General features: G+C 64.3%; 41 protein-coding genes (1 of these 41 cut by a window edge). 18 read left to right on the forward strand and 23 right to left on the reverse strand.

The features are described 5' to 3' along the window. The 8 genes from rseP to rpsB form a co-directional block, all read right to left on the reverse strand. Nucleotides 1-975, reverse strand: the 5' portion of a protein-coding gene (gene rseP, locus N7422_RS02755) for a sigma E protease regulator RseP (RefSeq protein ID WP_279805040.1). 378 nt of this gene lie to the left of the window's left edge; only the first 975 of its 1,353 coding nucleotides appear in the window; its start codon is at nucleotides 973-975; its stop codon lies off the left edge, out of view. A gap of 42 nt (nucleotides 976-1,017) precedes the next feature. Continuing rightward, nucleotides 1,018-2,208: a 1-deoxy-D-xylulose-5-phosphate reductoisomerase gene (gene ispC, locus N7422_RS02760; RefSeq protein ID WP_279805041.1), complete on the reverse strand. Its 1,191-nt coding sequence runs from the start codon at nucleotides 2,206-2,208 to the stop codon at nucleotides 1,018-1,020. After that, nucleotides 2,205-3,020 (reverse strand): phosphatidate cytidylyltransferase, encoded by an 816-nt coding sequence (locus N7422_RS02765; protein WP_279805042.1) that lies wholly within the window; start codon nucleotides 3,018-3,020, stop codon nucleotides 2,205-2,207. The genes ispC and N7422_RS02765 overlap by 4 nt, the downstream gene beginning before the upstream one ends. Then, the gene (uppS, locus tag N7422_RS02770) at nucleotides 3,020-3,775 is read right to left on the reverse strand and encodes a polyprenyl diphosphate synthase (protein WP_279805043.1); all 756 of its coding nucleotides are present in this window, start codon (nucleotides 3,773-3,775) and stop codon (nucleotides 3,020-3,022) included. Before uppS ends, N7422_RS02765 begins: the two co-directional genes overlap by 1 nt. 18 nt (nucleotides 3,776-3,793) lie before the next feature. Continuing rightward, a complete protein-coding gene (gene frr / locus N7422_RS02775; RefSeq protein ID WP_279805044.1) occupies nucleotides 3,794-4,351 on the reverse strand; it encodes a ribosome recycling factor in 558 nt (185 codons plus the stop codon). Beyond that, nucleotides 4,348-5,091 carry a UMP kinase gene (pyrH, locus tag N7422_RS02780; RefSeq protein WP_166883533.1) on the reverse strand — a complete coding sequence of 248 codons (744 nt, stop codon included), beginning with the start codon at nucleotides 5,089-5,091 and terminating at the stop codon, nucleotides 4,348-4,350. Before pyrH ends, frr begins: the two co-directional genes overlap by 4 nt. 181 nt (nucleotides 5,092-5,272) lie before the next feature. Further along, on the reverse strand, nucleotides 5,273-6,136 hold the full coding sequence (tsf, locus tag N7422_RS02785; RefSeq protein WP_279805046.1) for a translation elongation factor Ts: 864 nt from the start codon (nucleotides 6,134-6,136) through the stop codon (nucleotides 5,273-5,275). 188 nt (nucleotides 6,137-6,324) lie between these two features. After that, nucleotides 6,325-7,062 (reverse strand): 30S ribosomal protein S2, encoded by a 738-nt coding sequence (gene rpsB / locus N7422_RS02790; RefSeq protein ID WP_028690678.1) that lies wholly within the window; start codon nucleotides 7,060-7,062, stop codon nucleotides 6,325-6,327. A 346-nt stretch (nucleotides 7,063-7,408) separates the two neighbouring features. On the opposite strand from rpsB, the gene map reads away from it, so the two are divergent. Genes map through dapC form a run of 3 tightly spaced genes read left to right on the forward strand, consistent with a single transcriptional unit; the run spans nucleotide 7,409 to nucleotide 12,136 of the window. Then, complete coding sequence (gene map, locus N7422_RS02795; RefSeq protein ID WP_279805047.1) at nucleotides 7,409-8,191, forward strand: type I methionyl aminopeptidase; 783 nt, start codon at nucleotides 7,409-7,411, stop codon at nucleotides 8,189-8,191. A 24-nt stretch (nucleotides 8,192-8,215) separates the two neighbouring features. Then, the gene (locus N7422_RS02800; RefSeq protein ID WP_279805049.1) at nucleotides 8,216-10,918 is read left to right on the forward strand and encodes a [protein-PII] uridylyltransferase; all 2,703 of its coding nucleotides are present in this window, start codon (nucleotides 8,216-8,218) and stop codon (nucleotides 10,916-10,918) included. Nucleotides 10,919-10,939: 21 nt separating this feature from the next. Continuing rightward, entirely contained in the window at nucleotides 10,940-12,136 is a 1,197-nt protein-coding gene (gene dapC / locus N7422_RS02805; RefSeq protein WP_279805050.1) for a succinyldiaminopimelate transaminase, read from the forward strand. A gap of 61 nt (nucleotides 12,137-12,197) precedes the next feature. Here the strand turns inward: dapC and N7422_RS02810 are convergent, their stop codons facing one another. Further along, complete coding sequence (locus N7422_RS02810; protein ID WP_279805051.1) at nucleotides 12,198-13,844, reverse strand: Na+/H+ antiporter; 1,647 nt, start codon at nucleotides 13,842-13,844, stop codon at nucleotides 12,198-12,200. Nucleotides 13,845-14,126: 282 nt separating this feature from the next. On the opposite strand from N7422_RS02810, the gene N7422_RS02815 reads away from it, so the two are divergent. The 4 genes from N7422_RS02815 (at nucleotide 14,127) to N7422_RS02830 (ending at nucleotide 17,245) form a co-directional block, all read left to right on the forward strand. Continuing rightward, nucleotides 14,127-14,474: an ArsC family reductase gene (locus tag N7422_RS02815; protein WP_279805052.1), complete on the forward strand. Its 348-nt coding sequence runs from the start codon at nucleotides 14,127-14,129 to the stop codon at nucleotides 14,472-14,474. A 42-nt stretch (nucleotides 14,475-14,516) separates the two neighbouring features. Continuing rightward, entirely contained in the window at nucleotides 14,517-15,551 is a 1,035-nt protein-coding gene (gene dapD / locus N7422_RS02820) for a 2,3,4,5-tetrahydropyridine-2,6-dicarboxylate N-succinyltransferase (RefSeq protein ID WP_279805053.1), read from the forward strand. Nucleotides 15,552-15,632: 81 nt separating this feature from the next. Then, nucleotides 15,633-16,838, forward strand: a complete 1,206-nt coding sequence (locus N7422_RS02825; protein WP_279805054.1) for a cysteine desulfurase — start codon at nucleotides 15,633-15,635, stop codon at nucleotides 16,836-16,838. After that, nucleotides 16,835-17,245: a SufE family protein gene (locus N7422_RS02830; protein ID WP_279805055.1), complete on the forward strand. Its 411-nt coding sequence runs from the start codon at nucleotides 16,835-16,837 to the stop codon at nucleotides 17,243-17,245. The genes N7422_RS02825 and N7422_RS02830 overlap by 4 nt, the downstream gene beginning before the upstream one ends. Nucleotides 17,246-17,268: 23 nt before the next feature. Here N7422_RS02830 and tcdA read toward each other — a convergent pair whose 3' ends face one another. After that, on the reverse strand, nucleotides 17,269-18,078 hold the full coding sequence (gene tcdA / locus N7422_RS02835; RefSeq protein WP_279805056.1) for a tRNA cyclic N6-threonylcarbamoyladenosine(37) synthase TcdA: 810 nt from the start codon (nucleotides 18,076-18,078) through the stop codon (nucleotides 17,269-17,271). A gap of 242 nt (nucleotides 18,079-18,320) precedes the next feature. On the opposite strand from tcdA, the gene N7422_RS02840 reads away from it, so the two are divergent. The 4 genes from N7422_RS02840 to N7422_RS02855 all read left to right on the forward strand — a co-directional run bounded on the left by N7422_RS02840 (nucleotide 18,321) and on the right by N7422_RS02855 (nucleotide 23,472). Continuing rightward, a complete protein-coding gene (locus N7422_RS02840) occupies nucleotides 18,321-20,912 on the forward strand; it encodes a glycosyltransferase (protein ID WP_279805057.1) in 2,592 nt (863 codons plus the stop codon). Nucleotides 20,913-21,113: 201 nt separating this feature from the next. After that, the gene (dapE, locus tag N7422_RS02845) at nucleotides 21,114-22,265 is read left to right on the forward strand and encodes a succinyl-diaminopimelate desuccinylase (RefSeq protein ID WP_279805059.1); all 1,152 of its coding nucleotides are present in this window, start codon (nucleotides 21,114-21,116) and stop codon (nucleotides 22,263-22,265) included. Continuing rightward, nucleotides 22,265-23,077, forward strand: coding sequence for a putative RNA methyltransferase (locus N7422_RS02850; protein WP_279805060.1), 813 nt, complete (start codon nucleotides 22,265-22,267; stop codon nucleotides 23,075-23,077). The genes dapE and N7422_RS02850 overlap by 1 nt, the downstream gene beginning before the upstream one ends. A gap of 17 nt (nucleotides 23,078-23,094) precedes the next feature. Then, nucleotides 23,095-23,472: a hypothetical protein gene (locus N7422_RS02855; RefSeq protein ID WP_279805061.1), complete on the forward strand. Its 378-nt coding sequence runs from the start codon at nucleotides 23,095-23,097 to the stop codon at nucleotides 23,470-23,472. Nucleotides 23,473-23,556: 84 nt separating this feature from the next. On the opposite strand, the gene N7422_RS02860 is transcribed toward N7422_RS02855, so the two are convergent. After that, a complete protein-coding gene (locus N7422_RS02860; RefSeq protein WP_011535295.1) occupies nucleotides 23,557-23,766 on the reverse strand; it encodes a cold-shock protein in 210 nt (69 codons plus the stop codon). Nucleotides 23,767-23,993: 227 nt separating this feature from the next. On the opposite strand from N7422_RS02860, the gene plsB reads away from it, so the two are divergent. The 3 genes from plsB (at nucleotide 23,994) to N7422_RS02875 (ending at nucleotide 27,730) form a co-directional block, all read left to right on the forward strand. Continuing rightward, a complete protein-coding gene (gene plsB, locus N7422_RS02865) occupies nucleotides 23,994-26,483 on the forward strand; it encodes a glycerol-3-phosphate 1-O-acyltransferase PlsB (protein WP_279805063.1) in 2,490 nt (829 codons plus the stop codon). Between the two features lie 125 nt (nucleotides 26,484-26,608). Next, entirely contained in the window at nucleotides 26,609-27,007 is a 399-nt protein-coding gene (locus N7422_RS02870; protein ID WP_279805065.1) for a YbaY family lipoprotein, read from the forward strand. A 33-nt stretch (nucleotides 27,008-27,040) separates the two neighbouring features. Then, nucleotides 27,041-27,730, forward strand: coding sequence for a DUF4197 domain-containing protein (locus N7422_RS02875; RefSeq protein ID WP_279805067.1), 690 nt, complete (start codon nucleotides 27,041-27,043; stop codon nucleotides 27,728-27,730). A 65-nt stretch (nucleotides 27,731-27,795) separates the two neighbouring features. Here the strand turns inward: N7422_RS02875 and N7422_RS02880 are convergent, their stop codons facing one another. Together N7422_RS02880 and N7422_RS02885 are read right to left on the reverse strand one after the other, a co-directional pair. Continuing rightward, nucleotides 27,796-30,849 (reverse strand): efflux RND transporter permease subunit, encoded by a 3,054-nt coding sequence (locus N7422_RS02880; protein ID WP_279805068.1) that lies wholly within the window; start codon nucleotides 30,847-30,849, stop codon nucleotides 27,796-27,798. A 6-nt stretch (nucleotides 30,850-30,855) separates the two neighbouring features. Further along, a complete protein-coding gene (locus tag N7422_RS02885) occupies nucleotides 30,856-31,953 on the reverse strand; it encodes an efflux RND transporter periplasmic adaptor subunit (RefSeq protein ID WP_279805069.1) in 1,098 nt (365 codons plus the stop codon). 171 nt (nucleotides 31,954-32,124) lie between these two features. Here N7422_RS02885 and N7422_RS02890 point away from each other — a divergent pair, with 171 nt between their 5' ends. Next, nucleotides 32,125-32,766 carry a TetR/AcrR family transcriptional regulator gene (locus N7422_RS02890; RefSeq protein ID WP_279805070.1) on the forward strand — a complete coding sequence of 214 codons (642 nt, stop codon included), beginning with the start codon at nucleotides 32,125-32,127 and terminating at the stop codon, nucleotides 32,764-32,766. A 946-nt stretch (nucleotides 32,767-33,712) separates the two neighbouring features. Here the strand turns inward: N7422_RS02890 and N7422_RS02895 are convergent. From N7422_RS02895 to colR, 5 genes are all read right to left on the reverse strand, one after another. Further along, entirely contained in the window at nucleotides 33,713-33,943 is a 231-nt protein-coding gene (locus N7422_RS02895; protein WP_279805071.1) for a hypothetical protein, read from the reverse strand. Continuing rightward, nucleotides 33,940-34,641 carry a lipopolysaccharide kinase InaA family protein gene (locus tag N7422_RS02900; RefSeq protein ID WP_279805073.1) on the reverse strand — a complete coding sequence of 234 codons (702 nt, stop codon included), beginning with the start codon at nucleotides 34,639-34,641 and terminating at the stop codon, nucleotides 33,940-33,942. Before N7422_RS02900 ends, N7422_RS02895 begins: the two co-directional genes overlap by 4 nt. A gap of 6 nt (nucleotides 34,642-34,647) precedes the next feature. Continuing rightward, on the reverse strand, nucleotides 34,648-35,328 hold the full coding sequence (locus tag N7422_RS02905; RefSeq protein ID WP_279805074.1) for a class I SAM-dependent methyltransferase: 681 nt from the start codon (nucleotides 35,326-35,328) through the stop codon (nucleotides 34,648-34,650). 106 nt (nucleotides 35,329-35,434) lie between these two features. Continuing rightward, nucleotides 35,435-36,754, reverse strand: a complete 1,320-nt coding sequence (locus N7422_RS02910) for a HAMP domain-containing sensor histidine kinase (protein WP_279805075.1) — start codon at nucleotides 36,752-36,754, stop codon at nucleotides 35,435-35,437. Then, nucleotides 36,744-37,427, reverse strand: coding sequence for a two-component system response regulator ColR (gene colR / locus N7422_RS02915; protein ID WP_279805076.1), 684 nt, complete (start codon nucleotides 37,425-37,427; stop codon nucleotides 36,744-36,746). The genes N7422_RS02910 and colR overlap by 11 nt, the downstream gene beginning before the upstream one ends. Before the next feature lie 178 nt (nucleotides 37,428-37,605). Between colR and N7422_RS02920 the strand changes: the two genes are divergently transcribed. Continuing rightward, complete coding sequence (locus N7422_RS02920; protein WP_279805077.1) at nucleotides 37,606-38,334, forward strand: phosphatase PAP2 family protein; 729 nt, start codon at nucleotides 37,606-37,608, stop codon at nucleotides 38,332-38,334. Nucleotides 38,335-38,430: 96 nt separating this feature from the next. Here the strand turns inward: N7422_RS02920 and groL are convergent, their stop codons facing one another. The 5 genes from groL to N7422_RS02945 all read right to left on the reverse strand — a co-directional run bounded on the left by groL (nucleotide 38,431) and on the right by N7422_RS02945 (nucleotide 43,148). After that, entirely contained in the window at nucleotides 38,431-40,071 is a 1,641-nt protein-coding gene (groL, locus tag N7422_RS02925; protein ID WP_279805078.1) for a chaperonin GroEL, read from the reverse strand. A 48-nt stretch (nucleotides 40,072-40,119) separates the two neighbouring features. Continuing rightward, nucleotides 40,120-40,413, reverse strand: a complete 294-nt coding sequence (locus tag N7422_RS02930) for a co-chaperone GroES (protein ID WP_279805079.1) — start codon at nucleotides 40,411-40,413, stop codon at nucleotides 40,120-40,122. 297 nt (nucleotides 40,414-40,710) lie between these two features. After that, a complete protein-coding gene (locus N7422_RS02935; protein ID WP_279805080.1) occupies nucleotides 40,711-41,172 on the reverse strand; it encodes an FxsA family protein in 462 nt (153 codons plus the stop codon). A 65-nt stretch (nucleotides 41,173-41,237) separates the two neighbouring features. Next, a complete protein-coding gene (locus N7422_RS02940) occupies nucleotides 41,238-41,969 on the reverse strand; it encodes a HugZ family protein (RefSeq protein WP_279805081.1) in 732 nt (243 codons plus the stop codon). A 171-nt stretch (nucleotides 41,970-42,140) separates the two neighbouring features. Next, on the reverse strand, nucleotides 42,141-43,148 hold the full coding sequence (locus N7422_RS02945) for a DUF481 domain-containing protein (protein WP_279805082.1): 1,008 nt from the start codon (nucleotides 43,146-43,148) through the stop codon (nucleotides 42,141-42,143). Nucleotides 43,149-43,301: 153 nt separating this feature from the next. Here N7422_RS02945 and N7422_RS02950 point away from each other — a divergent pair, with 153 nt between their 5' ends. Beyond that, complete coding sequence (locus N7422_RS02950; protein WP_279805083.1) at nucleotides 43,302-43,655, forward strand: MGMT family protein; 354 nt, start codon at nucleotides 43,302-43,304, stop codon at nucleotides 43,653-43,655. A 44-nt stretch (nucleotides 43,656-43,699) separates the two neighbouring features. Continuing rightward, complete coding sequence (locus tag N7422_RS02955) at nucleotides 43,700-45,247, forward strand: AmpG family muropeptide MFS transporter (protein WP_279805084.1); 1,548 nt, start codon at nucleotides 43,700-43,702, stop codon at nucleotides 45,245-45,247. Nucleotides 45,248-45,251 lie beyond the last annotated feature (4 nt).

The following is a 45,251-nucleotide window of genomic DNA, read 5'->3' on the forward strand; positions in this document are numbered from 1 at the left end:
TTCCAGCGGTCCGTAGCTGACTTCGCGAAGCATCTGCGCCGGCCACTCGCCAGCCTTGACGCCTGCGCCCAGATAGCCTCCCGAGGCCTGCCCCTCACCCTTGCGAGCAAGGGTGACCGGCACGTCGAGCTGCGCGCCATCGCGCTCGATGCGCAAGGCCACCGTGCTTTGCGGACGGGCGCGCACCGCGTCCACCACCTGCTGCCAATCGGCCAGCGCCACGCCATCGAGCGCCAGCAGCTTGTCACCGCTCTTGAGCCCGGCGGCGGCCGCCGGGCCCTTCGGATCAATCTCGGCCAACACCGGAACCACTGCCGGGCGCCAAGGGCGCAGGCCGAGGGACTGGATCGGATCAGGTTCGTCGGCACCCTTGAGCCAGTGGTTGAGCTGAATCTCGAGCTGACGCTCGGCCGTAGCCCCCTCGTCGACCACGCCCACCCGCAACACGCCGCTCTCGCCGAGGCGACGCACCAGCTGCAGGTTGACCGCCGACCAGCCATTGGTCGGTTTGCCGTCTATGGAAACGATCTCCTGGCCGACGCTCAGACCAGCGGTCGCCGCCAAGCTACCGGATTCGACCGCGCCGATGACCGGTCGCACCTGCTGCGAACCGAGCATGGCGACCACCCAGAAGAACAGGATGGCCAACAGGAAGTTGGCGATAGGACCTGCCGCGACGATGGCGATGCGCTGGCGCACGCTCTTGCGGTTGAACGACTGTTCGACCAGCGCCGGCGGCACTTCACTCTCGCGCTCGTCGAGCATCTTGACGTAGCCGCCCAAGGGAATCGCGGCAATCACGAACTCGGTACCCTGGCGATCATGCCAGCGCACCAGCGGCGTGCCGAAACCGACCGAGAAACGCAGCACCTTGACGCCGCAACGCCGGGCCACCCAGAAGTGACCGAACTCGTGGAACGTGACCAGCACACCAAGCGCTATCAGTGTGCCGACAATCATGTAAAGCGCAGTCATGTCCAATCTCCGGGTGACATTCGGCGGAGTCGGTCGCCAGGGTCAGCGACCGTGGCGCCGCAGCCATTCCCGGGACAGCTCCCGGGCACGCTGATCGGCGGCGAATACCGCATCGAGCGTCGGCAGTGGGACCACGGGTTCCTGGTCGAGCACCTGCTCGATCATACCCGCGATCTCCGGGAAACGAATACGCCGCTGCAGGAAGGCATCGACGGCCACTTCATTGGCGGCGTTGAGCACCGCCGGGGCACTGTTGCCCGCCTCGGCAGCCTGACGCGCCAGGCGCAGGCAGGGGAAGCGCTGTTCGTCGGGGGACTGGAAATCCAGACGAGCGATGGCGAACAAGTCCAGAGGCGCGACGCCCGAATCGATACGCTCGGGCCAGGCCAGGGCATTGGCTATCGGCGTACGCATGTCCGGGTTGCCCAACTGGGCGAGCACCGAACCGTCCACATAGTCCACCAGCGAGTGAATGACACTCTGCGGATGCACCACCACTTCCACCTGCGCAGGCCGTGCATCGAACAACCAGCAGGCCTCGATCAGTTCCAGCCCCTTGTTCAGCATGCTGGCCGAGTCGACCGAGATCTTGCGCCCCATGGACCAGTTGGGGTGCGCGCAGGCCTGCTCAGGCGTGACATCCATCAGCGCGGCGGCCGGCGTCTCGCGGAACGGGCCACCCGAGGCAGTCAGCAGGATACGGCGCACGCCCACCGGCGCCAGCCCCCGCGCATAGTCACCGGGAAGGCACTGGAAGATCGCATTGTGCTCGCTGTCGATCGGCAGCAGCACCGCGCCGCTGCGCCGCACCGCATCCATGAACAGCGCGCCGGACATCACCAGGGCTTCCTTGTTGGCCAGCAGGACCTTCTTGCCCGCCTCGACCGCGGCCAGGGTCGGGCGCAGGCCGGCGGCGCCGACGATGGCGGCCATCACCGTGTCCACCTCGCTGGCGGACGCGACCTGGCACAAGCCACCCTCGCCCTCAAGCACCTCGGTGGCGCAACCGGCCGCGGCCAGCCCCTGACGCAGCTGTGCGGCGGCGTCGGCGCCTGGCACCACGGCGTAGGCCGGACGGTGGCGCTCGCACAGGGCCAGCAACTCGTCCAGGCGCGAGTATCCGCTCAGGGCGAACACCTGGTAGCGGTCAGGATGGCGCGCGATGACATCCAGCGTGCTCAGGCCGATGGAACCGGTAGCCCCCAGCACGGCGATACGTTGTACACGATTCACATCACACCCCATTCGGCCGCCCACAGCAGCACGGCGAACATCGGAATCGCCGCGGTCAGGCTGTCGATGCGATCGAGCACGCCACCATGGCCCGGCAGCAGGTTGCTGCTGTCCTTGATGCCTTCGCGGCGCTTGAACATGCTTTCGGTCAGGTCACCGACCACCGACGACATGACCACCACGACCGCACCGAGCAAGCCCAGCAATATCTGGCCGAAGCTCCAGTCGCGGGTCAGGCCCACACCCAAGGTGATCAGCAGGCTGACCACCAGGCCGCCATAGACCCCCTCCCAGCTCTTGCCCGGACTGACCTGCGGCGCCAGCTTGCGCTTGCCGAAAGCACGCCCGGAGAAGTAGGCGCCGATGTCGGCCGCCCAGACCAGCACCATGACCGCCAGGATCAGCCAGTTACCCAGCGGCCAGTGCTTGAGCAGCACCAACCCCTGCCAGGCAGGCAACAGCACCAGCAGGCCGATCAGCAAACGACAGGCGGCACTGCTCCACAGTTCGTTGCTGCGCGGGTAGGTCAGCACCAGCCAGGTGGCCAGCGCCCACCAGATCACCGAGGCCCCCAGCACCCAGGGGGCGAGGTCCGGCATCAAGTAGAGCAGCATCAGCGCCCCGGCGACCACGGCGGCATAGGCGATGCGCAGCGGCTGCGCCACCAGGCCGGCCAGACGCGCCCACTCCCAGGCCCCGAGCGTGACCACGAAACCGATGAACAGGGCGAAATCCCCACCGTTGAGCAGGAAGAAGCCGCCCAGCGCGATCGGCAACAGGATCAGCGCGGTAATGATGCGTTGTTTAAGCATTAAGCGCGGGCTCCAGCTTCGACCTGCTCGCTGGTCTTACCGAAGCGGCGCTGGCGCGAAGCGAAATCGGCCAGCGCGTTACGCATGGCCTCGTGTTTGAAGTCCGGCCAGTACAGGTCGGAGAAGTACAGCTCGGCGTAGGCCAGCTGCCACAACAGGAAATTGCTGATGCGGTGCTCGCCGCCGGTGCGGATGCACAGGTCGGGCAGCGGCAGGTCTCCTGTGGCCAGACAGGTCTGCAGGAGCTCCGGGGTAATGTCCTCCGGACGCAGGTGGCCGGCCTGGACTTCCCTGGCCAGACGCTGCGCGGCCTGGGCGATATCCCACTGGCCGCCATAATTGGCGGCGATCTGCAGGATGAAGCGGTTGTTGCCGGCCGTGATGGCCTCGGCCTCGCGCATCGCCGCCTGCAGCTCAGGGTGGAAACGCGAACGGTCACCGATGATCCGCAGGCTGATGTCATTGTCGTTCAGGCGCTTGGCCTCACGACGCAGCGCCGAGAAGAACAGCTCCATCAACGCCCCGACCTCTTCGGCCGGACGCTGCCAGTTCTCGCTGGAGAAGGCGAAGAGCGTGAGCACCTCGACCTTCGCCTCGGCGCAGACTTCGATCACCGCCCGAACGGCATCCACACCAGCCTTGTGTCCGGCGACGCCGGGCAGAAGACGCTTCTTCGCCCAGCGATTGTTGCCATCCATGATGATCGCGACGTGACGCGGCACCGAGGACGGTGCCGCTGACTTGGTCTTTTCCATTAAAGAGAAACCCTGGCCTCAAACGGCCATCAGGTCCTTTTCCTTGGCTTTGAAGGCTGCGTCGACTTCGGCGACGAACTTGTCGGTCAGCTTCTGGATCTCGTCGGCGGCGCGACGCTCTTCGTCCTCGCTGATTTCCTTGTCCTTGGTCAGCTTCTTGAGGTCGGCCAGGGCATCGCGGCGCACGTTGCGCACGGCGACCTTGGCGTCCTCAGCCACAGCACTGGCTTGCTTGGTGTAACCCTTGCGGGTTTCCTCGGTCAGGGCCGGCATCGGCACACGAATGGTAGTACCGGCGCTGGACGGATTCAGGCCCAGGTCGGAGGTCAGGATGGCCTTCTCGATGGCAGCACTGAGGTTCTTGTCGTGGGCGACGATCTTCAGGGTACGGGCGTCCTCGACGGTGATCGCGGCCACCTGGTTCAGCGGCATGTCGCTACCCCAGGCCGGGACCTTGACGCCGTCCAGGATGCTCGGGTGAGCGCGACCGGTGCGGATCGCCGCCAGGTTGCGACCCAGGGCCTCGAGGGACTTGGTCATGCGCTCCTGGGCGCCTTTCTTGATGTCGTTGATCATGCTTCGCCTTCCTCGATCAAAGTACCTTCAGCACCACCCACCACGATGTTCAGCAGGGCGCCAGGCTTGTTCATGTTGAATACCCGCAATGGCATCTTGTGGTCGCGGCACAGGCAGATTGCGGTCAGGTCCATGACGCCGAGCTTGCGATCCAGCACCTCGTCGTAGGTGAGGTGATCGAACTTCTCGGCGTGCGGATCCTTGAATGGATCGGCAGTGTACACACCATCGACCTTGGTCGCCTTCAGCACGACGTCGGCATCGATTTCGATGGCACGCAGGCAGGCTGCGGAGTCGGTGGTGAAGAACGGGTTGCCGGTACCGGCGGAGAAAATTACCACATCACCGGAGTTGAGGTGACGAATTGCTTTGCGACGATCGTAATGATCGGTGACACCGACCATGGAAATGGCCGACATGACCAGCGCCGGGATGTTCGAGCGCTCCAGCGCGTCGCGCATGGCCAGGCCGTTCATCACGGTGGCCAGCATGCCCATGTGGTCACCGGTGACGCGATCCATGCCGGCTGCGCTGAGCGCGGCGCCGCGGAACAGGTTGCCACCACCGATCACCAGGCCGACCTGGACACCGATACCTACCAGCTGGCCGACTTCCAGGGCCATGCGATCCAGCACCTTCGGGTCGATCCCGAAGTCTTCCGAGCCCATCAGGGCCTCGCCGCTAAGTTTGAGCAAAATGCGTTTATAGCGAGGTTGGCGACCACTCACCTGCTGAGCCATTGCGAGTCTCTCCTGCGGCGTACTTTTAGAAAATTCCGTGCGGGCTGTTTGCAGCCTGCTAACTGTAGCGTGGCACTGCTTCAGTGCCAGCGAAGAAAGGCCTTATAAACCCTGCTCCGTTTTGACAAAGAGGCTGCGCGCGTAAGCGGGCAGCCTCTTTGGGGCGACAGACGAGTCCGTCTTACTGCTTGGCGGCAGCTACCTGGGCGGCAACTTCGGCAGCGAAGTCGTCAACCGGCTTCTCGATGCCTTCGCCGACCTTGAAGTAGGTGAAGGAAACGATTTCGGCGCCAGCTTTCTTGGCCAGCTCGCCAACCTTGACTTCCGGGTTCATGACGAAGGCTTGCTCTTTCAGCGAGGCTTCGGCTTTGAACTTGGTGATACGACCGTTGATCATGTTCTCAACGATGTTCTCCGGCTTGCCGGCGATCTTGTCGGCGTTCAGCTGCAGGAAGACGTTCTTCTCGCGCTCGATGGCCTCGGCGGAGATTTCCGATGCATCCAGGAACTCCGGGTTCGAAGCTGCAACGTGCATGGCGATGTTCTTGGCCAGCTCGACGTCGCCGCCTTTCAGGACAACGACAGCACCGATCTTGTTGCCGTGCAGGTAGGCGCCGACCACGTCACCTTCAACGCGCACCAGGCGACGGATGTTGACGTTTTCGCCGCACTTGGCGACCAGGGCTTCACGAGCGGCTTCACGCGAAGCGATCAGCGGAGCGGCGTCGGTCAGCTTCTGGGCGAAGGCTTCTTCGATGCTTTCGGCAACGAAGTTCTTGAAGTCGTCTTGCAGGGCCAGGAAGTCGGTCTGCGAGTTCACTTCCAGCAGGACGGCGGATTTACCGTCGGTCTTGACAGCGATGGCGCCTTCGGCGGCAACGTTGCCAGCCTTCTTGGCGGCCTTGATGGCGCCCGAGGCACGCATGTCGTCAATGGCTTTCTCGATGTCGCCGCCGGCCTTTTCCAAGGCCTTCTTGCAATCCATCATGCCTTCGCCGGTACGCTCGCGCAGTTCTTTGACCAGCGCTGCAGTAATTGCTGCCATTTCAAAATCCTCTTGGAAAGTTTTTCAACCATTCCACCCGCTCTTCACGGGCGTTAAATTCTGCAAATCCGCTGTTTTTTACCTCAGCCAGCCCATGATGCGGGGCCATCGCTGACAGCAGGATTTCAAGGTGGCAAAAAGGGGGCCAAGCCCCCTTTTTGCGTGCCGAGTCAGACGCTAAGCGTCAATTACTCAGCAGCAGGTGCAGCCGCTTCTTCAGCGTAGACTTCGGTGCCGCCGGCAACATTGTTGCGGCCGCGGATGACGGCGTCAGCCATCGAAGTCATGTACAGCTCGATAGCGCGGATGGCGTCATCGTTACCTGGGATGATGTAGTCAACACCTTCCGGGCTGCTGTTGGTATCGACAACGCCGATGACCGGGATGCCCAGCTTGTTGGCTTCGGTGATGGCAATGCGCTCGTGGTCGACGTCGATCACGAACAGGGCATCAGGCAGGCCGCCCATGTCCTTGATACCACCCAGGCTGCGATCCAGCTTTTCCAGGTCGCGCGAACGCATCAGGGCTTCTTTCTTGGTCAGCTTGGCGAAAGTGCCGTCTTCGGCCTGGGTTTCCAGGTCGCGCAGACGCTTGATCGAAGCGCGGATGGTCTTGTAGTTGGTCAGCATGCCGCCCAACCAGCGGTGGTCAACGTATGGCGAACCGCAACGAGCAGCTTGCTCGGCGACGATCTTGCCGGCGGAACGCTTGGTGCCGACGAACATGATCTTGTTCTTGCCCTGGGCCAGGCGCTCTACGAAGGACAGAGCTTCGTTGAACATTGGCAGGGTTTTTTCCAGGTTGATGATGTGGATCTTGTTACGCGCGCCGAAAATGTACTTGCCCATTTTCGGGTTCCAGTAACGGGTCTGGTGGCCGAAGTGCACACCGGCCTTCAGCATATCGCGCATGTTGACTTGGGACATGATAGTTCCTTGATAAGTCGGGTTGGGCCTCCACGCATCCCAATGACCAACCCACGTTTCCGAAGAATCGGGGCACCCAGGCCATCGTGTCGACACGTGTGTGGGTTTGAGCTTGCGAAGGACCTCCTCCGAAAGCGGCGCACTTTATACCACAGACCACGAACGAGCGAAACCCGAATGATGCATCGTCCGTCAGTGGCTTTTGCAGCACCCGGGCTTTGCGGCCAGAATGCCCTCAATAGCCAACCGGATGCCCCGGTTTATCCGGACAGATCGCCGCCGCGCTCTGGTAGAATCCGGCCTTTCCCGTTCGTTCGCGCCGCACGCGGCGCCGTAGAGAGCCTGTATGACCGTCACCATCAAGACCGCAGAAGACATCGAGAAGATGCGCATCGCCGGCCGCCTGGCCGCCGAAGTGCTGGAAATGATCGAAGAGCACGTCAAGCCCGGCGTCACCACCGAAGAGCTCGACCGCATCTGCCACGACTATATCGTCAACGTCCAGCAGGCCATCCCGGCCCCGCTCAACTACAAGGGCTACCCGAAGTCGATCTGCACCTCGATCAACCACGTGGTCTGCCACGGCATCCCCAACGACAAGCCGCTGAAGAAGGGTGACACCCTCAACATCGACATCACCGTGATCAAGGACGGCTACCACGGCGACACCAGCCGCATGTTCCACGTCGGCGAAGTGCCCGAGTGGGCCTCGCGCCTGTCCAAGGTCACCCAGGAATGCATGTACAAGGCCATCGAACTGGTCAAGCCGGGCTGCCGCCTGGGCGATATCGGCGAGGTGATCCAGAAGCACGCCGAAAAGAACGGTTTCTCGGTGGTCCGCGAGTTCTGCGGACACGGCATCGGCAAGGTATTCCATGAAGAGCCGCAGATCCTCCACTACGGCAAGGCCGGCACCGGCATGGAGCTCAAGGAAGGCATGACCTTCACCATCGAACCGATGATCAACCAGGGCAAGGCCGACACCAAGGTGCTCGGCGACGGCTGGACCGCCATCACCAAGGACCGCAAGCTCTCGGCCCAGTGGGAACACACCCTGGTGGTGACCGCCACTGGCTACGAGATCTTCACCCTGCGCAAAGACGACACCATCGCGCGCACCTCGGCCTGATACTGACTACAGGAACGCGACTCGATGCCCCAGGTGGATCCCGAACTGTTCGACCGCGGCCAGTTCCAGGCGGAACTGGCCCTCAAGGCAAGCCCCATCGCCGCTTTCAAGAAGGCCATTCGCATGGCTGGCGAGGTACTCGACAAGCGTTTCCGCGAAGGCCGTGAAATTCGCCGGCTGATCGAAGACCGTGCCTGGTTCGTCGACAACATCCTGCAGCAGGCCTGGAACCAGTTCGACTGGGTCGCGCCGGACGGCATCGCCCTGGTCGCGGTCGGCGGCTATGGCCGCGGCGAGTTGCATCCCTGGTCCGACATCGACCTGCTGATCCTGCTCGATGCCGCCGAGCACGAGCAGTACCGCGACGCCATCGAGCGCTTCCTGACGCTGCTGTGGGACATCGGCCTGGAGGTCGGCCAGAGCGTGCGCACCGTCGACGAATGCGCCGAACAGGCCCGGGCCGACCTCACGGTCATCACCAACCTGATGGAAAGCCGCACCATTGCCGGCCCCGAGCACCTGCGCCAGCGCATGCTCGAAGCCACCAGCACCGCGCACATGTGGCCTGCCGCCGAGTTCTTCCTGGCCAAGCGCGCCGAACTCAAGGCTCGTCATCACAAGTACAACGACACCGAGTACAACCTCGAGCCCAACGTCAAGGGCGGGCCAGGCGGCCTGCGCGACATCCAGACGGTGCTCTGGGTGGCGCGGCGTCAGTACGGCACCCTGAACCTGCACGCCCTGGCCGGCGAAGACTTCCTGCTGGAAAGCGAGAACGAGCTGCTGGCCTCGTCCCAGGCCTTCCTCTGGCGCGTGCGCTACGCCCTGCACATGCTTGCCGGGCGCGCCGAGGACCGCCTGCTGTTCGACCACCAACGCAGCATCGCCGCGCTGCTTGGCTACACCGACGAAAACCCCAAGCGCGCCATCGAACAGTTCATGCAGCAGTACTACCGGATGGTGATGAGCATCAGCCAACTGTGCGACCTGATCATCCAGCATTTCGAGGAAGTCATCCTCGCCGATGACGACAGCGGCACCACGCAACCGCTCAATGCCCGCTTCCGCCTGCACGATGGCTATATAGAGGCGGTCAACCCGAACGTCTTCAAGCGCACCCCGTTCGCCATGCTGGAGATCTTCGTGCTGATGGCCCAGCACCCCGAGATCAAGGGCGTGCGCGCCGATACCGTGCGCCTGCTGCGCGAACATCGGCACCTGATCGACGACAAGTTCCGCAACGACATCCGCAACACCAGCCTGTTCATCGAACTGTTCAAGTGCGAGATCGGCATTCACCGCAATCTGCGGCGGATGAACCGCTATGGCATCCTCGGCCGCTACCTGCCGGAGTTCGGCCTGATCGTCGGGCAGATGCAGCATGACCTGTTCCACATCTACACGGTCGACGCGCACACCCTCAACCTGATCAAGCACCTGCGCAAGCTGCAGTACACGCCGGTCTCGGAAAAATTCCCGCTGGCCAGCAAGCTCATGGGCCGCCTGCCCAAGCCCGAACTGATCTACCTGGCCGGCCTGTACCACGATATCGGCAAGGGGCGCCAGGGCGACCACTCCGAGCTGGGCGCGGTGGATGCCCAGGCCTTCTGCGAGCGCCACCAGTTGCCCGCCTGGGACAGCCGCCTGATCGTCTGGCTGGTGCAAAACCATCTGGTGATGTCCACCACCGCCCAGCGCAAGGACCTCTCCGATCCACAGGTGATCAACGACTTCGCCCTGCACGTGGGCGACGAAACGCGCCTGGACTACCTCTACGTGTTGACCGTGGCCGACATCAACGCCACCAACCCCAGCCTGTGGAACTCCTGGCGGGCAAGCCTGCTGCGCCAGCTCTACACCGAGACCAAGCGCGCCCTGCGCCGGGGCCTCGAGAACCCGCTGGACCGCGAGGAACAGATCCGCCAGACACAGACCGCGGCGCTGGACATCCTGGTGCGCGAAGGCACCGACCCGGATGACGTGGAGCAGCTGTGGTCGCAACTGGGCGACGACTACTTCCTCAAGCACACCGCCGCCGACGTGGCCTGGCACAGCGATGCCATCCTCCAGCAGCCGGCCGACGGCGGCCCCCTGGTGCTGATCAAGGAGACGACCCAACGTGAGTTCGAGGGCGGCACGCAGATCTTCATCTACGCCCCCGACCAGCACGACTTCTTCGCCGTGACCGTGGCGGCCATGGCCCAGCTGAACCTGAACATCCACGACGCCCGGATCATCACCTCCAGCAGCCAGTTCACCCTCGACACCTACATCGTGCTCGACAATGACGGCGGCTCAATCGGTGACAACCCGCAGCGGGTCAGGCAGATCCGCGATGGCCTCACCGAGGCGCTGCGCAACCCCGAGGACTACCCGACCATCATCCAGCGTCGGGTGCCGCGCCAGCTCAAGCACTTCAACTTCCCGCCCCAGGTGACCATCCTCAACGATGCCCAGCGCCCGGTGACCATCCTCGAAATCACCGCCCCGGACCGCCCCGGCCTGCTGGCACGCATCGGGCGGATCTTCCTGGAGTTCGACATCTCGCTGCAGAACGCCAAGATCGCCACCCTCGGCGAGCGCGTGGAAGACGTGTTCTTCATTACCGACGCCGACAACCAGCCGCTGTCCGACCCACAGCTGTGCAGCCGCCTGCAGGAAGCCATCGTCCAGCAGCTGCAGGCCGGCCAGGCCAGCGATGCCAGCCCTACCCGCATGACCTTTTGACGATAACGAGACCTTGCGCCGATGAACCACGCCTTGACCCAGCTTCAGCCCTACCCGTTCGAGAAACTGCGCGCCCTGCTGGGCAGCGTGAAACCTGCGGCGGACAAACGCGCCATCGCCCTGTCGATCGGTGAGCCGAAGCATGAATCACCCGCGTTCGTCGCCAAGGCCATGGCCGACAATCTCGACAAGCTGGCGGTCTACCCCAGCACCCTCGGCCTGCCAGCCCTGCGCCAGGCCATCGGCCAGTGGTGCGAGCGCCGTTTCAACGTACCAGCCGGCTGGCTCGACGCCGACCGCCACATCCTGCCGGTCAATGGCACCCGTGAAGCGCTGTTCGCCTTCACCCAGGCGGTGGTCAACCGTGCCGACGACGGCCTGGTGGTCAGCCCCAATCCGTTCTACCAGATCTACGAAGGCGCGGCCCTGCTGGCCGGAGCGACCCCGCACTACCTGCCGTGCCTGGAAGACAATGGTTTCAATCCGGACTTCGATGCCGTCCCCGCCGAGGTCTGGAAGCGCTGCCAGATCCTGTTCCTGTGCTCCCCGGGCAACCCCACCGGCGCCCTGGTGCCGCTGGACACCCTGAAGAAACTGATCGCCCTGGCCGACGAGCACGACTTCGTGATCGCCGCCGACGAATGCTACAGCGAGCTGTATTTCGACGAGGACGCCCCGCCACCGGGCCTGCTGAGCGCCTGCGCCGCGCTGGGCCGCAGCGACTTCAAGCGCTGCGTGGTGTTCCACAGCCTGTCCAAGCGCTCCAACCTGCCGGGGCTGCGCTCGGGCTTCGTGGCCGGCGATGCCGATATCATCAAGCCGTTCCTGCTGTACCGCACCTACCATGGCTGCGCCATGCCGGTACAGACCCAGCTGGCCAGCATCGCCGCCTGGCAGGACGAGGCCCACGTGCGTGAAAACCGCGACCAGTACCGCGCCAAGTACGATGCCGTGCTCGACATCCTGCAACCAGTGCTGGACGTGCAACGCCCGGACGGCAGCTTCTACCTGTGGGCCAAGGTGCCCGGCAGCGACGCCGACTTCACCCGTGACCTGTTCGAAGCCGAGCATGTGACCGTGGTCCCGGGGTCGTACCTGTCGCGGGAAGTGGATGGGGTGAACCCGGGGGCCGGGCGCGTGCGCATGGCGCTGGTCGCGCCGCTTGCCGAATGTATCGAGGCCGCCGAACGGATTCGCGCGTTCGTACAGAACCGCTGATCGAAACAGGGTCGCAAGACAGACCCTTCGCGGGCTTGCCCGCGAAGGGACATCAACCGCTCTACCTGACCGAGCCCAGGTTCGCCTCGCTCAGGTCCAGGTCTCCCAGCACCTGCCGCACCACCTCATCGCCCACCAGATGCTGGCGATGCAGCTCGTACAGTTCCAGCCGCTGCGCCCGCAGCGCGCGCAGGCGCAGACGGCGCTCCAGCAGATCCATCTGCTCGGCCAGCGCACGGGCCTCGGCGGTGTCGTTGTAGCTGTCCAGCTCATCCCGGTACTCGGCCATCAGGCGCGCCTTGAGCTCGGTGGCCAGGGTGGCCTGGGCGGCATCCTGCGGCGCGTTGGCATCGATCACCTCTTCCGCCTCGAGGGCGTGGATCGCCGCCTCGGCGGTACGCCGCCAGGCCTCCTGCACCTCTTGATGCAAACGTTCGTCCGGGCTCTTGGTGATCCCGCGCAGCAGGATCGGCAAGGCGATCACCGCACAGATCAGCGACAACAGGATCACCCCGGCGGCAATGAAGATCAGCAGGTCCCGTTCGGGAAACGCCTTGCCGGCCCCGATTAGCAAGGGCACCGACATGACGCCGGCCAGGGTCACCGCCCCGCGCACCCCGCCCAGGGTCAGCAGCCAGCAGGAGCGCGCGGTCGGCATGAGTACCAGTTCGGGCTTGCCGCGCCAGCGGCGCACCATACCGATCGCCCGCCAGATGCTCTGTACCCAGACGAAGCGCAGCAAGACCAGGGCAGCGAAGATCGCCACCACGTCCAGGCAGCGCCAGGCCAGTGTCGGCCAGACGGTCATCTCATCGCTGACCACCGCCTTGATGATGTCCGGCAACTGCAGCCCCAGCAGGAGGAAGATCAGGCCATTGAATGCGAACTCCAGCAACGACCAGACACTGCGATTGAGCAGGCGCGTGCTGGTCTGGCGCGGCAGCAGGTCGAGCCAGCTCTGCATCATGCCGGCGGCCACCGCCGAGAGGATGCCCGACACACCCAGTCGCTCGGCCAGCACGTAGGCCGCGAATGGCAGCAACAGCATGAACACGACGTGAGTCGCCGGATCATCCCAGCCCCGGGTGATCATCCACATGCGCAGGCGCCCGACCAGCCAGCTCAAGGCCACGCCCACCGCCAGGCCGCCCAGGGCGACCAGGACGAAAGTGAGGCTCGCCTCGGTCAGCGAGAAGACGCCGGTGATGGCCGCCACCAGGGCGAACTTGAACGTCACCAGGCCCGAGGCGTCGTTCATCAGCGCCTCACCCTGCAGCATATGCATCAGGGGAGTCGGCAGACGATCCTGGGTGATGGCCGACACGGCCACGGCGTCGGTGGGCGACAGCACGGCCGCCAGGGCGAAGGCGACCGGCAGCGCAATGCTCGGCAGCAGCCAGTGGATGAAATAGCCGGCGCCGACCACGGTGAACAGCACCAGCCCCACCGCCAGCGCCACCACCGGCCCGCGCAGGCGCCACAGCTCGCGCTTGGGCATGCGCCAGCCGTCGGCGAACAGCAGCGGGGGCAGGAACAAGAACAGGAACAGTTCGGGGTCCAGCGCCACATGCAGGCCCAGGGTCGGCCAGGCAAGCAAGGCCCCGGCAGCGATCTGCACCAATGGCAACGGCAGCGGCAGCACACGCCCCACCAGTTTCGACACGCTCACCAGCATCAGCAGGATAAGAACGGTATAGGCTGACTGCATCGGCAAGCTTCCTGTGTGATTCGACAAACGACGACAAGGCGCAACATCGCTATTGAAACAATATGTTAGCGGTCACCGGCTAGCGTGGACCGCTGCACCATAGTCGCAGCCGGCCCGCGAATATGTAACACAATGCGACGCGAGACGCCGTGACACATATCGTCCCGCGCCTTCCGCCCCGCGGCCGTGGCGCCAGCCCCATCGATGCCGCATAATCGGCCCCACCCAATCTTCAAGGAGTATCGGGGACGTCAGGTTCATCCCGGCGGCCCCAGGCATTCAATGGCTTACACTCTCTACGGCATCAAAGCCTGCGACACCATGAAAAAGGCCCGTACCTGGCTTGAAGAAAAGGCCATCGGCTTCGAGTTCCACGACTACAAGACTCAGGGCATCGACCGCGACAGCCTCAACCGCTGGTGCGACGAGCACGGCTGGGAAGTCGTGCTGAACCGCGCCGGGACCACCTTCCGCAAGCTCGACGACGCCAGCAAGGCCGACCTCGACCAGGCCAAGGCCGTCGAGCTGATGCTCGCCCAACCGTCGATGATCAAGCGCCCGGTGCTCGACCTCGGTGACCGCACCCTGGTCGGCTTCAAGCCCGACCTGTACGCCGCCGCGCTGGCCTGATCCCGCATTACGCTCCATCCCCTTTTCGCATGAGGTAATCGCATGTCTCAATCGCTGTTCAGCCTGGCCTTCGGTGTCGGCACCCAAAACCGCCAGGGCGCCTGGCTGGAAGTCTTCTACGCGCAACCGGTGCTCAAGCCGTCCGCCGAGCTGGTCGCGGCCGTCGCACCGGTGCTCGGCTATGAAGGGGGCAACCAGGCCATCGCCTTCACTACCGCCCAAGCCGCCCAGCTGGCCGACGCGCTCAAGGGCGTCGACGCTGCCCAGGCCGCCCTGCTGACCCGCCTGGCCGAAAGCCACAAACCGCTGGTCGCCACCCTGCTGGCCGAAGACGGCGCCCTGACCTCGACCCCGGAGGCCTACCTCAAGCTGCACCTGCTGTCGCACCGCCTGGTCAAGCCGCATGGCGTGTCGCTGGCCGGCATCTTCCCGCTGCTGCCCAACGTCGCCTGGACCAACCAGGGCGCCGTCGACCTGGCCGAGCTGGCCCAGCTGCAACTGGAAGCGCGCCTCAAGGGTGAGCTGCTGGAAGTGTTCTCGGTGGACAAGTTCCCGAAGATGACCGACTACGTGGTCCCGGCCGGCGTGCGTATCGCCGACACCGCCCGTGTGCGCCTGGGCGCCTACATCGGCGAAGGCACCACGATCATGCACGAAGGCTTCGTCAACTTTAACGCCGGCACCGAAGGCCCAGGCATGATCGAAGGCCGCGTCTCGGCCGGCGTGTTCGTCGGCAAGGGCTCGGACCTGGGCGGCGGCTGCTCGACCATGGGCACCCTGTCCGGTGGCGGCAACATCGTCATCAAGGTCGGCGAAGGCTGCCTGATCGGCGCCAACGCCGGTATCGGCATCCCGCTGGGTGACCGCAACACCGTCGAGGCCGGCCTGTACATCACCGCCGGCACCAAGGTGAACCTGCTGGACGAGAACAACCAGCTGGTCAAGGTGGTCAAGGCCCGCGACCTGGCCGGCCAGACCGACCTGCTGTTCCGCCGCAATTCGCTCAATGGCGCCGTGGAGTGCAAGACCCACAAGTCGGCCATCGAGCTGAACGAGGCCCTGCACGCCCACAACTGAGAACCTGCCCGGGTTTGAAGTGATAAGATCGGATCTGGCTTTGCAGCCAGATCCGATTTTTCATTCCAGGCCTTCGCGAACATGTTCCAGCCCTCTCCCTGGCGTGCCGACTTCCCCGCCATCGCCGCCCTGCAACGGCAGCACCAGACCTACCTGGACAGCGCCGCCACCACTCAGAAGCCCCAGGCCCTGCTCGATGCCTTGAACCACTATTACGGCCATGGCGCGGCGAACGTGCACCGGGCCCAACACCTGCCGGGCGCCCTGGCGACCCAGGCCTTCGAGAGCAGCCGTGACAAGGTGGCCGCCTGGCTCAACGCCGAGCAGGCACGGCAGATCGTCTTCACCCACGGCGCCACCTCGGCACTGAATCTGCTGGCCTATGGCCTGGAACATCGCTTCGCGCCCGGCGACGAGATCGCCGTCAGTGCCCTCGAGCACCACGCCAACCTGCTGCCCTGGCAACAGCTGGCGCACCGCCGCGATCTGCGCCTGGTGGTGTTGCCGGTGAACGACCAGGGCCAGATCGACCTGGAACGCGCCCTGCAGATGATCGGCCCGCGTACCCGGCTGCTCGCGGTCAGCCAGTTGTCCAACGTGCTGGGCACCTGGCAGCCGCTGGCGCCACTGTTGGCCCATGCCCGGGCCCAGGGCTCGCTGAGCGTGATCGATGGTGCGCAGGGCGTGGTGCATGGCCGACACGACGTTCAGCAGCTGGACTGCGACTTCTATGTGTTCTCCAGTCACAAGCTCTACGGCCCGGACGGCGTCGGCGTGCTGTACGGCCGTTCCCAGGCGCTGGCGCTGCTGCGCCACTGGCAGTTCGGCGGCGAAATGGTCCAGCTGGCGGACTACCAGGAGGCCAGCTTCCGCCCGGCTCCCTTGGGCTTCGAGGCCGGCACCCCACCGATAGCCAGCGTCATCGGCCTGGGCGCCACCCTGGACTACCTGGCAGGCCTGGACGCCAGTGCCGTGGCCGCTCATGAGGCCAGCCTGCACCGGCATCTGCTGCGAGGATTGGCTGATCGCGAAGGAATTCGTGTGCTCGGCGCGCCCCAGGCAGCGCTGGCCAGCTTCGTCATAGAAGGTGTGCACAACGCCGATATCGCCCATTTACTGACCGAACAGGGTATTGCCGTTCGCGCCGGACATCACTGCGCCATGCCCCTGCTCAAAGGCCTGGGGCTCGATGGCGCGATCCGCGTCTCGCTGGGGCTCTACTCCGACAGCGACGACCTGCAACGATTCTTCGAGGCGCTCGACCAGGGCCTGGAGCTTTTGCGATGAGCCTTTCGCCAGAGGCCAGCCAGGCGCTGGAAAGCTTCCAGCAGGCGCGTGGCTGGGAGCAACGGGCCCGCCTGCTGATGCAATGGGGGGACCGCCTCGAACCTTTGACGGACGCGGAAAAGTGCGAGGAAAACCGTGTGCACGGCTGCGAAAGCCTGGTCTGGCTGGTGGCCGCTGAGGAAAACGGCCAGTGGCATTTCAAAGCGGCCAGTGATGCGCGCTTGTTGCGCGGACTGCTGGCGCTGTTGCTGGTCAGGGTTCAGGGAGCGTCCAGCGTAGCGTTGCAAGGACTGGATCTGACAAGCTGGTTCACATCGCTGGGACTGGAGCGCCAGCTATCGCCATCGCGAAGCAATGGGTTGAATGCGGTACTGCAGCGGATGGCCGAGCGAGCGTCCAACCGCTGAATCGTGCCGCCCTCGTCGCGGGCTTATTCAGGCTTGACCCGCTCCGAAGGACGCCTGGCACCGCCCACCAGCTTCTCCACGGCCTTGCTCGCCGCCACCATGCCGAACGTCGCGGTCACCATCATTACCGCGCCGAAGCCACCGGCACAGTCCAGGCGTACACCCTCACCGACAAAGCTCTTCTGCAGGCACACGCTGCCATCTCCCTTGGGGTAACGCAGCTGTTCGCTGGAAAACACGCACGGCACGCCATAGTTGCGGCTGGTGTTGCGCGAGAAGTTGTAGTCGCGACGCAAGGTCGAGCGCACCCGCGACGCCAGCGGATCGTTGAAGGTCTTGTTCAGGTCGCCGATCTGGATCTGGGTCGGGTCGATCTGCCCACCCGCCCCTCCCGTGGTGACGATGGCGATCTTGCGCCGCCGGCACCAGGCGATCAGCGCGGCCTTGGCCATCACGCTGTCGATGCAGTCGATCACGCAGTCCATCTGCTCGGTGATGTACTCGGCCATGGTGTCGCGGGTGACGAAGTCGGCCACCGCGTGCACCGTGCAAGCCGGGTTGATCGCTTGCAGGCGCTCGGCCATCACTTCGACCTTGGGTCGACCGACCTGGCCTTCGAGGGCATGGGCCTGGCGGTTGGTGTTGCTCACGCAGACATCATCGAGGTCGAACAGGGTGATCTCGCCCACGCCGCTACGGGCCAAGGCCTCGGCCGCCCACGAACCGACCCCGCCGATACCGACGATGGCCACATGGGCCTGGCGCAGGCGTTGCAGGCCGTCGTCGCCGTACAGCCGGGCGACGCCGGCAAAGCGTGGATCTTCTGTGCTCATGGCTCTACCTCGAAAAAACCGGCGCGCATTATAGGCCAAGCGGCGCGATTAAGGACTGCCGTTGGAAACAGTCGTACCAACCCTGCTTTAATGTCCTATTGATCACTCTGATCTGGACGACAACCGAGCGGGTTCAGAACTTCATCCTCATCCGAAAATCCAACGGATGTCCCGTATCGGCAGTGTAGGACTCACGCCTTGGCGGCCCCGCCCCGCTCCCTTCTTCGGAATCTCGAACACCTATGTCATCACGCAAGTTCGGTCTCAACCTGGTGGTGGTCCTGGCCATCGCCGCGCTGTTCACCGGGTTCTGGGCCTTGATCAACCGCCCGGTCTCCGCCCCCGCCTGGCCGGAGCAGATCTCCGGTTTCTCCTATTCGCCCTTCCGTCTGGGCCAGAGTCCGCAAAAAGGCCAGTATCCGAGCGAAGACGAAATACGCCAGGACCTGGAGCAGTTGAACAAGCTGACTGACAACATCCGCACCTACACCGTCGAAGGCACCCAGGCCGAAGTGCCGCGCCTGGCCGAGGAACTGGGCCTGCGCGTGACGCTGGGCATCTGGATCAGCAACGACCTGGAGCGTAACGAGCGCGAGATCGAAAAGGCTATCGGCCTGGCCAACACAGCGCGCAGCGTGGTGCGCGTGGTGGTGGGCAACGAAGCCCTGTTCCGCGAGGAAGTCACCCCCGAGCAACTGATCGGTTACCTCGATCGGGTGCGCGCGGCGGTGAAGGTACCGGTGACCACCAGCGAACAGTGGCATATCTGGAAGGACCATCCCGAACTGGCGAAGCACGTCGACCTGGTCGCCGCGCACATTCTGCCGTACTGGGAATTCGTACCCATGAAGGACTCGGTGCAGTTCGTCCTGGATCGTGCCCGCGAGCTGCGCAAGCAGTTCCCACGCAAACCACTGCTGCTCTCGGAGGTTGGCTGGCCGAGCAACGGCCGTATGCGCGGCGGTGCCGACGCCACCCAGGCCGACCAGGCCATCTACCTGCGCACCCTGGTCAACACCCTCAATCGGCGCGGCTACAACTACTTCGTCATCGAAGCCTACGACCAGCCATGGAAGGCCAGCGACGAAGGTTCGGTGGGCGCCTACTGGGGCGTTTACAACGCCGAGCGGCAGCAGAAGTTCAACTTCGAAGGCCCGATCGTGGCGATCCCGCAATGGCGCGCCCTGGCCGTGGCCTCGGTGGTGCTGGCGATGATCGCCCTGGCCATCCTGCTGATCGACGGCTCGGCCCTGCGCCAGCGCGGGCGCACCTTCCTCACCTTCATCACCTTCCTGTGCGGTTCGGTTCTGGTGTGGATCGCCTATGACTACAGCCAGCAATACAGCACCTGGTTCAGCCTGACCGTGGGCGTGCTGCTGGCACTGGGCGCTCTGGGCGTGTTCATCGTGCTGTTGACCGAAGCCCACGAACTGGCCGAGGCGGTATGGATCCACAAGCGACGAAGGGAATTCCTGCCGGTGCAGGGCGACAGCGCCTATCGACCCAAGGTCTCGGTCCACGTGCCCTGCTACAACGAGCCGCCGGAGATGGTGAAGCAGACCCTCGACGCCCTCGCCGCGCTGGACTACCCGGACTTCGAGGTGCTGGTGATCGACAACAACACCAAGGACCCTGCCGTGTGGGAGCCACTCAAGGCCCATTGCGAAAAGCTCGGCGAGCGCTTCAGGTTCTTCCACGTCGCGCCCCTCGCAGGCTTCAAGGGCGGTGCACTGAACTACCTGATCCCGCATACGGCCAAGGACGCCGAGGTGATCGCCGTGATCGACTCGGACTACTGCGTCGACCGCAACTGGCTCAAGCACATGGTGCCGCACTTCGCCGACCCGAAGATCGCCGTGGTGCAATCGCCCCAGGATTACCGCGACCAGCACGAAAGCGCCTTCAAGAAGCTGTGCTACAGCGAGTACAAAGGCTTCTTCCATATCGGCATGGTCACCCGCAACGACCGTGACGCGATCATCCAGCACGGCACCATGACCATGACCCGGCGCACCGTGCTCGAGGAGCTGGGCTGGGCCGAATGGTGCATCTGCGAAGACGCCGAGCTGGGCCTGCGGGTGTTCGAAAAGGGCCTGTCGGCCGCCTATGCCCACAACAGCTACGGCAAGGGCCTGATGCCCGACACCTTCATCGACTTCAAGAAGCAGCGCTTCCGCTGGGCCTACGGCGCGATCCAGATCATCAAGCACCACGCCGCCGCCCTGCTGCGCGGCAAGGGCAGCGAGCTGACCCGCGGCCAGCGCTATCACTTCCTGGCGGGCTGGCTGCCGTGGATCGCCGATGGCATGAACATCTTCTTCACCGTCGGCGCGCTGTTGTGGTCGGCGGCGATGATCATCGTGCCGCACCGGGTCGACCCGCCGCTGATGATGTTCGCCATCCCACCACTGGCGCTGTTCTTCTTCAAGGTCGGCAAGATCGTCTTCCTCTACCGCCGGGCGGTGGGGGTCAACCTGAAGGATGCCTTCGCCGCCGCCCTGGCAGGGCTGGCGCTCTCGCACACCATCGCCAAGGCGGTGCTGTACGGCTTCTTCACCAGCAGCATGCCGTTCTTCCGCACACCGAAGAACGCCGACAGCCATGGCGTGCTGGTGGCGATTTCCGAAGCCCGCGAAGAGCTGTTCATCATGTTGCTGCTGTGGGGCGCGGCGCTGGGGATCTACCTGGTACAGGGACTGCCGAGTTCGGACATGCGCTTCTGGGTGGCGATGCTGCTGGTGCAGTCTTTGCCGTACCTGGCGGCGCTGGTGATGGCGTTGCTGTCGTCGCTGCCCAAGCCCGCTGAGAAGGTTGCAGAGCCACAACAGGCTTGAGATCGCCGGGGGCGCGTTGCGCCCCTTTCGCGACACAAGGCCGCTCCCACAGGATCACCGCAGCCCAGAAGGCCTGTGCAACTCCTGTGGGAGCGGCCTTGTGTCGCGAAAGGGCCGCACAGCGGCCCCATTGGCCTGTCAGTTTGATATAAGATAACGCCCCTCTGTTTTCCCCGCCTTGCCTTGCCCCGGAGTCCTTCAATGACGGCCCCAGCCGAGCTCTCGCCCACCCTTCAACTGGCCTGCGACCTGATCCGTCGCCCCTCGGTCACCCCGGTCGACGCCGACTGTCAGACCCAGATGATGAACCGCCTGGGCGCCGTAGGCTTCCAGCTCGAGCCCATGCGCTTCGAAGACGTGGACAACTTCTGGGCCATTCATGGCACCCAGGACGGTCCGGTGCTGTGTTTCGCCGGTCACACCGACGTGGTCCCCACCGGCCCGGTGCAGCAATGGCAGCATGAGCCGTTCGACGCGCTGATCGATGCCGATGGCATGCTCTGCGGCCGTGGCGCCGCCGACATGAAAGGCAGCCTGGCCTCGATGGTGGTGGCCAGCGAGCGCTTCGTGCAGGACTACCCGAATCACCGTGGCAAGGTGGCCTTCCTGATCACCAGCGACGAGGAGGGCCCGGCCCATCACGGCACCAAGGCCGTGGTCGATTTGCTCAAGGCGCGCAACGAGCGCCTCGACTGGTGCATCGTCGGCGAACCGTCGAGCACCACCCTGCTCGGCGATGTGGTCAAGAACGGCCGCCGTGGCTCGCTCGGCGCCAAGCTGACGGTGCGTGGCAAGCAGGGCCACGTGGCCTACCCGCACCTGGCCCGCAACCCGATCCACCTTGCCGCGCCCGCCTTGGCGGAACTGGCGGCCGAGCACTGGGACGAAGGCAACGCGTTCTTCCCGCCGACCAGCTTCCAGATCTCCAACCTCAACTCCGGCACCGGCGCCACCAACGTGGTCCCGGGTGATCTGACCGCGCTGTTCAACTTCCGCTTCTCCACCGAATCGACGGTCGAAGGCCTGCAGCAACGAGTCGCGGCGATCCTCGACAAGCATCAGCTGGAGTGGTCGATCGACTGGGCACTGTCGGGCCTGCCGTTCCTCACCGAGCCGGGCGAACTGCTCGATGCGGTGTCGTCGAGCATCAAGGCGGTCACCGGCCGCGAGACGCGACCGTCCACCAGCGGCGGCACCTCCGATGGCCGCTTCATCGCCACCATGGGTACCCAGGTGGTCGAACTCGGCCCGGTCAACGCCACCATCCACCAGGTGGACGAGCGCATCCTGGCCAGCGACCTCGACCTGCTGACCGAGATCTACTACCAGACCCTGGTGCGGTTGCTCGCCTGATGCTCGCCTGCCCACTCTGCCAGGCGCCCCTGGCGCGGCTCGACAACGGCGTGGCCTGCCCCGCCGGCCATCGTTTCGACCGCGCCCGCCAGGGCTACCTGAACCTGCTGCCGGTTCAGCACAAGAACAGCCGCGACCCGGGCGACAACCAGGCCATGGTCGAAGCCCGCCGCGACTTCCTCGACGCCGGCCACTACGCCCCCGTGGCCCGCCGCCTGGCCGAGCTGGCCGCCGAGCGCCAGCCACAGGCCTGGCTGGACATCGGCTGTGGCGAAGGCTACTACACCGCGCAGATCGCCCAAGCCCTGCCGGCTGCCGATGGCTATGCCCTGGACATCTCCCGCGAGGCCGTCAAGCGCGCCTGCCGTCGCGCCCTCGAGATGACCTGGATGGTCGCCAGCATGGCCCGCGTGCCCATGGCCGATGCCAGCTGCGGCTTCATCGCCAGCGTGTTCAGCCCGCTCGACTGGCAGGAGGCCATGCGCCTGCTCGCCCCCGGCGGCGGCCTGATGCGCGTGGGGCCGACCAGCGGCCACCTGATGGAACTGCGCGAGGTGCTCTACGATGAAGTGCGCCCCTACGCCGACGACAAGCACCTGGCCCTGGTCCCGCCAGGCATGGCCCACGCCCACGGCGAGATCCTCGAGTTCCGCCTGAGCCTGGCTCAAGCCAAGGCCCGCGCCGACCTGCTGGCCATGACGCCGCACGGCTGGCGCGCCAGCGCCGAGAAGCGCGCACGGGTGATCGACCAACCCGAACCGTTCGAGGTCACCGTTTCCATGCGTTATGACTATTTCGTGCGCCAAGACTGAGCACACTGGAGCCCCTTATGCGTCAACCCGATATCGAGATCTACCTCAAGGACGACGACGTCGATCACAAGCAGATCGCCGACTGGCTCACCCAGGCCCTCGGCCCGTGCAGCGAATGGAAGCAGAAAGGCCAGACGTTCAAATGCACCGCCGGTAACATCCCGGTCACCTGGTTACCGAAAGCTGTAGGGAAATGGAACAGTCTGTACCTGGAAAGCGACCAGACGCCCTGGACCGACGACATCGCCTGCGCCCGCGCGGCCTTTGCCGCACTCAACGTGGAAGTGCGTTGCGCGCCGGGTAGCTGGACCGAGGAAGACGGGGAAGAAGATGCCGATCGCTGGATCCGCATCAGCGCCGACGGTGAACAGGAAATCACCTGGCGCACGCACTGAAGCGCAGAACTTCGCGTTCGATCGCATCAGGCTGCAAGCTCCACGGACAGCTTGCAGCTTGAAGCTCACCGCTTCAGAAGGCGGTCAGAGACCGACGACGTCCTCGGCCTGCAGGCCTTTCTGGCCTTGCACGAGGGCGTATTCAACCTGTTGCCCCTCGACCAGGGTGCGATGCCCCTCACCGCGGATAGCCCGATAGTGGACGAACACGTCCGCACCACCTTCGCGCTGAATGAAGCCATAACCCTTGGCATCGTTGAACCACTTCACATTCCCAGTCTCACGAGACGACATCTGAACTACTCCGGATTTTTATTTTGAAGATCGCCTTGCCGACACGGGTTCACCCCCCGCGCCTACGCAGCTTGCCGAAATATCCTGCAAGCGGCAGGCCGAGTATATGACAGGGAACAAAAAAAATTCATGACAGGGCGATTTTTTGCCGAATTTTGCTGAACTTACGCAGATACGGCAGACTAACGGCCTGCAAAACACCGAAACTTCACCAGGGCCTCACCCCCATGACCCGTTCCCCCCTGCGCCGCCTCATCTTCGGCGCCCTGCGTCGCGTTCTGTACCTGTGGGTGCGCTCCGAGACCATCAACCAATCCTCGCTCACCCTCAAGCTCGATCGCAGCCGGCCGGTGTTCTATGCCCTGCCCTCGCCGTCGCTCACCGACCTGGCCGTGATCGATCACGAATGCACCAAGGCCGGGCTGCCACGCCCGGTGCTGCCCGTGGCCGTCGGTCCGCTACAGGAGCCCGCGGCCTTCTTCTACCTGACCCCCGAGCCGGACTGGCTCGGCCGCCAGGACAAGCGCGGCGCGCCACCGACACTGGAGCGCCTGGTGGCAGCGATCAGCCAGCACGCCGAAGAGGACGCGCAGATCATTCCGGTGAGCGTGTTCTGGGGCCAGACCCCGGCCAGCGAGTCCAGCCCCTGGAAGCTGCTGTTCGCCGACAGCTGGGCAGTCACCGGGCGCCTGCGCCGACTGCTGAGCATTCTTGTCCTCGGACGCAAGACTCGGGTGCAGTTCTCCGCCCCCATCCATTTGCGTGAGCTGGTCGAACACAACAAGGGCCAGGAGCGCACCGTGCGCATGGCCCAACGCATCATGCGGGTGCACTTTCGCAACCTGAAGACCGCGGTGATCGGCCCGGACATCTCGCACCGGCGCAACCTGGTCAAGGGCCTGGTCCACGATCCGCTGGTGCGCCAGGCCATCAGCGACGAGGCCGAACGCGAGAAGATCCCCTACGCCAAGGCCGAAGCCAAGGCGCTGCACTACGGCAACGAGATCGCCTCGGACTACACCTACACCGCGATCCGCTTCCTCGAAGTGGTGCTCAGCTGGTTCTGGAACAAGATCTACGACGGCATCAAGGTCAATCATATCGAGCAGGTGCAGGGCATCGCCCCGGGCCACGAAGTGATCTACGTGCCCTGCCACCGCAGCCATATCGATTACCTGCTGCTGTCCTACCTGCTGTTCCGTAACGGCCTGACCCCACCGCACATCGCCGCCGGCATCAACCTCAACATGCCGGTGATCGGTGGCCTGCTGCGCCGCGGTGGCGCCTTCTTCATGCGCCGCACCTTCAAGGGCAACCCGCTGTACACGGCGGTGTTCAACGAATACCTGCATACCCTGTTCACCAAGGGCTTCCCGGTGGAGTACTTCGTCGAAGGCGGGCGTTCGCGCACCGGGCGCATGCTGCAGCCGCGCACCGGCATGCTGGCGATCACCCTGCGCAGCTTCCTGCGCTCGTCGCGCACGCCGATCGTGTTCGTGCCGGTGTACATCGGTTACGAGCGGGTACTGGAAGGCCGTACCTACCTGGGCGAACTGCGTGGCGCGAGCAAGAAGAAGGAGTCGATCTTCGACATCTTCAAGGTCATCGGCGCGCTCAAGCAGCGATTCGGCCAGGTGTACGTCAACTTCGGCGAGCCGATCCGCCTCAACGCCTTCCTCGACCAGCAGCAGCCCGGCTGGCGTCAACAGGACCTGGCCCCCCAGTTCCGCCCCGCCTGGCTCAACGACACGACCACGCGCCTGGGCGAGACCGTCGCCCGCCATCTGAACGAGGCCGCGGCGATCAACCCGGTCAACCTGGTGGCACTGGCGCTGTTGTCCACCAGCCGCCTGGCCCTGGACGAGCGCGCCCTGACCCGTGTGCTCGACCTGTACCTGGCCCTGCTGCGCCAGGTGCCGTACTCGCCGCACACAACGCTGCCCGAAGGCGATGGCCAGGCGCTGATCAAGCATGTGCTGGGCATGGACCTGCTGGCCGAGCAGAAGGACGCGCTGGGCCGCATCCTCTACCTGGACGAAGCCAACGCGGTGCTGATGACCTACTACCGCAACAACGTGCTGCACATCTTCGCCCTGCCCGGGCTGCTGGCCAGCTTCTTCCTCAGCAGCTCGCGCATGAGCCGTGAACTGCTGGGCCAGTATGTGCGCGCGCTGTATCCCTACCTGCAGGCCGAGCTGTTCCTGCGCTGGACGCCCGAGCAACTGGACGAGGTGATCGACCAGTGGCTGGCGGCGCTGGTCGAGCAGGGACTGCTGCGCCAGGAACAGGACATCTACATGCGTCCGGCGCCCAGTTCGCGGCAGTTCGTCCTGCTGACGCTGCTGGCTCGCACCATCACCCAGACCCTCCAGCGCTTCTACATGGCCACCTCGCTGCTGCTCAACAGCGGCCAGCACAGCTTGAGCGCGGAAGAACTCGAAGAACTGTGCGTGATGATGGCCCAGCGCCTGTCGATCCTGCACGGGCTGAACGCGCCGGAGTTCTTCGACAAGACCCTGTTCCGCCACTTCATCCAGACCCTGGTGCGCGAAGACGTGCTGCAACCCGACGACAACGGCAAGCTCGGCTACCACGACAAGCTCGCCGAACTGGCCGAGGGCGTGGCCAAGCGCGTGTTGTCGGCGGAGTTGCGCCTGTCGATCCGCCAGGTGGCGTTGCACCGCGATGAAACGCCGGAGCCTGTGGTAACCGAGTGACAAAGTCTTGGGCTGACAGGGGCTGCTGTGCAGCGGCCCCAATATCGGAGGCCGCACGCCGAACGAAAATCCGCTAAAGTCCCCGAGGTTGGCCACAAGCCAGCCCAACGGACACCGGAGATTCCATGAAAAAGCTCTTTATGCTGTGTTGCGCATCCCTGCTCGCGGCCTGTTCCAGCAACACCCCGTCGAACCAGGCCAGCCTGGATGGCGAAGTCTTCTACCTGCAGCGTATCGCCCTGCCGCCAGCCGCCACCTTGAGCGTCGCCCTCCAGGACGTCTCGCTGATGGATGCCCCCGCCGTGACCCTGGCCAGCCAGGCCGGCCCGGTCAAAGGCAACGTACCGCTGCCGTTCCACCTCAGCTACGACCCGGCCCAGATCAAGCCCGGCCACCGCTATGCGGTCAGCGCGCGCATCGAACTGGACGGCAAGCTGCTGTTCATCAACACCGAGCATCATGGCGTCAAGCTCGACGGCAGCGATGCGCAGCCGGTGCGGATCAAAGTCGATCCGGTTCGCTGAGCCCCGTTCCATTCTGCCCATAAGGAAATCCCCATGATTCGCACCTCTCTGCGCTTCACCACCCTGTGCGCCGGCCTGCTGCTGTCGGCCAGCGCCCTGGCCCTGTCGCTCGGCGACCTGTCCCAGAGCGACGCCTCCGGCGGCCTGAAGGACGCCCTGACCCAAGGCGCGCAGATTGCCGTCAAGCAACTGAGCACCCCAGGTGGCTTCAACAACAACCCGGACGTGCGCATCGAATTGCCGGGCAACCTGGGCAAAGCCGCCAAGGCAATGAAGATGTTCGGCAAGGGTGAACAGGTCGAAGCCCTGGAAACCAGCATGAACAAGGCCGCCGAAGCCGCCGTGCCGCAGGCTCAGGCGATCCTGGTGGACGCGGTGAAGAAGATGACCGTGACCGATGCCAAGGGCATCCTCAGCGGTGGCCAGGATTCGGCTACGCAGTACCTGAACAAGAGCAGCCGCGAGCAGATCCGCGCCAAGTTCCTGCCGATCGTCAAGCAGGCCACCGACAAGGTCGGCCTGGCCCAGCAGTACAACAACTTCGCCGGGCAGGCCGCCTCGTTGGGCGTGGTCGACGCCAAGAGCGCGAACATCGAGAACTACGTGACCGAGAAAGCCCTGGACGGGCTGTTCGAAATGATCGCCAAGCAGGAAGAGAGCATTCGCCAGAACCCGGCTGGTGCCGCTACCAGCCTGGCCAAGAAGGTGTTCGGCGCGCTCTGAAGCGTCAGGCGCCGATCGCGGGTCAAGCCCCTCCCACCGCGGGAGCGGGCTTGACCCGCGATGCTTCAACCCTTCTTCACCCTGAACCACGCCGCATACAACGCCGGCAGGAACAGCAGCGTCAACACCGTGGCCACGATCAGCCCGCCCATGATCGCCACCGCCATCGGTCCGTAGAACACACTGCGCGACAACGGAATCATCGCCAGCACCGCCGCCAGCGCGGTCAGCACGATCGGCCGGAAGCGCCGCACCGTCGCCTCGATGATCGCCTGCCAGCGATCCAGCCCCGCCGCGATATCCTGCTCGATCTGGTCCACCAGGATCACCGAGTTGCGCATGATCATGCCCGCCAGGGCGATGGTCCCGAGCATGGCGACGAAGCCGAACGGCTGGCGGAATACCAGCAGGAACAGGGTCACGCCGATCAGACCGAGGGGCGCGGTGAGGAACACCATGAACGTGCGCGAGAAACTGCGCAGCTGGATCATCAGCAGGCTCAGCACCACCACGATGAACAATGGCATGCCGGCGTTCACCGAGCGCTGGCCGCGCTCGGAGTCCTCGACCGTGCCGCCGACCTCCAGCAGATAACCGTCCGGCAGTTCGTCCTTCACCTGCTGCAGGGTCGGCAGGATCTGCTTCACCAGGGTCACCGGTTGCTGCTTGTCGTAGATATCGGCGCGCACGGTGACGGTCGGCAGGCGATTGCGGTGCCAGATGATGCCTTCCTCGAAGCCGTACTCCAGGGTCGCCACCTGCGACAGCGCCACACTCTGGTCGTTGTCGGTAGGCACTGCGAGGCTGCCCAGATTACCCAGTTCGCGGCGCTCCTCGGGGGTGCCGCGCAGGAGGATCTCGATCAGCTCGTTGTCCTCGCGATACTGGCTGACAGTGCTGCCGGTCAGCGAGCTCTGCAGGAAGCTGGACAAGTGCGCTGTGCTCACGCCAAGTGCACGGGCGCGATCCTGATCGATGTCCAGGTACACCGCCTTGCTCGGCTCCTCCCAATCGAGGTGAACGTTCACCACATGGGGGTTCTCGCGCACCTTGGCCGCTACCTCGCGGGCCAGCGCGCGGACCTTCTCGATGTGTTCGCCAGTCACCCGGAACTGCACCGGATACCCCACGGGCGGGCCGTTCTCCAGGCGCGTGACCCGTGAGCGCAGGTCCGGGAACTGTTCGTCGAGCGTGGCGATCAGCCAGCTGCGCAGGCGCTCACGGTCCTCCAGCGACTTGGCCAGCACCACGAACTGGGCGAAGCTCGCCGCCGGCAGTTGCTGGTCCAGCGGCAGGTAGAAACGCGGCGAACCGGTGCCGACATAGGCGACGTAATTGTCGATGCCTTCCTGCTGCTTGAGCAGCGCTTCCAGACGCTTGACCCGCTCGGCGGTATTGTTCAGCGAGGCGCCTTCGGCCAGCTTCAGGTCGACCATCAACTCCGGACGCCCGGAGGCCGGGAAGAACTGCTGCGGCACGAACCGGAACAGCAGGATGCTGCCGACGAACGCGGCGATGGTCAGCAGGATCACGGTCTTGCGCCGCCGCACGCACCACTCCACCACGCGTCGCACGCGCTGGTAGAAGGGGGTGGCATAGGGGTCGTGCGCAGACCCGCGCGCCGCGTGCAGCTTGGCCAGGTCCGGCAGCAGGCGCTCACCCAGATAGGGCACGAACACCACGGCGGCGACCCATGAGGTCAGCAAGGCAATGGTCACCACCTGGAAAATCGAGCGGGTATACTCGCCGGTGCTCGACGCCGCGGTGGCGATCGGCAGGAAGCCCGCCGCGGTAATCAGGGTGCCGGTGAGCATCGGGAAAGCGGTGCTCGACCAGGCATAGCTGGCGGCCTTGAGCCGGTCGTAGCCCTGCTCCATCTTGATCGCCATCATCTCCACCGCGATGATCGCGTCGTCCACCAGCAACCCCAGCGCCAGCACCAGCGCGCCCAGCGAGATCTTGTGCAGGCCGATGCCGAAATAGTGCATGGCGGCGAAGGTCATGGCCAGCACCAGCGGGATCGCCAGCGCCACCACCAGTCCGGTGCGCAGCCCCAGGGAGAAGAAGCTCACCAGCAGGACGATGACCAGCGCCTCGACCAGCACCTGCACGAACTCGCCCACCCCAGCCTTCACCGCCGCCGGCTGGTCGGAGACCTTGCGCAGTTCCATACCCGCCGGCAACCCTTGGGCCAGGCGGGCGAACTCCCCTTCCAGGGCCTTGCCCAGCACCAGGATGTCGCCACCGTCCTTCATCGACACGGCCAGCCCGATGGCGTCCTCGCCCATGAAGCGCATGCGCGGCGCGGGCGGATCGTTGAAGCCACGGTGCACGTCGGCGACGTCGCCGATACGGAAGGTGCGGTCACCTACGCGGATGGGAAACTGGCGGATCTGCTCGACACTGTCGAAGCGCCCGCTGACACGCAGCTGCAGGCGCTCGCTGGGCGTCTCGAAGAACCCGGCGGTGCTCACCGCGTTCTGCTCGCGCAAGGCCTGCTGCACGGCCGCCAGCGGCACGCCCAGGGTAGCCAGCTTGACGTTGGACAGTTCGATCCAGACCTTCTCGTCCTGCAGACCGACGAGCTCGACCTTGCCTACGTCCTTGACCCGCTGCAGCTGGATCTGGATACGGTCGGCATAGTCCTTGAGCACCGCATAGTCGAAGCCGGTTCCGGTCAGCGCGTAGATGTTGCCGAAGGTGGTGCCGAACTCATCGTTGAAGAACGGCCCCTGCACTTCGGGCGGCAGCGTGTGCTTGATGTCCGCGACCTTCTTGCGGATCTGGTACCACAGCTCGGGTATGTCCTTGGAGTGCAGCGAATCGCGGGCCATGAAGGTGACCTGGGATTCGCCCGGCCGGGAGAACGAGACGATCTTCTCGTACTCGCCGGTCTCCATGAGCTTCTTTTCGATGCGCTCGGTGACCTGGCGCGACACCTCCTCGGCGGTCGCTCCCGGCCACAGGGTGCGGATGACCATGGCCTTGAAGGTGAAGGGTGGATCTTCGCTCTGTCCGAGCTTGGTGTACGACATGGCGCCAACCGCCGCCAGCAGGATCATCAGGAACAGCACGATCTGGCGGTTGCGCAGCGCCCACGCGGAAAGGTTGAAACCCATCGGGACTTACTCCTTGACCGCCAGGTTCACTTCACGATTGCTGCGGTCCACGGGCCGCACTTGCTGCCCCTCGCGCAGCACATGGCCGCCAGCGGCCACCACCCAGTCGCTGGCCTGCAGCCCTTCGAGCACCGGCACGCTGTCGGCGCCATAGGCGCCAAGGCGCACCATCACCCGTTGCAGGCGGTTGTCCTTGCCAACCCGCCAGACATAGGCCTGGCCAGCCTCGGCGGTGACCGCCGACAGTGGCACCGCCAATGGCGAGCGCTCGCCGTGGGCGATGAACACCCGCGCGCTCTGGCCCAGTTCGGCGGGATTACCGGTGGAGGTAAAGGCAATTCGCGCGGCAAAGGTGCGCGAGCGCGGATCCGCCGCCGGAGACAGTTCGCGAATCCGGCCTTCGAAGCGCTCGTTGGGATGCGACCACAACTCGACGCTGACCGTCTGTCCAACCGCGAAGCGGGCGAACTGCTGTTCCGGCAGGCCGATGGCCACCTCTCGCTCGCCGTCGGCGGCCAGGGTGAACACGGTCTGCCCGGCGGCCACCACCTGCCCCACCTCAACTTGGCGCCTGGCGATCACGCCAGCCTGGGGTGCGCGCAGCACCGCATACTCGGCCTGGTTGCCGGCCACTTCGTATTCGGCCTTGGCCTGTTTCAGACGGGCCAGGCCGGCGCGGTAGAGATTCTCGGCATTGTCGAACTGGGAGTGGCTGACCATCTGTCGGTCCACCAGTTTCTGATAACGGTCGCGCTCGGCGCGCACCAGGGCCAGATTGGCTTCGGCGGCGGCCAGCTGGGCGCGATTGGCCTCCAGTTGCAGCCTCACGTCCTGAGGATCGAGCTCGGCCAGTGGCTGCTCGGCCTTCACCCGCTGCCCCTCCTCCACCAGGCGCCTGCTGACCTTGCCACCAATGCGGAAGGCCAATTCCGGTTCGAAACGCGCCCGCACCTCGCCCGGATAGCTGTCGGCGGAAGCCTCGGCAGGCTGTGGCTGGATCACCAGCGCAGGACGCAGCGCCGCAGGCGGCGCGGCCTCCTGGCCGCAAGCGGTGAGCAGCACGATGGCGGCAGGCAAGGCGAGGGATAACGCACGACGCAACATGATGGGGGACCTTTGGCAGAGGACGCATCGAATATTTATACTGGCGAGTATATTAAGTCAGCGAACAGGGCCGGGGAAGCAGGCAGCCACGAGAAAATCCGCAATAGCGTCGCGACGTACGCTACAGCCGGACAGCCCGCGACCCGGTAAGATGCTCAACTTTCACAGCAGATGCGGATTCCAATGTCCAACGACGCACCCATCGGCCCCGGCCGGCCCAAGGACCTGGCCAAGCGCGAGGCCATCCTAGAAGCCGCCAAGGACCTGTTCCTCAGCCTTGGCTACGCCAACACCAGCATGGATGCGGTCGCTGCGGCGGCAGGTGTTTCAAAACTCACCGTCTACAGCCACTTCACCGACAAGCAGACGCTGTTCGGCGCGGCGGTGATGGCGACCTGCCAGAACCAGCTGCCTGATCTGATGTTCGAATACCCCGAAGGGGTGGCGGTGGAAGATGTGCTACTGAATATTGCACGCGGGTTCCAGGCACTGATCAGCAGTGACGAGGCGGTCAAGCTGAGTCGCCTGATCATGGCCTTGGGTAGCCAGGATCCGGGGTTCGGTCAGTACTTCTATGAGGCCGGGCCCAAACGCGTGCTGGCGGGCATGGAGGCGCTGCTGCGTGGTGTCGATCAGCGGGGGCTGCTGCGGATAGACAACCCGTTGCGGGCGGCTGAGCATTTCTTCTGCCTGGTCAAGGGGGCGCCGGATTATCGATTGTTGCTGGGGTGCGCGCCGGCGCTGAGTGGGGATGAGGCCGAGGCGCATGTGCGGGAGGCTGTGGGGGTTTTTGTTCGGGCTTTTCGAGGGTAGTTCGGCTTCGGCTTCGGCTTAGAGAGTGCTGGTTTTGAGGGTTGTATGCGCATTCATTGACGATGGCGACGCATAGTCACCTTTCCGCCCTTACGGCGGCCTACTTTTTTCTTGGAAAAAGTAGGCAAAACCGCCCGCTCCGTTCATCCGGCCCCTGCGCTGCGCTCCGGGGTCCCCTCGCTCCGGCCTTGCTCCCGGGAGGACCGCGCTGAACGCCCCATCCTGGGGCGCAGCGCTTGACGGGCATCCATGCCCGTCACCTCCCTCCGCAAGTCCTGCGCTCGGCCTACTGAAGTCGCAATTTGTGGCGCCTGAACTATCGCGCGCTTAGAAGCAAGAGCAAGAGCAAGAGCAAGAGCAAGAGCAAGAGCAAGAAGTGCGAAGTTATTTACTTGACAGTTATATATATTGGCTGTTTCGACCTGTCGCGGGACAAGCCCGTCCCTACAAAGATTTATATATCGATGACTATTGCGTGGCAGCGGGTTTGCCCTGCGATGGAATAGAGAGATTAATTACATACTCAACTAGCGACAGCTGCGCCAGTCCAGGCGCCGCCCGTAACTTCGCGACTTCAGGAGGCCGAACGCAGGACTTGCGGAGGGAGGTGACGGGCATGGATGCCCGTCAAGCGCTGCGGCCCAGGATGGGCCGTTCAGCGCGGTCCTCCCGGGAGCAAGGCCGGAGTGAGGGGACCCCGGAGCGGAGCGCAGGGGCCGTATGAATGGAGCGAGCGGCTTTGGTTACTTTGGCCAAGACCAAAGTAACCCGCCGTAAGGGCGGAAAGGTGACTATGCGTCGACATCGCAAATGAATGCGCATACAACTTTCAAAACAAACCAACAAACCAACAAACCAACAAACCAACAAACCAACAAACCATAAAATACAAAAGCGCCAGAAGTTCATCTAAAAACCCCTGGCGCCCGAAAAACCAAATCAGACTTCAACCAAACGGCCGCAACCCCTGCCTCATCCCAAACAGAAACAGCAAAAGATCATGATCCGGCTCAGCCCGCGCCTGCTCAGGCTTGACCTCACGAGGCGCAGCGCACACCCCGCCGATCTCGGCCTTGCTGAACACCGTCGGCCTCGGCTGCTCCCAGGCCGCCGCCGCCGCGGTCGTGACCGCCAACGCCGCCACCAGGAACAAAGCTCGAGCGATTTCTAGTTTCATTGCTCTAACCCTTTGACAGCGCTGCCAAACGCCATTTGGTAAAAATAGAGCAAGGTCTGCCATTGCGCCTCATTGAGCGACGAGTGGCGACGCAGCTGACGCAGGTCGTTGTATGCCGCGCGCTGGCAACGAATCCGCCGCCGGCATTTCTCCAGATCCAGCAACGCGACTTCGACCCGGGCCTGATCGCCCTCGCCGATCACCTTGATGAACACATGCTTGCCATACAGGCAGCCATGCTGCCAATGCCCCAGGTGCATGCGCGCCAGGTTGTCGGCCAGGTCCTTGAGCATGCGCTCGTGCACTGCCTGCGGATAGCGCTCACGGGCACCTTCAGCGTGCCAGGTGTCCAGGTCGACGAACCCATCCAGCGCCTCGCTCACCAGCAGCGCACGCCACTGGTGATCGGCGTCGCGCTCGGCACCGGCATAGACGATACGCGGCACCCGCACGCCCAACTGCTCGAAACTGTGCAGGGCATCGAGCTCGCGCAGGACCGTGGGCCGCCCGAACGGGTGCAGCAGGCTGCGATAGATATGCCCGACCTGGCGCTTGGCATACAGCAAGTGACCCTCGGCATCGCTCAGACGCTGCACGCCGCTTTCACCACCGCGCCGCTGGTTGGGTTCCTCCACCCACTCACCCTGCTGCTGCCAGTAATAAGCGAACTGGCTGGACTCGTTCTGGGCTACCGTCATCAATCTCTACCCCTTGCGCAATACGTACACTCGCCACATGGCATAGAACGGCAGGAAGTCGAGACGTTCCTGGATTCTGAAGCCCGCCGATGTAAATTCTTCTTCCACTGTAGCCGCCGGTAACACAAACCGGTTCTGGTAGCTGTCCTGCTCCTTTTTGGCGCTGCGCCGCGCTTCGAGTTTCTTGCGCCGCCACGCCTTGAAGTTGCCATCCACCCACAGCGAGAGAATCACGCTGTCTCGGCTAACGCGTTGAAATTCCGAAAGAATTGCTTTGCGGTGAGCCGGATCGCCAATGTGATGGAACAGGCGCATGCAGAAGATGCTGTCCACCGCATTGTCCGGCAGGTCGATCGCGAAAGCGGAAGTCTGCAAGGGGCGTACCCGAGCCACCACCTCTGGCGGTTGTGCCGCACAGGCTGTCTCGATCATCGCGGCGGAGTTGTCGGCACCGATGATGACGCGGTTGGCCTTTTCCGCCAGCAACGGCCAGAAACGCCCGGCACCGCACGGCAGGTCGAGCACCAGGCCCGGTTCCCCGGCCAGCGCCAGCGCACGACGGGCCAGCTGCTCGTCGCGCTGGTGGGAAAGGCGCCGGGCCAGGCCATCCTGATGCTTGAGGAAATACTCGCGGGCATGGTCCCGGTCGTACTTTTCCGAAAATTCGAGTTTGATGGGGCTACGCATTGGGCATCTCCTGACTCAGTGCGCCCACCTTAGGCAGGCGAGCGTTGGTTTCAGGTCATGCCCATGTGAAAAATCTGTCAGTGCACCGGCCAGGTGTTACAGAAAGTTAACCCGGATCCAATATACCGTCGGCGTCCCGCGCAGCCCTGGTGCCTTGGCTCAGGTCCACCTGGAAACGGCAGCCGTGGGGCAGCGTCGCCGTCAGGGTCACGCGCCAGCCCTGGTCATCGCAGATCCGCTGCACCAGCGACAGGCCAAGCCCCAGCCCCTCGCCGCGGCGCTCGTCGCCACGCACGAAAGGCCGGAACATCGCCTCGCGCTGCTCCTCCGGAATGCCCACCCCGCTGTCCTCGACGCTGAAGCCATTGGGCTCCAGGCTCAGACGGATGTAACCCGTGTCGGTGTAATGCGCGGCATTGCGCAGCAGGTTGCCCATGACCGACTGCAGGAAGGTGGCGTTGTACAGCACCGGGCTGGCGCTGACCCGACCATCGTAGTAAAGCGTCAGCCCCTTCTGCTCGATGGTGTCGCGCCATACGCCGATCAGGTCGTCGCCCACCTCGCGCAAGGTCGCGCGCGAGGCGATGGCCCCTTCGTCACGCTGGGCGCGGGCGAGCATGAGGAAAGTCTTCACCAGCTCGCGCATCTCCTCGGTCGCCCGGGCGATACGCTCGACCTGGCTGCGCGAACGGGTGTCGAGGCTGGGGTTTTCCATCAACAGCTCGCAGGACGTGGCGAGAACCATCAACGGCGTACGCAGCTCATGGCTGACATCACTGGTGAACAGCCGCTCCCGGGTCAGGGCATCGCGCAGGCGCCCGAGCGTATCGTCGAACGCAACCGCCAGCTGGCCAACCTCGTCCGCGGCGTAGTCCGGCGCCAGTGGTGGGGCCAGGCCCAGCAGCTGATCGCGGTGACGCACCTGGCGCGCCAGGCGGATGACCGGCGCCATGACGCGTCGCGCCAGCAGCCAGCCGAGGATCACGGCAAGCGCCAGGCTGAGCACGAAGCCCACCACCACCACGGCGAACAGCACCCGCTCGCGCTCCTCGAAATCGCTCTGGTCCTGCAGCAGCACATAGCGTCGGCCATCGACGATCTCGACCATGGCGTGGTACGAGAGCTGATCACGGAACACCTCGTGGAACCCTGCATCCAGGTGACGCAGATCCTTGGGCAGCTCGAAATCGTCGCGCCCGCCGCTGAAGTAGAACAACTGGTCCGGGCGCGGCCGGTGGCTCCAGTCGCTGACGCTGTCCATCCGCAGCAGGCGCTGCAGGTCGCCGCCCAGTACCGACGAGATCAATCGCTCCTCCACCAGGTGCACCGTGGCGACGATGCCGAAGGCGAAGGCTCCGGCGACCAGCGCGCTCATCAGCGCGAAGGCGATGATGATGCGCTGGGCAAGGCTTTGCCTAAACTCCATCGCGACCCTCGGCGAGGCGATAGCCGACGCCATGGACGGTATGCAGCAGAGGCTTGTCGAATGGCTTGTCGATCACCTGGCGCAACTGGTGGACGTGGCTGCGCAGGCTGTCGCTGTCCGGGCAATCGTCGCCCCACAGCGCCTCTTCCAGGACTTCGCGGCGCAGCACGTGGGGGCTCTTCTGCATCAGCACCGCGAGCAGCTTGAGACCGACCGGATTGAGCTTCAACAGCCGCCCCTGCCGGGTGACCTCGAGGGTATCCAGGTCGTAGCTCAGGTCAGCCACCTGCAGCGCGCGTCGACCGCCGCCCTGGGCACGGCGCAGTACCGCCTCGATGCGAGCGGCCAGCTCGGAAAGGGCGAAGGGCTTGAGCAGGTAATCGTCGGCACCGGAGCGAAAGCCTTGCAGGCGGTCATCCAGCTGGTCGCGGGCGGTGAGCATGATCACCGGCGTATCGCGGCGCGCGTCCTCGCGCAGGCGTTTGCACAGCGTGTAGCCGTCGATGCCGGGGAGCATGATGTCGAGCACGATCAGGTCATAGTGCTCGGTGGCGGCCAGGTGCAGGCCAGACAGCCCATCCTGGGCACAGTCGACGGTATAGCCTTTCATGCCGAGATAGTCGGCCAGGTTGGCAAGGATATCGCGGTTGTCTTCAACCAAAAGAATGCGCATGGGGTCTCCTGTGCGGCGCTTCGCAGGGCGCGGCAGGCGCAGCTTAAGGCCATCGCCCGCACGGTGCCAGCCCCGATGCGAAATCAGCGAACTTGACAGTTTTTTCACCGATCCTTCACGGACACAGGATAGCGGGCACCCGACAATGCCCGGTCTTTTCCTTCCCCCTGGAGTCACCATGCAGGCATCCGTCCGTCCTCGCCCGATCAATCCGTGGCTGTACCTGGGTATCCCCTTCGTCACCATCGTGGCCCTGATTCTGCTGGAATGGACCTCGCTGGACATGGACCTGGCCAATCTGTTCTACGACCAGGCCGCCGGCCAGTTCATCGGCCGCCACAGCTACCTGCTGGAAACCATCCTGCATGACCGGGTCAAGCAGGGCGTGATCCTGCTGGGCCTGCTGAGCATCGCCGCCTTTGCCTCCAGCTTCTTCTGGAAACGGCTGTTCGGCTGGCGACGCGAACTTGGCTGCCTGGTGCTGGCGTTGGGCCTTTCCACCGCGTTCGTCACCCCGCTCAAGCAACTGACCCAGGTGCAGTGCCCGTGGAGCCTGACCCAGTTCGGTGGCAAGGAAACCTACAGCAAGCTGCTCGAACCGCGCCCGGCCACCGACAAGCCCGGGTTGTGCTGGCCAGGTGGCCATGCGGCGACCGGATTCTGTCTGTTCGCCCTGTTCTTCGTGCTGCGCGACCGTAAGCCACGCCTGGCCCGGGCGGCGTTGGCCGTGGCCTTCGTGGCGGGGTCGATACTGTCGATCGGACGAATGATGCAGGGCGCGCACTTCCTGTCGCACAACGTGTGGACGGCAGTGTTCTGCTGGTTGATCGGGCTGGGCTCGTACTACCTGGTCCTGTACCGGCGTGGCCTAGTGAAAGTGCCAGTCATCGAGCGCACCGTCGCCTGATTCGCGGGTAAACCCGCGAAGAGGCTGATACAGAAAAACGAAAAGCCCCGGTTCTCGCGAACCGGGGCTTTCCTTGGTGCAGGGGGTAAGGCTGGCTTACATCATGCCGCCCATGCCACCCATGCCGCCCATGTCAGGCATGCCAGCGGCTGGCTTGTCTTCCGGCAGGTCGGCAACCATGGCTTCGGTGGTGATCATCAGACCGCCGATCGAAGCTGCGGCTTGCAGGGCCGAGCGGGTGACCTTGGCTGGGTCCAGGATGCCCATCTCGATCATGTCGCCGTATTCGCCGGTAGCGGCGTTGTAGCCGTAGTTGCCCGAACCTTGCTTGACCTTGTCAGCGACAACGCTTGGCTCGTCGCCGGCGTTGGCAGTGATCTGGCGCAGCGGCGCTTCGACCGAGCGACGCAGCAGGGCGATACCGACGTTCTGGTCTTCGTTGTCGCCCTTGAGGCCTTCAACGGCCTGCAGGGCACGAACCAGAGCAACACCGCCGCCAGGCACCACGCCTTCTTCGACGGCTGCGCGGGTAGCGTGCAGGGCGTCTTCGACACGGGCCTTCTTCTCTTTCATCTCGACTTCGGTGCCGGCACCAACCTTGATCACGGCAACACCGCCAGCCAGCTTGGCCAGACGCTCTTGCAGCTTCTCACGGTCGTAGTCCGAGGAAGTCTCTTCGATCTGGGCACGGATCTGCTTGACGCGTGCTTCGATGTCGGCGTCGGAGCCTGCACCGTCGATGATGGTGGTGTTTTCCTTGGACAGGATGACGCGCTTGGCGTTACCCAGGTGCTCCAGGGTGGTGGTTTCCAGGGTCAGGCCGATTTCCTCGGAGATGACCTGGCCGCCGGTCAGGGTGGCGATGTCCTGCAGCATGGCCTTGCGGCGATCGCCAAAGCCAGGTGCCTTGACCGCGGCAACCTTGACGATGCCACGCATGTTGTTCACCACCAGGGTGGCCAGGGCTTCGCCCTCGACATCCTCGGCCACGATCAGCAGCGGACGGCCGGCCTTGGCAACGGCTTCCAGGACTGGCAGCAGCTCGCGGATGTTGGAGATCTTCTTGTCGACCAGCAGCAGCAGCGGGCCTTCCAGCTCGGCAACCATGGTGTCCGGCTTGTTGACGAAGTACGGCGACAGGTAGCCACGGTCGAACTGCATGCCTTCGACGACGGACAGTTCGTTTTCCAGGCCCGAGCCTTCCTCGACGGTGATCACGCCTTCTTTACCGACTTTTTCCATGGCTTCGGCGATGATTTCACCGATGGAGGTGTCGGAGTTGGCGGAGATGGTGCCTACCTGGGCGATGGCCTTGGAGTCGGCGCATGGCTTGGACAGGCTCTTCAGCTCGGCGACGATGGCGGCGGTGGCCTTGTCGATACCGCGCTTGAGGTCCATCGGGTTCATGCCGGCGGCAACGGCCTTGAGGCCTTCGTTGACGATGGCCTGGGCCAGGACGGTAGCGGTGGTGGTGCCGTCACCGGCAGCGTCGTTGGCCTTGGAAGCGACTTCCTTGACCAGCTGGGCGCCCATGTTCTCGAAGGCGTCTTTCAGCTCGATCTCTTTGGCGACGGAAACGCCGTCCTTGGTGATGGTCGGCGCGCCGAAGCTCTTGGCCAGGACCACGTTGCGGCCTTTCGGGCCGAGGGTCGCCTTGACGGCGTCAGCCAGGACGTTGACACCAACCAGCATTTTCTTACGGGCGGAATCGCCGAATTTTACGTCTTTAGCAGCCATGATCGTTTAATCCTTGGAATTCTTTGGAGTAACGGGAAGTCGGGGAAATCAGCCTTCGATGACGGCCAGGATTTCGTTTTCGGCCATGACCAGCAGGTCTTCGCCATCGACTTTCACGGTGTTGCTGCCCGAGTAAGGGCCGAAAACCACTTTGTCACCCACTTTCACGGCCAGCGAGCGTACTTCGCCGTTGTCCAGGATGCGACCGGTGCCGACGGCGACGACTTCGCCGCGGTTTGGTTTTTCAGCGGCCGAACCCGGCAGGACGATACCGCCAGCGGTTTTCGATTCTTCTTCGCTGCGACGGATGACGACGCGGTCATGCAGAGGACGAAGCTTCATTGTCGATCTCTCCCAAATTGTGGTTTTCATCGGCCGGTGTCAGCACCGGCAGGTGGATACGGTCCGGCGTTGCCGGTCAGGGCCCGCGTGGAGCGAACCCTGTGTGTCATGTCCGGTGAACTCACCGGAAACCTTGCGGTGACCACTACATGAGGCCGCCTTGTTCGATTACAAGGCTTGCCGTAGAAAATTTTTCACCGGGTCTTTGAAACGATACGTGGGAGCGGGCCTGCCCCGCGACAGGCCTGTCGCGGGGCAGGCCCGCTCCCACGCGGATTCGAGCAGGCGCGCTAAGGGTTACTTGTCGCGCCGCTCGTACTCGCCCTCGATCACGTTCGGACGATGGCCGCCATCACGCGGCTGCGCCTGGAACGGGTCATCCTGGAACGCCCGCTGGCGCATGGCCTGCTCCTCGGCGCGACGGCGCAGCTTGCCCGCCACCAGGCGACGAGTGAACGGCAGCAGGCACAGCACACCGAGCACGTCGCTGATGAAGCCCGGCAGCAACAGCAGGCCACCACCGACGGCCAGCATCAGGCCCTGGAACATGTCCTCGGCGGGCAGTTCGCCGCGCTGCAGGCTCTCCCGGGCACGCAGGGCGGTGGCCAGGCCGGCCACACGCATCACCAGCACACCCAGGGCGGAGCCGGCGATGATCAGCAGCAACGCGGGGAAGAAACCGATGGCAGCGCTGACCTTGACGAAGACGAACAACTCCAGCACCGGAAAAATCAGAAACAGCAATAGAAAAGCACGCATCCACAATTCCTCGACGGAAGAGAATCTTCCCGTAAGACCTCAAATGGATGCGCATGCTCGGATTTTCAACCCTCGGCGGCTGCCGCAACCGGCCACTGATCGGCGCGAGCCAGCAGAACCAGGGCTTCGCGGACTTGTGTCGGCGTATTGCAAGTGCTCGGAAACGCCAGCCAATGGACCCCCTGACCGATGCGCAGGTGCATGCCCTCGCTGTCGATACCGACCATTTCGGCCGGAGCGCTTCGCGGCAGATCGGTCAGTTCGACGTAATGGGCAATGGCGTTGGCGTGATCGCTGTTCATGTGCTCGATCATGCTGGTCTCGGCCTTGCCGGCGAACGGATTGGCCTGCGTGACCTGGTCGAGCCAATGGATCGCGCCAAAGCCGCCGATATAGCGATGACGCACCGGCTCCAGCACCCAGAAGTCGAAATCGTGAGCCTGGTGGTAGTTGGCCGACTCCGGGAAATAGCGGTAGTAGCGGGTCGCGGCGGCTTCGATCGCTGTTTCGTCGGTCAACTTGCGCGCCTCGGCCATCACCGTCAGGCGGCCGACCGCCTGGACGTCCTCGGCATCACGCTCGCCCACCAGCAGCGAACACTTGGGGTCCTTCTGCAGATTGTGGGTGTGCTGGGCGATGCGGCTGATGAGGATCAGTGGATGGCCCTCGGCGTCGAGGCAGTACGGCACCACCGAACCAAAGGGGAAGCCAGGCATCGACTTGGAATGGGTGCAGAGGACGCCACGGTACTCCTTGAGCAGCAGTTCCCGGGCGGGGCGAAGGGCGTTGGTACTCACGGAAGGGGCTCCTGGCGATCGACTCGATGGATGACAAGATAAGCATTATCACCCGCCACTGCCACTGGGTCTGCTGCGCAGACCATCGCCGGCAAGCCGGCTCCCACAGGGTGTAGGTGCTCCTGTGGGAGCCGGCTTGCCGGCGATGGCGCGCGCGGCGGCACCTGCGATCTACCAGGTAACACCGAACCCGGCGGTGTAGCGGGTCTTGTCCAGATCGCTGTCACTGGTGCCCTTGATCAGGTCCTTCTCCGCCTTGAGGTTGAGCGAGGCCCATTCGGTGACCTTGTAGCGCAGCCCCATCTCGGCATCCAGCGAGTAGTCGGCCACGCCACCCAGTGGCTTGCCGAACTCGCCATTGGTGAAGAACTCCACCTTCTTGCCGATCAGGTAGCGGTTGTAATCCCATTTCACCGCGGCGGAATAGAAGTTGTCCTTGCCGCCGTCGCGGTACTCGAAGTCGGTGCGGTTGATCAGCGAGCCCAGCGAGAACGCGCCCAGCTCGTTATCCCAGAACTGGTAGCCCGGGCCGGTACCGACGGTACGCTGGCGGGCCAGGTCCTCGATCTGGTCGCGCTTGTATTCGAGGCGCCCCTGCCAGAACCACTTCTCGGTGATGAAACGGTCGAGGGCGTACTCGGCGCTCCAGTTGTTGGTGGTGGTGACGTCGTCCTTGGTCTCGCGGTTGTATTCGCCTTCGGCGTTGTGTCGCCAGCGACCATGACGGGCAGTGGTCTTGAAGCTGACGTCGTAGTCGTCGCTGTCGGTTTCGGCGCGTTTGTAGTCCATCGCCACATCGACGTTGCCCTTCCACAGGAAGTCCTCGACCATCGGCCGTGGCTTCATGATCTGCTCGATGCTGGCCAGCTCGACGGTCTTCGGCGCATCGCCGTTGGCCAGCGTCACCTTGCCTGGCTCGGCGGCCTGGAGCGACTTGGCCTTCTCGCCGGAGTAGGCGTCCTGCTTGACCAGCAGCTCCTGGTCGCTCTCCAGCGTCCGCACCTGCTTCCAGTCCAGGGCGATGGAGCCACCATAGGGGGTTTCCAGCAGCAGCTTGCCGCCATCGAAGACCTTGATCTTGCCGCTCAGGCGGTCACCGTTCTTCATCCAGACGGTGTCGGCGAGCACAGGGGTACACAGGGAGGCAGCGATGAGGCACAGCAGGGTTCTAGAAGGCATAAGCACAGTAGGGGTTCGATTTGACGAAAAAAGCCGGGCATTATCCAGATACCGACAATCTGAGCAAGGACAGACCCGGACCATGCCGATGAGTTCCACCCGCCTTTGCCCCGACCGCCTGTCCGGTTTCATCCACAGCCCAGGTATGCCCTGATGCCAACGCCCCCGCCCTCGCCACCGGAAGACGCCGAAGCCCGACGAATGGCGCTCTACTCGGTACTCGGCCAGATTCCGCCCGGCAAGGTGGTCAGCTATGGGCAACTGGCCGACCTGGCTGGCCTTGGCCGCGCGGCTCGCTGGGTCGGCCGTACCCTCGGCCAGTTGCCCACCGACACCCGCCTGCCCTGGCATCGGGTCATCGGTGCCGGTGGGCGGCTGAGCCTGGCACTGGGCACGCCATCGGGCGACGAACAGCGCGCCCGGTTGCGCGCGGAAGGCGTGAATGTGACCAATAATCGTGTGGATATGGCGCGCCATGGCTGGCGCCCGATGGAGCACAGCGGTTAGAGTGCGCGCTTTGTTTTCGCAAACCTTGAGGCAGATGTTGGCCCATGCCCCGTAAAACCTGGCGCGCTGCGCTCGCTGCCTATGCCAGCCCGTCAACTTTGGTGCTTTTGCTGCTCGGATTCGCCGCCGGCCTGCCGTACATGCTGGTGTTCTCGACGCTTTCGGTGTGGCTGCGCGAAGCGGGCGTGGCGCGCGAGACCATCGGCTACGCCAGCCTGATCGGCCTGGCCTATGCCTTCAAGTGGGTCTGGTCTCCCCTGCTCGACCAGTGGCGCCTGCCGCTGCTCGGCGGCATGGGCCGCCGCCGTTCCTGGCTGCTGCTGTCGCAGGTGCTGGTGGTGCTGGGCCTGATCGGCATGGGCTTCTGCGACCCGCAGAAGCACCTGTCGTGGCTGATCGCCCTGGCCGTACTGGTGGCCTTCGCCTCCGCCACCCAGGACATCGCCGTCGATGCCTATCGCCTGGAGATCGCCGACGACCAGCGTCAGGCCGCGCTGGCCGCCAGCTACATGGCCGGCTACCGGGTCGCCGCCCTGCTCGCCACTGCCGGCGCACTGTTCTTCGCCGAATGGTTCGGCTCCACCGGTTTCAGCTACCTGCATCAGGCGTGGACTGGCACCTATGTGCTGTTCGGCGTGCTCATGCTGCCCGCGGTGTTCACCACGCTGGTGATGCGCGAGCCTGCCGTCCCCTTGCGCACCCAACTGTCGGCCGCCCGCTACGGGCTGATGCACCAGCTGGCTTCAGTGTTCGTGCTGATCATCCTGCTGGTCTCGGTGCCGGCCAGCTTCACCCAGATGTTCAATACCGACTGGGCGAGCGTGGTGTTCGGTGATTCGACCATGCTCGACCTGCTGCTCGAAGACCGCGCCTTCCTGCGCCTGATCCTCTACGTGCTGCTGACCTGGGCCTGCCTTTCGTCCCTGGGGCGCCGGGGTCTGGCGCCGGTGCTCACCCCGGTCAACGACTTCATCGCGCGCTATCGCTGGCAAGCCCTGCTGCTGCTCGGGCTGATCGCCACCTACCGCATGTCCGACACGGTGATGGGCGTGATGGCCAACGTGTTCTACATCGACATGGGCTTCACCAAGGACCAGATCGCCAGCGTCAGCAAGATCTTCGGCCTGATCATGACCCTGGTCGGCGCCGGTGCCGGCGGCCTGCTGATCGTGCGCTTCGGCATCCTGCCGATCCTGTTCATCGGCGGCGTGACCTCGGCGGCCACCAACATCCTGTTCCTGATGCTGGCCGACATGGGGCCGAACCTGGAAATGCTGGTGGTGACCATTTCCCTGGACAACTTCAGCTCAGGCCTGGCCACCTCGGCGTTCGTGGCCTACCTGTCGAGCCTGACCAACCTCAAGTTCTCCGCCACCCAATACGCCCTGCTCAGCTCGATCATGCTGCTGTTGCCGCGCCTGATCGGCGGTTACTCGGGGGTGATGGTGGAGAAGTTCGGCTACCACGATTTCTTCCTGATCACCGCCCTGCTGGGCGTGCCGACGCTGATCCTGATCGCCCTGCACTGGCGGCAGGAGATCGGCCGGGGAAAGCCGGTGCCGGCGCAGAGCCCGGCGGCTGAGCAGAACTAGATCT

Origin of the sequence: Pseudomonas sp. GD04091 (assembly GCF_029836165.1) — a bacterium.
Classification (GTDB): domain Bacteria; phylum Pseudomonadota; class Gammaproteobacteria; order Pseudomonadales; family Pseudomonadaceae; genus Aquipseudomonas.

Excerpts from the sequence above, each read along its gene's own strand:
- N7422_RS02855 (WP_279805061.1), top strand. The coding sequence starts at position 23,095 with ATGCGTCAACCCGATATCGAGATCTACCTCAAGGACGACGACGTCGAT.
- N7422_RS02920 (WP_279805077.1), top strand. The coding sequence starts at position 37,606 with ATGCAGGCATCCGTCCGTCCTCGCCCGATCAATCCGTGGCTGTACCTG.
- groL (WP_279805078.1), bottom strand. The coding sequence starts at position 40,071 with ATGGCTGCTAAAGACGTAAAATTCGGCGATTCCGCCCGTAAGAAAATG.
- N7422_RS02840 (WP_279805057.1), top strand. The coding sequence starts at position 18,321 with ATGTCATCACGCAAGTTCGGTCTCAACCTGGTGGTGGTCCTGGCCATC.
- N7422_RS02880 (WP_279805068.1), bottom strand. The coding sequence starts at position 30,849 with ATGGGTTTCAACCTTTCCGCGTGGGCGCTGCGCAACCGCCAGATCGTG.
- N7422_RS02875 (WP_279805067.1), top strand. The coding sequence starts at position 27,041 with ATGATTCGCACCTCTCTGCGCTTCACCACCCTGTGCGCCGGCCTGCTG.
- pyrH (WP_166883533.1), bottom strand. The coding sequence starts at position 5,091 with ATGGCTCAGCAGGTGAGTGGTCGCCAACCTCGCTATAAACGCATTTTG.
- N7422_RS02815 (WP_279805052.1), top strand. The coding sequence starts at position 14,127 with ATGGCTTACACTCTCTACGGCATCAAAGCCTGCGACACCATGAAAAAG.
- dapE (WP_279805059.1), top strand. The coding sequence starts at position 21,114 with ATGACGGCCCCAGCCGAGCTCTCGCCCACCCTTCAACTGGCCTGCGAC.
- N7422_RS02825 (WP_279805054.1), top strand. The coding sequence starts at position 15,633 with ATGTTCCAGCCCTCTCCCTGGCGTGCCGACTTCCCCGCCATCGCCGCC.
- N7422_RS02955 (WP_279805084.1), top strand. The coding sequence starts at position 43,700 with ATGCCCCGTAAAACCTGGCGCGCTGCGCTCGCTGCCTATGCCAGCCCG.
- colR (WP_279805076.1), bottom strand. The coding sequence starts at position 37,427 with ATGCGCATTCTTTTGGTTGAAGACAACCGCGATATCCTTGCCAACCTG.
- tsf (WP_279805046.1), bottom strand. The coding sequence starts at position 6,136 with ATGGCAGCAATTACTGCAGCGCTGGTCAAAGAACTGCGCGAGCGTACC.
- N7422_RS02905 (WP_279805074.1), bottom strand. The coding sequence starts at position 35,328 with ATGCGTAGCCCCATCAAACTCGAATTTTCGGAAAAGTACGACCGGGAC.
- N7422_RS02885 (WP_279805069.1), bottom strand. The coding sequence starts at position 31,953 with ATGTTGCGTCGTGCGTTATCCCTCGCCTTGCCTGCCGCCATCGTGCTG.
- uppS (WP_279805043.1), bottom strand. The coding sequence starts at position 3,775 with ATGGAAAAGACCAAGTCAGCGGCACCGTCCTCGGTGCCGCGTCACGTC.
- map (WP_279805047.1), top strand. The coding sequence starts at position 7,409 with ATGACCGTCACCATCAAGACCGCAGAAGACATCGAGAAGATGCGCATC.
- frr (WP_279805044.1), bottom strand. The coding sequence starts at position 4,351 with ATGATCAACGACATCAAGAAAGGCGCCCAGGAGCGCATGACCAAGTCC.
- N7422_RS02935 (WP_279805080.1), bottom strand. The coding sequence starts at position 41,172 with ATGCGTGCTTTTCTATTGCTGTTTCTGATTTTTCCGGTGCTGGAGTTG.
- N7422_RS02870 (WP_279805065.1), top strand. The coding sequence starts at position 26,609 with ATGAAAAAGCTCTTTATGCTGTGTTGCGCATCCCTGCTCGCGGCCTGT.
- N7422_RS02765 (WP_279805042.1), bottom strand. The coding sequence starts at position 3,020 with ATGCTTAAACAACGCATCATTACCGCGCTGATCCTGTTGCCGATCGCG.
- N7422_RS02860 (WP_011535295.1), bottom strand. The coding sequence starts at position 23,766 with ATGTCGTCTCGTGAGACTGGGAATGTGAAGTGGTTCAACGATGCCAAG.
- N7422_RS02830 (WP_279805055.1), top strand. The coding sequence starts at position 16,835 with ATGAGCCTTTCGCCAGAGGCCAGCCAGGCGCTGGAAAGCTTCCAGCAG.
- N7422_RS02810 (WP_279805051.1), bottom strand. The coding sequence starts at position 13,844 with ATGCAGTCAGCCTATACCGTTCTTATCCTGCTGATGCTGGTGAGCGTG.
- N7422_RS02850 (WP_279805060.1), top strand. The coding sequence starts at position 22,265 with ATGCTCGCCTGCCCACTCTGCCAGGCGCCCCTGGCGCGGCTCGACAAC.
- N7422_RS02890 (WP_279805070.1), top strand. The coding sequence starts at position 32,125 with ATGCGGATTCCAATGTCCAACGACGCACCCATCGGCCCCGGCCGGCCC.
- N7422_RS02930 (WP_279805079.1), bottom strand. The coding sequence starts at position 40,413 with ATGAAGCTTCGTCCTCTGCATGACCGCGTCGTCATCCGTCGCAGCGAA.
- plsB (WP_279805063.1), top strand. The coding sequence starts at position 23,994 with ATGACCCGTTCCCCCCTGCGCCGCCTCATCTTCGGCGCCCTGCGTCGC.
- N7422_RS02900 (WP_279805073.1), bottom strand. The coding sequence starts at position 34,641 with ATGACGGTAGCCCAGAACGAGTCCAGCCAGTTCGCTTATTACTGGCAG.
- N7422_RS02895 (WP_279805071.1), bottom strand. The coding sequence starts at position 33,943 with ATGAAACTAGAAATCGCTCGAGCTTTGTTCCTGGTGGCGGCGTTGGCG.
- rpsB (WP_028690678.1), bottom strand. The coding sequence starts at position 7,062 with ATGTCCCAAGTCAACATGCGCGATATGCTGAAGGCCGGTGTGCACTTC.
- tcdA (WP_279805056.1), bottom strand. The coding sequence starts at position 18,078 with ATGAGCACAGAAGATCCACGCTTTGCCGGCGTCGCCCGGCTGTACGGC.
- N7422_RS02950 (WP_279805083.1), top strand. The coding sequence starts at position 43,302 with ATGCCAACGCCCCCGCCCTCGCCACCGGAAGACGCCGAAGCCCGACGA.
- N7422_RS02910 (WP_279805075.1), bottom strand. The coding sequence starts at position 36,754 with ATGGAGTTTAGGCAAAGCCTTGCCCAGCGCATCATCATCGCCTTCGCG.
- dapD (WP_279805053.1), top strand. The coding sequence starts at position 14,517 with ATGTCTCAATCGCTGTTCAGCCTGGCCTTCGGTGTCGGCACCCAAAAC.
- N7422_RS02800 (WP_279805049.1), top strand. The coding sequence starts at position 8,216 with ATGCCCCAGGTGGATCCCGAACTGTTCGACCGCGGCCAGTTCCAGGCG.
- dapC (WP_279805050.1), top strand. The coding sequence starts at position 10,940 with ATGAACCACGCCTTGACCCAGCTTCAGCCCTACCCGTTCGAGAAACTG.
- N7422_RS02945 (WP_279805082.1), bottom strand. The coding sequence starts at position 43,148 with ATGCCTTCTAGAACCCTGCTGTGCCTCATCGCTGCCTCCCTGTGTACC.